Source organism: Pokkaliibacter sp. CJK22405, from assembly GCF_046614695.1.
In the GTDB taxonomy this organism is placed as follows: Bacteria; Pseudomonadota; Gammaproteobacteria; order Pseudomonadales; family Balneatricaceae; genus Pokkaliibacter.
The window spans coordinates 1-57,671 of record NZ_JBKKHQ010000019.1; the positions used below are offsets into that span (position 1 = coordinate 1).

Annotated in this window: 38 protein-coding genes and 1 pseudogene (1 of these 39 running past the window's edge); 26 read left to right on the forward strand and 13 right to left on the reverse strand. The window is 55.3% G+C overall.

Annotation, left to right across the window (positions count from 1 at the left end; translation table 11 throughout):
• A partial coding sequence (locus tag ACKC9G_RS14120; RefSeq protein ID WP_411406478.1) for a DUF4347 domain-containing protein occupies nucleotides 1-5,519 on the reverse strand: 5,519 nt, incomplete at its 3' end.
• Between the two features lie 550 nt (nucleotides 5,520-6,069).
• On the opposite strand from ACKC9G_RS14120, the gene ACKC9G_RS14125 reads away from it, so the two are divergent.
• Together ACKC9G_RS14125 and ACKC9G_RS14130 are read left to right on the forward strand one after the other, a co-directional pair.
• Nucleotides 6,070-6,633 carry a phage tail protein gene (locus tag ACKC9G_RS14125; protein WP_411406479.1) on the forward strand — a complete coding sequence of 188 codons (564 nt, stop codon included), beginning with the start codon at nucleotides 6,070-6,072 and terminating at the stop codon, nucleotides 6,631-6,633.
• A 48-nt stretch (nucleotides 6,634-6,681) separates the two neighbouring features.
• On the forward strand, nucleotides 6,682-7,371 hold the full coding sequence (locus ACKC9G_RS14130; protein WP_411406480.1) for a phage tail protein: 690 nt from the start codon (nucleotides 6,682-6,684) through the stop codon (nucleotides 7,369-7,371).
• Nucleotides 7,372-7,453: 82 nt separating this feature from the next.
• Here the strand turns inward: ACKC9G_RS14130 and ACKC9G_RS14135 are convergent, their stop codons facing one another.
• The 4 genes from ACKC9G_RS14135 to ACKC9G_RS14150 form a co-directional block, all read right to left on the reverse strand.
• A complete protein-coding gene (locus tag ACKC9G_RS14135; RefSeq protein WP_411406482.1) occupies nucleotides 7,454-18,394 on the reverse strand; it encodes a putative Ig domain-containing protein in 10,941 nt (3,646 codons plus the stop codon).
• Nucleotides 18,395-18,981: 587 nt separating this feature from the next.
• Nucleotides 18,982-21,099, reverse strand: coding sequence for an HlyD family efflux transporter periplasmic adaptor subunit (locus tag ACKC9G_RS14140; RefSeq protein WP_411406748.1), 2,118 nt, complete (start codon nucleotides 21,097-21,099; stop codon nucleotides 18,982-18,984).
• A gap of 2 nt (nucleotides 21,100-21,101) precedes the next feature.
• Nucleotides 21,102-22,406, reverse strand: coding sequence for an efflux RND transporter periplasmic adaptor subunit (locus ACKC9G_RS14145; protein WP_411406484.1), 1,305 nt, complete (start codon nucleotides 22,404-22,406; stop codon nucleotides 21,102-21,104).
• Nucleotides 22,403-23,248, reverse strand: coding sequence for an efflux RND transporter periplasmic adaptor subunit (locus tag ACKC9G_RS14150; RefSeq protein WP_411406486.1), 846 nt, complete (start codon nucleotides 23,246-23,248; stop codon nucleotides 22,403-22,405). Before ACKC9G_RS14150 ends, ACKC9G_RS14145 begins: the two co-directional genes overlap by 4 nt.
• 315 nt (nucleotides 23,249-23,563) lie before the next feature.
• On the opposite strand from ACKC9G_RS14150, the gene ACKC9G_RS14155 reads away from it, so the two are divergent.
• Entirely contained in the window at nucleotides 23,564-24,250 is a 687-nt protein-coding gene (locus tag ACKC9G_RS14155; RefSeq protein WP_411406488.1) for a glutathione S-transferase family protein, read from the forward strand.
• A gap of 83 nt (nucleotides 24,251-24,333) precedes the next feature.
• On the forward strand, nucleotides 24,334-25,014 hold the full coding sequence (locus ACKC9G_RS14160; RefSeq protein ID WP_411406490.1) for a glutathione binding-like protein: 681 nt from the start codon (nucleotides 24,334-24,336) through the stop codon (nucleotides 25,012-25,014).
• 142 nt (nucleotides 25,015-25,156) lie between these two features.
• Here ACKC9G_RS14160 and ACKC9G_RS14165 read toward each other — a convergent pair whose 3' ends face one another.
• Entirely contained in the window at nucleotides 25,157-26,080 is a 924-nt protein-coding gene (locus tag ACKC9G_RS14165) for a LysR family transcriptional regulator (RefSeq protein WP_411406492.1), read from the reverse strand.
• A gap of 151 nt (nucleotides 26,081-26,231) precedes the next feature.
• Here ACKC9G_RS14165 and ACKC9G_RS14170 point away from each other — a divergent pair, with 151 nt between their 5' ends.
• Both ACKC9G_RS14170 and ACKC9G_RS14175 read left to right on the forward strand, forming a co-directional pair.
• The gene (locus ACKC9G_RS14170) at nucleotides 26,232-26,639 is read left to right on the forward strand and encodes a CidA/LrgA family protein (RefSeq protein WP_411406494.1); all 408 of its coding nucleotides are present in this window, start codon (nucleotides 26,232-26,234) and stop codon (nucleotides 26,637-26,639) included.
• A complete protein-coding gene (locus tag ACKC9G_RS14175) occupies nucleotides 26,632-27,321 on the forward strand; it encodes an LrgB family protein (protein ID WP_411406496.1) in 690 nt (229 codons plus the stop codon). The genes ACKC9G_RS14170 and ACKC9G_RS14175 overlap by 8 nt, the downstream gene beginning before the upstream one ends.
• 120 nt (nucleotides 27,322-27,441) lie before the next feature.
• On the opposite strand, the gene ACKC9G_RS14180 is transcribed toward ACKC9G_RS14175, so the two are convergent.
• Entirely contained in the window at nucleotides 27,442-28,221 is a 780-nt protein-coding gene (locus ACKC9G_RS14180; RefSeq protein ID WP_411406498.1) for a DUF4197 domain-containing protein, read from the reverse strand.
• 307 nt (nucleotides 28,222-28,528) lie between these two features.
• Here ACKC9G_RS14180 and ACKC9G_RS14185 point away from each other — a divergent pair, with 307 nt between their 5' ends.
• Nucleotides 28,529-29,437, forward strand: coding sequence for a DMT family transporter (locus ACKC9G_RS14185; RefSeq protein ID WP_411406500.1), 909 nt, complete (start codon nucleotides 28,529-28,531; stop codon nucleotides 29,435-29,437).
• Between the two features lie 67 nt (nucleotides 29,438-29,504).
• On the opposite strand, the gene ACKC9G_RS14190 is transcribed toward ACKC9G_RS14185, so the two are convergent.
• The 3 genes from ACKC9G_RS14190 to ACKC9G_RS14200 form a co-directional block, all read right to left on the reverse strand.
• Complete coding sequence (locus tag ACKC9G_RS14190; RefSeq protein WP_411406502.1) at nucleotides 29,505-29,675, reverse strand: hypothetical protein; 171 nt, start codon at nucleotides 29,673-29,675, stop codon at nucleotides 29,505-29,507.
• A 207-nt stretch (nucleotides 29,676-29,882) separates the two neighbouring features.
• A complete protein-coding gene (gene yjjG, locus ACKC9G_RS14195; protein WP_411406504.1) occupies nucleotides 29,883-30,587 on the reverse strand; it encodes a pyrimidine 5'-nucleotidase in 705 nt (234 codons plus the stop codon).
• Between the two features lie 126 nt (nucleotides 30,588-30,713).
• Nucleotides 30,714-31,682, reverse strand: coding sequence for a LysR family transcriptional regulator (locus ACKC9G_RS14200; protein ID WP_411406506.1), 969 nt, complete (start codon nucleotides 31,680-31,682; stop codon nucleotides 30,714-30,716).
• A 226-nt stretch (nucleotides 31,683-31,908) separates the two neighbouring features.
• Between ACKC9G_RS14200 and ACKC9G_RS14205 the strand changes: the two genes are divergently transcribed.
• The 3 genes from ACKC9G_RS14205 (at nucleotide 31,909) to ACKC9G_RS14215 (ending at nucleotide 35,367) form a co-directional block, all read left to right on the forward strand.
• A complete protein-coding gene (locus ACKC9G_RS14205; RefSeq protein ID WP_411406508.1) occupies nucleotides 31,909-33,237 on the forward strand; it encodes an aspartate aminotransferase family protein in 1,329 nt (442 codons plus the stop codon).
• Nucleotides 33,238-33,273: 36 nt separating this feature from the next.
• Complete coding sequence (locus ACKC9G_RS14210) at nucleotides 33,274-34,767, forward strand: CoA-acylating methylmalonate-semialdehyde dehydrogenase (protein ID WP_411406510.1); 1,494 nt, start codon at nucleotides 33,274-33,276, stop codon at nucleotides 34,765-34,767.
• Nucleotides 34,768-34,911: 144 nt separating this feature from the next.
• A complete protein-coding gene (locus ACKC9G_RS14215; protein WP_411406512.1) occupies nucleotides 34,912-35,367 on the forward strand; it encodes a hypothetical protein in 456 nt (151 codons plus the stop codon).
• Here ACKC9G_RS14215 and ACKC9G_RS14220 read toward each other — a convergent pair.
• A complete protein-coding gene (locus ACKC9G_RS14220; RefSeq protein ID WP_411406514.1) occupies nucleotides 35,357-35,866 on the reverse strand; it encodes a hypothetical protein in 510 nt (169 codons plus the stop codon). The genes ACKC9G_RS14215 and ACKC9G_RS14220 overlap by 11 nt on opposite strands.
• Before the next feature lie 528 nt (nucleotides 35,867-36,394).
• Here ACKC9G_RS14220 and ACKC9G_RS14225 point away from each other — a divergent pair.
• The 5 genes from ACKC9G_RS14225 (at nucleotide 36,395) to dctP (ACKC9G_RS14245) (ending at nucleotide 42,065) form a co-directional block, all read left to right on the forward strand.
• Nucleotides 36,395-38,167 carry a hypothetical protein gene (locus ACKC9G_RS14225; RefSeq protein WP_411406516.1) on the forward strand — a complete coding sequence of 591 codons (1,773 nt, stop codon included), beginning with the start codon at nucleotides 36,395-36,397 and terminating at the stop codon, nucleotides 38,165-38,167.
• Between the two features lie 182 nt (nucleotides 38,168-38,349).
• Nucleotides 38,350-38,964, forward strand: a complete 615-nt coding sequence (locus ACKC9G_RS14230; protein WP_411406518.1) for a hypothetical protein — start codon at nucleotides 38,350-38,352, stop codon at nucleotides 38,962-38,964.
• Between the two features lie 111 nt (nucleotides 38,965-39,075).
• The gene (locus ACKC9G_RS14235; protein ID WP_411406520.1) at nucleotides 39,076-39,648 is read left to right on the forward strand and encodes a TetR/AcrR family transcriptional regulator; all 573 of its coding nucleotides are present in this window, start codon (nucleotides 39,076-39,078) and stop codon (nucleotides 39,646-39,648) included.
• Nucleotides 39,649-39,842: 194 nt separating this feature from the next.
• The gene (gene dctP / locus ACKC9G_RS14240; RefSeq protein WP_411406522.1) at nucleotides 39,843-40,922 is read left to right on the forward strand and encodes a TRAP transporter substrate-binding protein DctP; all 1,080 of its coding nucleotides are present in this window, start codon (nucleotides 39,843-39,845) and stop codon (nucleotides 40,920-40,922) included.
• 48 nt (nucleotides 40,923-40,970) lie between these two features.
• The gene (dctP, locus tag ACKC9G_RS14245; RefSeq protein WP_411406524.1) at nucleotides 40,971-42,065 is read left to right on the forward strand and encodes a TRAP transporter substrate-binding protein DctP; all 1,095 of its coding nucleotides are present in this window, start codon (nucleotides 40,971-40,973) and stop codon (nucleotides 42,063-42,065) included.
• Between the two features lie 157 nt (nucleotides 42,066-42,222).
• On the opposite strand, the gene ACKC9G_RS14250 is transcribed toward dctP (ACKC9G_RS14245), so the two are convergent.
• Complete coding sequence (locus tag ACKC9G_RS14250) at nucleotides 42,223-42,798, reverse strand: nuclear transport factor 2 family protein (protein WP_411406526.1); 576 nt, start codon at nucleotides 42,796-42,798, stop codon at nucleotides 42,223-42,225.
• Nucleotides 42,799-42,904: 106 nt separating this feature from the next.
• On the opposite strand from ACKC9G_RS14250, the gene ACKC9G_RS14255 reads away from it, so the two are divergent.
• Nucleotides 42,905-43,804 carry a LysR substrate-binding domain-containing protein gene (locus tag ACKC9G_RS14255; protein ID WP_411406528.1) on the forward strand — a complete coding sequence of 300 codons (900 nt, stop codon included), beginning with the start codon at nucleotides 42,905-42,907 and terminating at the stop codon, nucleotides 43,802-43,804.
• Here the strand turns inward: ACKC9G_RS14255 and ACKC9G_RS14260 are convergent.
• On the reverse strand, nucleotides 43,801-44,559 hold the full coding sequence (locus ACKC9G_RS14260; protein ID WP_411406530.1) for an NUDIX hydrolase: 759 nt from the start codon (nucleotides 44,557-44,559) through the stop codon (nucleotides 43,801-43,803). The genes ACKC9G_RS14255 and ACKC9G_RS14260 overlap by 4 nt on opposite strands.
• Before the next feature lie 125 nt (nucleotides 44,560-44,684).
• On the opposite strand from ACKC9G_RS14260, the pseudogene ACKC9G_RS14265 reads away from it, so the two are divergent.
• The 10 genes and pseudogenes from ACKC9G_RS14265 to ACKC9G_RS14310 form a co-directional block, all read left to right on the forward strand.
• A pseudogene (locus tag ACKC9G_RS14265) lies at nucleotides 44,685-45,755 on the forward strand (bifunctional nicotinamide-nucleotide adenylyltransferase/Nudix hydroxylase); the annotation flags it as partial.
• A gap of 264 nt (nucleotides 45,756-46,019) precedes the next feature.
• Nucleotides 46,020-47,393, forward strand: a complete 1,374-nt coding sequence (locus ACKC9G_RS14270) for a nicotinate phosphoribosyltransferase (protein WP_411406532.1) — start codon at nucleotides 46,020-46,022, stop codon at nucleotides 47,391-47,393.
• Between the two features lie 214 nt (nucleotides 47,394-47,607).
• Nucleotides 47,608-48,630, forward strand: a complete 1,023-nt coding sequence (locus tag ACKC9G_RS14275) for a hypothetical protein (RefSeq protein WP_411406534.1) — start codon at nucleotides 47,608-47,610, stop codon at nucleotides 48,628-48,630.
• Between the two features lie 4 nt (nucleotides 48,631-48,634).
• A complete protein-coding gene (locus ACKC9G_RS14280) occupies nucleotides 48,635-48,991 on the forward strand; it encodes a hypothetical protein (RefSeq protein ID WP_411406536.1) in 357 nt (118 codons plus the stop codon).
• A 294-nt stretch (nucleotides 48,992-49,285) separates the two neighbouring features.
• On the forward strand, nucleotides 49,286-50,029 hold the full coding sequence (locus ACKC9G_RS14285) for a metal ABC transporter ATP-binding protein (protein WP_411406538.1): 744 nt from the start codon (nucleotides 49,286-49,288) through the stop codon (nucleotides 50,027-50,029).
• Nucleotides 50,026-50,955, forward strand: coding sequence for a metal ABC transporter permease (locus ACKC9G_RS14290; RefSeq protein WP_411406540.1), 930 nt, complete (start codon nucleotides 50,026-50,028; stop codon nucleotides 50,953-50,955). The genes ACKC9G_RS14285 and ACKC9G_RS14290 overlap by 4 nt, the downstream gene beginning before the upstream one ends.
• 95 nt (nucleotides 50,956-51,050) lie before the next feature.
• Nucleotides 51,051-51,953, forward strand: a complete 903-nt coding sequence (locus tag ACKC9G_RS14295; RefSeq protein ID WP_411406542.1) for a metal ABC transporter solute-binding protein, Zn/Mn family — start codon at nucleotides 51,051-51,053, stop codon at nucleotides 51,951-51,953.
• 428 nt (nucleotides 51,954-52,381) lie between these two features.
• On the forward strand, nucleotides 52,382-53,377 hold the full coding sequence (locus ACKC9G_RS14300; RefSeq protein ID WP_411406544.1) for an ABC transporter substrate-binding protein: 996 nt from the start codon (nucleotides 52,382-52,384) through the stop codon (nucleotides 53,375-53,377).
• Nucleotides 53,378-53,591: 214 nt separating this feature from the next.
• A complete protein-coding gene (gene hutH / locus ACKC9G_RS14305) occupies nucleotides 53,592-55,148 on the forward strand; it encodes an HAL/PAL/TAL family ammonia-lyase (RefSeq protein ID WP_411406546.1) in 1,557 nt (518 codons plus the stop codon).
• Between the two features lie 348 nt (nucleotides 55,149-55,496).
• Nucleotides 55,497-57,671: the 5' portion of an EAL domain-containing protein gene (locus ACKC9G_RS14310; RefSeq protein ID WP_411406548.1), read on the forward strand. The gene runs 165 nt beyond the window's last position; the window shows 2,175 of its 2,340 coding nt (coding positions 1-2,175); its start codon is at nucleotides 55,497-55,499; its stop codon lies off the right edge, out of view.

Consider the following 57,671-nt stretch of genomic DNA (forward strand, 5'->3'; position numbering starts at 1 on the left):
AGCGCACCACCACCGGCCAGCGTGGCGGAGTAGGTGAGGGTATCGCCCACATCCACATCGCTAAAGGTGTTGGTTGGTACCGTGAAGCTAAAGGCAGTGTCTTCCGTCGCGGTCTGGTTGCTGATGCCCGTGCTGGTCGGGGCATCGTTGGTATTGCCAACCGTCAACGTAAAGGTGCTGCTGACGGAGGCGTTGGAGCCATCAGTCGCGGTAACCATCACACTGATAGCGCCGACGTTGGCGTTGGTGGGCGTACCGGAGAACGTCTGGGTCGCCGCATCAAAGCTCAGCCAGCTCGGCAGCGCACCACCACCGGCCAGCGTGGCGGAGTAGGTGAGGGTATCGCCCACATCCACATCGCTAAAGGTGTTGGTTGGAACGGTATAGCTAAAGGCGGCATCTTCAGTAGCGGTCTGGTTGCTGATACCGATGCTGGTCGGCGCATCGTTGACAGCCGTTACCGTCAGATTGGCGATGGATGTTTGAGAGGAGAACGCTGTGGAACCGCCGTCAATAGAGGTGTCGGCGTAACTTGGGGCTCCGTTGACGGAGGCACTTCCACTGGTTTGATCCCAGCCCTTGACCGTCAGACTGGCAGTCTCGCCGTTATCACCATCGGGCATATAGCGCACGTAGTCTGTGGAGGCCAGCAGCAGCGCTTGGGTACTGCTGACAGAGCCAACGTTTGTCCAGGTTGTGCCATCAGTGGAGTACTGCCATGTGCCATTGCCATTCAGCGCAGTGATAGCAACGCCGCCCACCGCACCGGTATCCACATCGTTGTAATTGATCGCGCTTGAGAAACTGCTGATCTGATAAGCACTTGAAGTGGTGTTTTCGTCGGTCGAGCCGATGCTCACGGTGGCGCCATTGAGCGTCGGTGAGTCATTGATATCGGTCACCGTCAGCGAGAACGTCGTGTTGTCAGCGGAGAAGGCACTGGTGCCACCGCTGGTAGAGGTATCCGCTGTGCCTTTTATTCCGCCCGATGTTGCTGTTCCTGTGGTTTGGTCCCACGCCTTGATCGTCAGGCTGGCCGTTTCACCGTTATAGGTGTCGCCGGAGTAGCGAACATAGGAAGAACTGCTGAGCAATAATGCAGCGCTGGATGAGACACTGCCCATATTTAGCCAGGTCGTCCCGTCCGTACTGTATTGCCAGTTGGAGTTACCTGAGAGAGCTGTGATAGCAATGCCGGAAAGTGCGCCAGTATCAACATCAGCCAGTCCTGCGGAGATAAGAAGGTCGCTCACCAGCTGAGTATTTGACGCATTCTCGGTGATAGAGCCAAGGCTGACGGTTGCTTGTGACAGGCTAGGAGCATCGTTCACCGAGGTCACTGTGATGGAGGCCTGAGATACCAAGCTGGAGAAGGCCGAAGAGCCGCCGCGGGTTGAAATATCGGCAGTCTGAGGCGTGCTGTTGGTGCTGGCTGAACCGCTTGTCTGATCCCAGGCAGCAAAGCTGAACGTGGCTGTTTCGCCGTTAGCGTTATCGCCGCTGTAGCGAATCTGTGCAGATGAACTCAGCAGCAGAGCAGAGCTTGTCGATACAGTGCCCACGCTGACCCATGTCACACCATCAGTACTGTATTCCCAAGAGCCATTACCTGATACCGCGCTGATTGCGATACCGCTGTTCGCGCTGGTATCGACGTCACCATATCCCGAGGCCGTAAGCAGGCTGCTAATAGTGACACCAGCAGAGCTGCTGTCTTCATTGGTTGTGGTTAGTGTCACCGTGCTGTTCGTTAGCGTAGGGGCATCATTAACCGCAGTGACTGTTTGCGACAGGATCGCGGAGTTGGTGGAGAAGGCCGTAGTGCCGCCAGTGCTGGTGCTATCAGCCTGACTCGGCGAGCCTGCGGTTGATGCCGTTCCAGAAGTCTGGTCCCAGCCTTTCACGATTAAGGTTGCGGTCTCACTATTACTACCGTCTGGCACATAGCGTACATAGCTGCTGGAGGAGAGCAGTAACGCTGCGCTGGCAGATACTGAGCCAATACCTGTCCAGGTGACGTTATCTGTCGAATACTGCCAGCTGCCATTGCCGGTGCTGCCGGTAATGGCGAGGCCAGAGATAGCACCGGTATCCACATCGCTGTAGCCCAAACTGGTCAGTAATGAACTCAGCTGAGTGCCGCTACTGGCGGTATTTTCATCGGTCGCAGTGAGTGTGGCTGTTGCGCCGTTCGTTAGGGTCGGTGCATCGTTCTGACTGGAAACGCCGATGGTTGTGGTCAATGTCGCGCTTGAAAATGCTGTGGAGCCACCGGAGCTTGTGATATCTGCTGTACTTCGAATCGACGAGCTGGCCGTGCCCTGACTTTGATCCCATCCTTTATAGGTGAACGTCGCGGTCTCGCCATTTTGGCCATCTGGAACATAACGAATCTGGCTGGTGGAGCTTAACAGCAGTGCACTGGTGGAACTCACGGAGCCTACGCTAATCCAGTTCACGCCATCGGTGGAGTATTGCCAGGTCCCAGAGCCAGTCGTCGCATTAATGGCGATGCCTTGAGCACTGCTATCAACGTCTGCATAGCCCGAAGCGATCAAAATATTGGAGATCGCTATCGCGCTGCTGGTGGTGTCTTCTGTCGTACCTGGAAAGTGGATGGTGGTCCCATCGGTCATGGTGGGGGCGTCATTCACCGGGGTAATGTTCACCGTGCTTTGGTTGGTACCCGTGCTGTTAATGGTGCCGTCATTAAACGTCCAGTTCAGTGTCACGGTGGTTGGCGGATTATCCGAACTATTGCTGTAGGCCAGTGATTGAATTGCCTGATTCATCAGAGCGGTAGTGGCATTACTGTTAAAAGTGATGACCAGTGTGCCGCCGCTATTAGTGGTTACCGTGCCAATGACTGTGCCGTTGTAGCTCAGGTCGCTGCCCTGAGTCAGCGTCGATAACAGGCCCGTAGCGATAAAAGTATCGTCACTGTTGGCGCCGCCGGATCTTACCAGCGTCAGGCTCGAGCCTGCGTAGTTACCATTGCCGCTATTCAGTGCATCCAGCTCGGTATCGCTGACTGAAACATCACCATCAAGAACGACGGCACTGCCATTTTCTGTGTAGGAAACACTGCCATTGAGATTAGTGAAGGCTGGTGCACTATTGGTCGTTGAGGTAATGCTGCTACTGATCGTGTTGGTGAGTGACCCGGAAGTCGCCAGCAGTGCCAGCGTTTCAGTTGCACCTGAGTTGGTATATTGCAGTGTCAGTCCACTAAAGCTGGCGACGCCATTCACGGGAGTTAAAGTGACCGTAGTGCCTGAGCCATCCGTGTCCCCAGTGCCTGTCATACTGTTCACTGTTCCATCAATCACCGCGTCATTAGGGTCTGTCACTTGTAGCCGAATATCAGTGCTGTAGCCAGTGTCGACCGTATTGTTCGCATCAACGGCCAGTATCACGGGAGCCGTTGTGAATGAGGTGTTGTCTCCGCTTTGTATTGTCGTGGGGGTGGGTTGTGTTGAGTAGATCAGCTTGGTCGCCACGACATCAGCAGTAATACTGCCAGAGCTGACACTGCTGAGCGCACCGCTGGACGCAGTCAGTGCCAGGGTTTCCTGATCTGCGCTCGCGGTGTAGGCCAGGTTGGTAAAGCTTGCGACCCCTGCGACTGCCGCCTTGCTGGTGGTTCCGCTCAGGGACCCGGCGCTGTCTTCGGTCAGGCTGATGGTGCCCGTGTAGTCACTGTCGATATTGCCGCGGGCATCCACCGCATAAACAGTAGGCTGAGTCGTAAAGGTGCTACCACTGACCACAGTGCTTGAGGGAGATTGGCTGTAGACAAGCTGAGTTGCCGTAATATCAATGGCCGCTCCGGAGCCGTTGCTGACATCGGTTCCGCTGGCGAAGCTTGAGCTGCTGCTACCCAGGGTCAGGTTGGATGTGCCGATACTCAGTCCAACTGTGTGACCTTCGGTAATATCCGCAGAGTTCGTATCATCACTAAAGTAGGCGCTAATGGTGTAGGTCTTGCTACCGCCATCAGCAATAGAAAGATTGACGCCACTGAAGTCGATGCTATTCGTGCCGCTGTTATAAGTGCCTGTCCCCAGGGTCGAGGTGCCATCACTCAGGGTGAAGGTCATGTTATTCAGCTCGGCCGCAGTGGCGGTGCCGCTGACAGCAACACTGACGCTGCTGACATTGGTGGCAAGGCCATCACTGGTGCCCAGGTCATTAATGGTAAAGTCGAGCAGCGCTGTGGCGGATCCTGAGTTTGTTGAGGTTGTGGCAATGGTTGTGGGTTCGGTTAATGCGCTGCTGCTTGTGAGGGTGGAGGTGGCATCAATGCTGCTGGTGGTCTGAACCACGGAGAAAATAACGTCATACTGGCCACCACTATTGTCATAGCTTGCGCCGTTGTCAAAGCTGTAATACATGCTGCCGCCGCTGTAGTTGCTGGAATCGGCATAGAGAAAATCGAGAGCACCTGCGGGAGTAAATGAAAAAGTATATTGCTGTCCAGCCACAATATTTATTGGGGTTTCGAGCACAATGCTTGAATACCCTGAATAGCCAGTGAGTGAGGTTGCATCTTGTCCGAAAGAGGCACCTGTCTGTGTAGTTCCTAGCTGAGTACCGGATACGCCATCCCCATCGTAGACTTTTAAGGTCCAGCTAGAGCCATCGTCAAAATCTGCATTGACGATCCGGATTTCTGTCAATTGGCCTGTGATGGTCGCGGTGAAGGATTGGGCGATACTGAAGCCTCCCACGCTGTCGTTGGTCGCGTCAGCCCCCATATTTCCAATAACTGTCTCATCCAGCAGCCCGGAGTAATCAGTAACGGCCAGTGATTCTGACTCAATGCTTCCTGTAGCGGCTTCCAACGTCCAGTTACCGCCCAGGCTTTCGGCACCTGTCGTATCGGTTGAGGCGGCAATATCTGCCGACGTCAGCTGGCTCAGTTGCTGGATATAGGCAGCTCCGGTGTCTTCAGCCACCTCACAGCCATAAAGCAGAATATCTCCGGAGTCAGTGAGTGCGGCGCCCAGTGTCGCAAGGTCGGCACTGCGGGAAGTGGCTGTGTCGCTATCCAGTGTCAGGCCGCCCAGCTGGATCGCACCTTCCGAACCGTGGCTAAGGATATGAATCGCATCGTAGCCCTGGTGGCTGGAGGCCCAGCTTGCCATCTGCGATAGCTCATCGCTGCTGCTGTCCAGCAGAACCACTTCCATCGAGTCAGGGATGCCTTCCAGCAGGGTTTCATAATCACTGACTGAGGTATCAACAAAGACGACTTCTTTGCGGCTCGTGGAAGCCACGTCACTCAGGGCGCTGATCGCAGTGGGCAGCTCGCTGGAGTCAGTGTTGTTATCGCTATTTGCACTATCGCTATTCGCTTTGCTCTGATCGCTGGCGGCGTTATCCGTATGTTCAGAAGTCGCTGATGAGTCCGAGCTGGAGGTGTTCGTATCTGTGGTGTTTTGCGAAGCAGCTGCTTCAGTGGTGGCGGCAATCGCACCATCAAACAACATGCGAGCCTCAAGCGCATAGCCCATCATTGTGGGCTCAGGCTGCTCTGAAACGTCCTTTTTACTCAGACTTTTGAGAGTGTTGCCCAATAAGGTCTTAGCCTTACTTCGCATTCCATTTGTTTTTTCAAAATTGGCCACGAGTCGTACTCCCCGAGCAACCCAGTCTCAACCATTAATAACGTGCTACTAAAGGGTGAAGATAAAAGGATAGACATTCAATAGGGTTACAAATAAATGGGTTTTAACAAATAGGCAAGATAAGGATGATGCCAAAAAAAAGAATTAAGGATGTGAGTCAAATGGGAGGCCGAAAAGCAACTTTTTCATCAGATCAGGGAGGACTTTGAAGATATCTATTCAATGTTTTTTTTAAGCCGGAAAAGCATTTGCCAGCCGTGTTTTTTTTGCCTATTTATGAACGCAGGTCTTGTATCCGGGTGTGTGAAACGTCGCCAAGGAGGTGAAGATGGAAAGTTCAAGACGAAGGCTCTTAAGCCTATTTTTCATAGTGGGCGCCAGTGCCGGAGCCGCTGGTGTTCAGGCAGGGTGCCTGGATGTGGATCTGGGGGAAGTTTGCATGACTGCCGCAAGTTTTTGCCCCAAAGGCACCTATGAAACGAAGGGGCAGCTCCTCGCCATTAGCTCTAATACAGCACTGTTTTCTTTGCTGGGCTGTACCTATGGTGGCAACTGCCAGACTACCTTTGCCTTGCCGAATCTAAGTGGCCGCTTTGTGATGGGAGAGGGCGCAGGTACTAGTTTATCGGTCAGAACACAGGGGATGGTATTTGGAGCGGAGACAGTCACTGCACTGCAATCCAATCTGCCTGTCCATAATCACTCCATTAGTTTTGCTCCTGGGCAAGTTGTCTTCAGTGCGGTGACTGACAGTTCCCAGTCTTCTTCTCCGGCCAATGGTTACGCGCTGGGCACTGTTGTTGGCCCGACCTCAACCTCTAGCGCCAAGTTATATGCCAGTTCTGCCGGGGCAAATACTGTGACCATGGGAGCCATGCCCGCCAGTCAGGCTGGCGTTTCTCTGTCGGTGGCAGGGCAAAATATGCCGATGTCCAAAATACCGCCGACCACTGTAGTTCGTTATTGCATCGCTAATCAGGGAATCTATCCTTCGCGAAATTAATCGACGGCTATTCAGTAAAAGAATTCACAGGATTGAGAGGTTATAACAATGAAATTATCCCATGCCGTCATGCTGAAATTAGGCATGCTTTCACTGTCTTCACTATTGCTTATGAGCTCACCGGAAAAAGCGGCAGCCGCTTGTGGTACAGAGTCTTATATGGCTGATATTTGTACAACGGCCGCTAGCTTCTGCCCCAGAAATACAATGGAAGCCAAAGGGCAGCTTTTATCTATTGCGCAATATACTGCGCTGTTTTCACTTATTGGTACGCAGTACGGTGGTAATGGCACAACGAATTTTCAACTACCGGATTTACAAGGCAGGCTTCCCATGGGGGAAGGTGCCGGGCCTGGTCTGACCCCTCGTGTTCAGGGCCAGGTGTTTGGTAATGAGCAAATCACACAGACGCTGGCGCAGATGCCTGCACACACTCACATGGCTGTCGTACAAAATGTGCAGACGGCACTGATTGCATCGACCGAGCCTGCAACTTCATCAACGCCGTCGGAGGGAAGTTACTTGGCAGCAGTGCCGGCAGCAGGATTGCAGACTGTTAAAGCCTATGTTCAAAATCCGTCGGAGTCATCGAAAGTCGCCCTTGCCGGAGGTGCGACTGTTAGCGCGCAGGCTGCTATCGGGACTGCAGGCGCAAGCCAGCCAATGAACATCATGCCGCCGACCACCGTACTGCGTTACTGTGTGGTGACAGCAGGTATTTTCCCTTCACGCCCATAAGCCCCTTAACTACCATAAGGCATCGCTCACAGGCGTAATCTCCCGGCGGCATCTTTCGACAAGGCTCAGGATGCTGTCGGGATCATACTCCCATTGAAGCCAGCGCCTGAGCTAGGGCCGCCAGCCTTTGTTCTTTGTCGCTCTCCAACATGCTGAGTTGGGCTCCAAAGGGTGTCGCAAAACCATACTCGCCAATATCGGATTCATTCCAGCTGGAAGTGATATCCACTGCGCCTGTGTAGTTCAGTTCAGACCCCACAAAGGCACCGGACGTCGTCAAGCGATCAGAGAGCAGGGCGCTGTCACCCGCCTGAGTTCGACCACTTTCAAAAATCAAAGGGATGGCTGGGATTGCGCCAGTCTGGGTGGTTAGCGGCTGGTTAAAGGCCGTGGCTACGGCAGAGTTTTGATTGACGGGCGTTAAGGTCTGGAAAGGCGCGGTCAGGTTGACATCCAAAACGGTACTTTCAGTCACGGTTGTTGTAACTGCTGGCATGACAACCGTTGTCACTGGAGCCGTCGTTGCGCCCAGTGTGATCAGGTACTCAGGAATCGGCTGCGTCACTGACGGCTTTTCATTCACGGTAAGCGTAAATAGGCTGCTGCCGGAAGCGTTCGACTGATCCGTTGCAATAACTCGAATCTGCAGGCTGCCAACGTTGCTGTTGGCAGGCGTTCCGGTAAAGGTTTGCGTTGTCGGATTAAAGCTCAACCAGCTGGGTAATGCGGATCCATTCGCCAGGGTGGCGCTGTAAGTCAGACTGTCACCGGTGTCGACATCACTGAAAGTGCCAGCTGGCACCGTAAAGTTAAAAGCAGAACCCTCTGTAGCCGTTTGGCTGCTAATGGCTGTTACCGTGGGTGCATCATTAACGTTAGCAACGCTCAGACTGAAGGTGGTACTGACAGCGGCACTGGCTGAGTCCGTTGCAGTGACCTTAATACTGATGGCTCTGACATCGCCGTTGGTCGGCGTACCGCTAAACGTCTGAGTGGACGCATCAAAACTCAGCCAGCTCGGTAGGGCGGAGTTATCGGCCAAAGTGGCGGTATAGGTCAGGCTATCGCCCGCATCCACATCACTAAAAGTGTTGGCCGGAATAGTGAAGCCGAACGCGGAGTCTTCCGTCGCGTTCTGGTTGCTAATGCTGGTAACGGTCGGCGCATCGTTGTTATTGGCAACCGTCAGGGTAAAGCTGCTGCTGATCGACGCGTCTGAGCCATCGGTGGCGGTGACCTTAATACTGATCGCACCCACATCATCATTGCTCGGTGTGCCGCTAAACGTCTGAGTGGACGCATCAAAACTCAGCCAAGTTGGTAGAGCAGAGTTATCGGCCAGTGTCGCGGTATAGGTCAGGCTGTCGCCCGCATCAATATCACTAAAGGTGTTGGCCGGAATGGCAAAGCTAAAGGCCGTATCTTCCGTCGCATTCTGGGCAGAGATACCTGTTGTGGTCGGCGCATCGTTAACGTTGGCAACGCTGAGACTGAAGGAGGTACTGACAGCGGCACTGGCTGAGTCCGTTGCCGTCACTTTAATACTGATCGCACCGACATCATCATTGGTCGGCGTACCGCTAAAGGTCTGAGTGGTCGCATCAAAACTCAGCCAGCTTGGCAGGGCGGAGTTATCGGCCAGCGTGGCGGTGTACGTCAGGCTGTCGCCGACATCCACATCACTAAAAGTGTTGGCCGGAATGGCAAAGCTGAACGCAGAATCTTCGGTCGCGTTCTGGTTGCTAATGCTGGTAACGGTCGGCGCATCGTTGGTATTGGCAACCGTCAGGGTAAAGCTGCTGCTGATCGACGCGTCTGAGCCATCGGTGGCGGTGACCTTAATACTGATCGCACCCACATCATCATTGGTCGGCGTACCACTAAACGTCTGAGTGGACGCATCAAAACTCAGCCAGCTCGGCAGGGCAGAGTTATCGGTCAAAGTGGCGGTATAGGTCAGGCTATCGCCCGCATCCACATCGCTAAAGGTATTCGCAGGAATGGTGAAGCTGAATGCTGAATCTTCCGTCGCATTCTGGGCAGAGATACCTGTCGTGGTCGGCGCATCATTAACGTTCGCAACGCTGAGACTGAAGGAGGTACTGACAGCGGCGTTCGCAGAGTCTATTGCGGTGACCTTAATGCTGATCGCACCCACATCATCGTTGGTTGGCGTGCCGCTAAAGGTCTGAGTGGATGCATCAAAACTTAGCCAGCTTGGCAGCGCGGAATTATCGGCCAGGGTGGCGGTATAGGTCAGGCTGTCGCCAACATCCACATCGCTAAAAGTGTTGGCAGGAATAGTGAAGCTGAACGCAGAATCTTCTGTCGCATTTTGGTTGCTAATGCTGGTGACTGTGGGCGCATCGTTGGTGTTGGCAACCGTCAGGGTAAAGCTGCTGCTGACCGACGCGCTGGAGCCATCAGTGGCGGTGACCTTAATACTGATCGCGCCCACATCATCGTTGGTTGGCGTACCGCTAAAGGTCTGAGTGGATGCATCAAAACTGAGCCAGCTGGGCAGGGCGGAATCATCGGCAAGTGTCGCGGTATAGGTCAGGCTGTCGCCCGCATCAATATCACTAAAGGTGTTGGCCGGAATGGCAAAGCTAAAGGCCGTATCTTCCGTCGCATTCTGGGCAGAGATACCTGTTGTGGTCGGCGCATCATTAACGTTGGTAACACTGAGACTGAAGGAGGTGCTGACCGCTGCGTTCGCAGAGTCTATTGCGGTGACCTTAATACTGATCACACCCACATCATCGTTGCTCGGCGTGCCGCTAAAGGTCTGAGTGGATGCATCAAAACTTAGCCAGCTTGGCAGCGCGGAATTATCGGCCAGGGTGGCGGTATAGGTCAGGCTGTCGCCGACATCCACATCACTAAAGGTGTTCGCAGGAATGGCAAAGCTAAAGGCAGAATCTTCGGTCGCGTTTTGGTTGCTAATGCTGGTGACCGTTGGCGCATCGTTGGTGCTGGCAACGCTCAGACTGAAGGAGGTGCTGACAGCGGCGTTCGCAGAGTCTGTTGCGGTGACCTTAATACTGATCGCACCCACATCATCATTGCTCGGTGTACCGCTAAACGTCTGAGTCGATGCATCAAAACTCAGCCAACTTGGCAGGGCAGAGTTATCGGCCAAGGTCGCGGTATAGGTCAGGCTGTCGCCCGCATCAATATCGCTAAAGGTATTCGCAGGAATGGTGAAGCTGAACGCAGAATCTTCAGTCGCATTCTGATTGCTAATGCTGGTGACTGTGGGCGCATCGTTGGTATTAGCAACCGTCAGGGTAAAGCTGCTGCTGACCGACGCGTTTGCGCCATCAGTAGCAGTGACCTTAATGCTTATTGATCCCACATCATCGTTGGTCGGTGTACCGCTAAAGGTCTGAGTGGACGCATCAAAACTCAGCCATGTTGGTAGAGCAGAGTTATCGGCCAGTGTCGCGGTATAGGTCAGGCTATCGCCGACATCCACATCACTAAAGGTGTTCGCAGGAATGGTGAAGCCGAACGCGGAGTCTTCAGTCGCATTCTGATTACTAACGCTGGTAACGGTCGGCGCATCGTTGGTATTGGAAACCGTCAGGGTAAAGCCGCTGCTGACCGACGCGTTAGAGCCATCGGTGGCGGTGACCTTAATACTGATCGCGCCCACATCATCGTTGGTCGGCGTACCGCTAAAGGTCTGGGTCGATGCGTCAAAACTGAGCCAACTTGGTAGAGCAGAGTTATCGGCCAGGGTGGCGGCGTACGTCAGGCTATCGCCCGCATCAATATCACTAAAGGTGTTGGCCGGAATGGCAAAGCTAAAGGCCGTATCTTCCGTCGCATTCTGGGCAGAGATACCTGTTGTGGTCGGCGCATCATTAACGTTGGTAACACTGAGACTGAAGGAGGTGCTGACCGCTGCGTTCGCAGAGTCTGTTGCCGTCACTTTAATACTGATCGCACCCACATCATCGTTGGTTGGCGTGCCGCTAAAGGTTTGAGTCGATGCATCAAAACTCAGCCAGCTTGGCAGGGCGGAATCATCGACTAATGTCGCGGTATACGTCAGGCTATCGCCCGCATCCACATCGCTAAAAGTGTTGGCCGGAATAACGAAGCTAAACGCAGAATCTTCGGTCGCGTTCTGGTTGCTAATGCTGGTGACCGTTGGCGCATCATTGGTATTGGCAACCGTCAGGGTAAAGCTGCTGCTGACCGACGCGTTAGAGCCATCAGCGGCGGTGACCTTAATACTGATCGCACCGACATCATCGTTGGTTGGCGTACCGCTAAAGGTCTGAGTGGTCGCATCAAAACTGAGCCAACTTGGCAGGGCAGAGTTATCGGTCAAAGTGGCGGTATAGGTCAGGCTATCGCCCGCATCCACATCGCTAAAGGTATTCGCAGGAATGGTGAAGCTGAACGCAGAATCTTCAGTCGCATTCTGATTACTAACGCTGGTAACGGTCGGCGCATCGTTGGTGTTGGCAACGCTCAGACTGAAGGAGGTGCTGACAGCTGCGTTCGCAGAGTCTGTTGCGGTGACCTTAATGCTGATCGTACCCACATCATCGTTGGTCGGTGTGCCGCTAAAGGTCTGGGTGGATGCGTCAAAACTGAGCCAAGTTGGTAGAGCAGAGTTATCGGCCAGTGTCGCGGTATAGGTCAGGCTATCGCCGACATCCACATCGCTAAAGGTGTTCGCAGGAATGGCGAAGCTGAACGCGGAGTCTTCCGTCGCATTCTGGTTGCTAATGCTGGTAACGATCGGCGTATCGTTGGTATTGGCAACCGTCAGGGTAAAGCTGCTACTGACCGACGCGCTGGAGCCATCGGTGGCGGTGACCTTAATACTGATCGCACCCACATCATCGTTGGTCGGTGTACCGCTAAAGGTCTGGCTCGATGCATCAAAACTCAGCCAGCTCGGTAGGGCGGAGTTATCGGCCAAAGTGGCGGTATAGGTTAGGCTATCGCCCGCATCCACATCGCTAAAGGTGTTCGCAGGAATGGCAAAGCTAAAGGCCGTATCTTCGGTCGCGTTCTGATTACTAATGCTGGTGACTGTGGGCGCATCGTTAACGTTGGTAACGCTCAGACTGAAGGTGGTACTGACGGCAGCATTGGCAGTATCCGTCGCGGTGACCTTAATACTGATCGCGCCCACATCATCGTTGGTCGGCGTACCGCTCAAGGTTTGAGTGGTCGCATCAAAGCTGAGCCAGCTTGGCAGCGCGGAGTTATCGGCCAGGGTGGCGGTATACGTCAGGTTGTCACCCGCATCCACATCACTAAAAGTGTTGGCCGGAATGGCAAAGCTGAACGCAGAATCTTCGGTCGCATTCTGGTTGCTGATGCTGGTGACCGTTGGCGCATCGTTGGTGTTGGCAACCGTCAGGGTAAAGCTGCTGCTGACCGACGCGCTGGAGCCATCAGTGGCGGTGACCTTAATGCTGATCGCGCCCACATCATCGTTGGTCGGCGTACCACTAAAAGTTTGAGTGGTCGCATTAAAATTCAGCCAACTTGGCAGGGCAGAGTTATCGGCCAAGGTCGCGGTATAGGTCAGGCTGTCGCCCGCATCAATATCGCTAAAGGTGTTGGCAGGAATAATGAAGCTGAACGCAGAGTCTTCTGTCGCATTTTGCGCCGAGATGCCCGTCGTGGTCGGCGCATCATTAACGTTGGCAACGCTCAGGGTAAAGCTGCTGCTGACCGACGCGTTGGAGCCATCAGTAGCAGTGACCTTAATACTGATCGCGCCCACATCATCGTTGCTCGGCGTACCGCTAAAGGTCTGAGTGGCTGCATCAAAACTGAGCCAGCTTGGCAGGGCAGAATCATCGGCCAGCGTGGCGGTGTAGGTCAGGCTATCGCCCGCATCCACATCACTAAAGGTGTTGGCCGCAATGGCAAAACTAAAGGCAGAGTCTTCCGTCGCGTTCTGGGCAGAGATACCTGTCGTGGTCGGCGCATCGTTGGTATTGGCAACCGTCAGGGTAAAGCTGCTGCTGACCGACGCGCTAGAGCTATCGGTGGCGGTGACCTTAATACTGATCGCACCCACATCATCGTTGGTCGGTGTACCGCTAAACGTCTGGGTCGATGCGTCAAAACTGAGCCAAGTTGGTAGAGCAGAGTTATCGGCCAGTGTCGCGGTATAGGTCAGGCTATCGCCGACATCCACATCGCTAAAGGTGTTCGCAGGAATGGCGAAGCTGAACGCGGAGTCTTCCGTCGCATTCTGGGCAGAGATACCTGTCGTGGTCGGCGCATCGTTGGTGTTGGCAACCGTCAGGGTAAAGCTGCTGCTGACCGACGCGTTAGAGCCATCGGTGGCGGTGACTTTAATGCTGATGGCTCCGACATCATCGTTGGTCGGCGTACCGCTAAACATCTGAGTGGTCGCATCAAAACTCAGCCAGCTCGGCAGCGCGGAGTTATCGGCCAGGGTTGCGGTATAGGTCAGACTATCGCCCGCATCCACATCGCTAAAGGTGTTGGCCGGAACGGCAAAACTGAACGCGGAGTCTTCCGTCGCGTTCTGGTTGCTAATGCTGGAGACCGTTGGCGCATCGTTTACGGAGGTCACGTTAAGGGTGGCGACTGAGTTCAGGTTTGAATACGCCGAGGTATCTCCCGTTACGCTGGCATCACCATAACTGGGCGTGCCAGTGACGGAGATGGAGCCGGAGGTGCGGTCCCACGCCTTAAAGGTAATGGTGGCAGTCTCGCCGTTGTCATTATCCGGCTCATAGCGCACGTAATTGAAGGCAGACAGCAACAGCGCATGGGTTGTGCTCACGCTGCCAAAGTCGGTCCAGGTGCTGCCATCAGATGAGTACTGCCAGGTGCCATTACCGGTTTGAGCGATGATGGCAGCTCCGCCGACGGCGCCCGTATCAACATCGGTATAGTTGATGGTGCTGGCAAAGCTGATGATCTGATAGCTGCCGGAGGTGGTGTTTTCATCAGTACTGCCAAGATCGACACTGGCGCCATTGATATAGGGCGCATCATTCAGATTGCTGACGCTCAGAGATACCGTCGCACTATTATTGGAAAAAGCGCTGGAGCCGCCGCTCGTAGTGGTGTCCGCGTAGGACTTGCTCGTGCCCACTGTCGCGGAGCCACTGCTTTGATCCCAGGCTTTAATGGTTAGAGTCGCTGTCTCGCCATTGTAGCTGTCAGGTTCAAAATGCAGCAGTGTCGAACTGTCCAGAAGCAGGGCGGAGCTGGCCGACACCGTGCCTACCCTAATCCAGTTAATGCCATCCGTACTGTATTCCCAGTAACCATTGGCACTACTGGCGGTAATCGCGATACCGCTGGAGGCCGAATCGGGATCAGCAAAGGACGCTGATGCCAGCAGGGAGGCCACGCTGACATCGGTACTGTTGGTGTTTTCATCGGTCGCCGTGAGAGTGATGGTCACTCCGCTCGCCAGCGTCGGTGCATCATTTACTGCTACCACGCTGATCGTTGAGGCGATACTTAAAGCAGTGGCATCGATACCACCGCTGAGGGTGCCGCCATCGTCCTGAATTTGCGTCAGGGTGGCGATGCGGTTGGTCGTCGCTGGTGTGTTGCTGGTGTTCTGATAACTCAGCCCCTGCAGATAGCTTTGCCAGTTACTTTGGCTGTCTGACTTACTGAGGGTAACGGTTGCCGTTGCGCCAGACACGCTGACACTGTAGCTGAGGCCATTGGTTGCCGTAGTGCCGCTGGTGCCATCGGTCAGGGAGAAGGTGGTGCCATCCAGCACCAGCTGTTCTGAGCCACCATCGACAAGTCCGCTCAATGTGAGGGTTGCCGAGGCAAAATTCTGGTTGGATTCAGGCCCGCTGAGGGTAACGCCAGTGAACAGCGCCACTGCCGACTGATCTTCAGTAAATGTTGGATTCGCCCCGGTTGCAGTCAGGCTGGGGGCCTGGTTAACCGGGCTTCGCAGGACGACGTCATTACCTCCACTCAGGGCTCCATCGTCACCTGCGTAGAAGTAGGTCAATTGGGTGTAATAGGTATTCGTTGTGCTGCCTTCGGCCTGATTGACGAAGGTGCCGGAAATGGCATCGGTGCCATCATTACGAATGATCCGTAACTGGGAACCCAGGGCAATGGCATTATTCTGGTTCAGCGAGAGGTAGGACGCGCCGCTCAGGCTAACCGTGCCATTGACGATGATGTAGTCATACTGGCTATCGGTATTGCCATAAATGTTGACGTTAAATTCGTTGGTCAGGGCAAGGTTGCCATTAAAGGTCAAAGCACCGGCACCGTTCGCGGTTCCGGGGGCCAGTGTCCCGTTCATGGTGACATCACCGGTAATCACTCCGGTGGTGACACCAGCAGTGCTGCTCAGTGTGCCGCCTGGGTTGACCGTCAAACCGTTAGCGGTGACATCCAGCGTGCCGTCGACTTTTAAGGTGCCGCCGCCATTAATATCTGTCGCACCCAATGCGGTCAGGGTTCCTGCGATATACCAGGTCGTGCCGCCATTGAGGCTGATATCCTGCTGGGTAGTGAGGTGACCGGTGCTGCTGACGTTCAGCGTTGCTGCGGTGTTGGTGATATAGGTGGTGTTGCCGGACTGGTCGCCATCAATAAAGAGATCGGTGCCAGAGCGAAGATCAATACTGGCGGCATTATTCAGGTTGCTGGTGAGGTTCAGCGAGCCGCCGATAATGACAACATTGCCGAGGAAGGCGCTGTTATCGCCGCTCAGGTACAACTTGCCGCCCTCGGCCTTGGTCATAATGGCGGACGCATCGGAGATCAGGGCGCCAGAGAAGGTATTGATCTGATAAATCTTAAGGTTAACGCTGCCGTTAAATTCGATGGTGTGGCTGATGTCACCGTTGGCATTGACCTGGAAATTGGAGCCGTCATTCAGAATCAGGTTGCCCGCACCAATGTTGTAGTCGTGGGAAACCGCAAAAATACCGCTGTCGACCGTAGTGGTTCCTGCGTAAGTGTTGGTGCCGGTCAGTGAAACCTGGCCTGCACCTGTCACGCGGAAGCTGCCGTCACCGGTCAGGTTATTGGAAATCTCGAAGCGGTCATCGCTGGTATCACTGGTGACGCTCAACACCACGCCGCTGGCAATGCTGATGGGGTTACTACGAATTACCAGGCCGCTGGCGTAACTGAAATCCAGCGTGACGTTTTCACTGATGGTAAGTGGCGAGTTGAGATAGATATTGCCGTTCGCCAGCGAAGAGGCAAAGACGATGGTCTGCTCACCGCTTTGACTGTTGGCAATGGTGATGGCATCACGCAGGTTAGCGCCATCAATCAGGCCGTTATTGCTGTCCTCATAGGGCGCATCAACATAGATGGTGTCACTGTGGACGGTCACATCGGCAGTCGTACTGAGTGAACCGTCAGAAAGCGTGAAGCGTAAGGTGGCATCACCGTACGGAGTATCGTTCTGATAGGTAATGTCCTTGGTCACCGCCGTCACGAGGGCGGTGGTGGCATCGCTATCAAAGGTGATGGTCAGAACGCCGCCGCTGTTGGTAAAGGTCGCAAAGGCGGTGCCGTCTGTGGTCTCAAGGGTTGAGCCATTTACCACATAGCCGTTCTCCCCAAAGCTCAGAATATCCTTGCTCAGCGGATCCGTGGCTCTGCCGACGGTGAGAGTGGAGCCATTCCAGTTGGTACTGTTGTTCTCGGTATCACCGACGACAGCATCGCCGCCTGCATCCAGCGTGACGGTATTGCCCACGCCCGCCCAATCGACGGTATCGCCATTGAGGTTAGACAGTGTGGGTGAGGCGTTATAGGTGATGGTGCCCTGAAACAGAATATCTCTTGAGCCATCAGTACTGTTGGACGGCGTGATCAGTGTGCCCGCGCCATAGGTATTATTGGCGACATACACCGAGGCGTAAGAGTCTGAGACATCGCGAAGTACAAAACTGTATTGCTGCCCGGAAGTGACCGATACCGAGGTGTTAATGGTGGTGTAGCCACTGGCTGCCGCATCCCTTAGGGTGAAACCCGAGATGGTTTGCAGGATGCTGCCGGAGCCATTCGGCCCTGAGTAAATTGTGAGGGTATAGGTTCCTGTTTCCGCGCCGGCAATTTGCAGACTCGTCAGTGTGCCGGTCTGCGTCGCGGTAAAGCTTTGTCCGATGGTGGCACCAATATAATAATCATCGCTGAACTGTGAATAATTGGTGGCGTAGTTACCAAAACTGGTCTGCGCTAAAAGCCCGTTATAATTCTCCACAGCCAGAGTGTCGGTATCGATAGTGCCGCTGCTAATTTCCAGCTGCCAGTCTCCGCCGAGGGCCGCCGCACCGGTGGCATCATCAGAAGCGGCAATGTCTGCCTGAGAATACTGGGCGAGCAGGTTCAGCAGCACGCTGCCTTCGCCAGCACCAATATCACAACCGTAAAAGAGAATATCGCCGGAGCTTGTCAGGCTGGCGCCCAGTAACGCAAGGTCATCGGCGCGGGCGGTCGCAGTGTCGCTATCCAATACCAGGCTGCCAAGGTCAATCTGACCTTCACTGCCATGTCCCAGCACATGAATGGCGCTGTAGCCACTATGAGTGCTGGCCCAATCCACCATTTGAGTCAGGCCATCTTCCGTCGGGTCGAGATACACCAGCTCCACATCATCAGGGAGCGCGGCGACCAGATCCTCGTAATTGGTCAGGGAAGTATCAACAAAGACGACTTCCTTGCGGGTGGATTCACCGGCAAGGGCAAGATCGGTGGCATCCTGAGTCTCTGCAGTGTGATCAGTCTGGTCGGTGGTGTGCTGATCAGAGGAGGACTGATCCGTGCTCGTGCTCTGGGTTTGTTCAGAGGACGCCGCATTATCAGTCGTCGAGGTGTTTTCAGAGGTGTTCTGGCTGGCGTCGGCGTTTTGGGTAGCCGCTGCAGACTCCGCCACCGTGGCAATGGCTGCGCCGTCAAAGAGCATACGGGGTTCGAGAGCGAAGCCGAACGAGGGCTGCTCTTGCGAGTTATCTGAGGGTGCAGACTGACGAAAGCCTGAAAATAAGCGTCGCCATTGCATGCCGGTATACTCCAGAACGGCTGTCATTGTCGGCAGAACTGCGCACTTCATGCCTAGATAACAGTTATATAAATCCAACCAGGTGAATGGTTTTAATCATATGGAGGGCAGTTCCAGGCGTCTAGATAGGCTAACCTGACAATTTTGCCCACAATGATGCAATCACCTGCTGAGGATGAATCGTTCCGTGATTACTCGGCTGGCGTAAGAATCGCCATGGCCGACACCGTCCGTGAGTGTGGTATTTCAATTGCGATGACGCCGGGGGAGAGGTCGCGACAACCTCTGGCAGTGAACATCGCTGCGCGCGGATTTCCTTATCGGCGACAGCCTGCCAAAGCTTGAGCCCAAATATCAGAAATCCCGTGCAGCCACAGCGATTATGCTGCACTTGCAAAGTGAGTGGCATTTGAGCGGCATCAGTTCGGTTTGACAGGTTTGCGACTTTGGTAGGGGCTGACTCTGCAATTCATCCCATCTTATGCGCCCAAAGGGGAGGTTGGTGCCTGAGGGCAGGAAGAAGCTTAGCCCGAAGCGTTTTAGGCTCAGGCCAAGAGGCCAACTCCTGTCGCGTTATCAAGGCAGAATCAAAAGCCACTCTCACGGATAAACACGGCAGCCATATGCCGTAGCCAGCCGCCCAGCAGCGATTCCCGCTCGCCTTCCAGCACCACAACGCCTCGTTGCCGCTGTGTGGGAAGAGGCTGACCTGACGCAGTGCTCGCCGCAAAATCGACAGCGTACTGAGCCTTCAGGGGTTCAGCTTCACCTTCTTTGTTGCGGCGCACGGCAATGGGCCCCTCCTTGTCGGACGCCAGACTGGGCAAGGACAGCGTTGCCGAACCGGTCGGAGCGATATGGGTAAGGGTAACGTTGCGTGCAGGCTGGTGGGGGTCATCCGCATAGAAGGTACCGGTCATACCGCTTTCAATACGGGTGACGGCGCTATCCTCAGCATAGCCACGGGCCCGAAGCTCAGCCGTATCTACAATACGTGCCAGCACCAGTTCCGGGTTGATCCAGCGGCCTGCATGTAACTCACTGGCAAGATCGCGCACGGTTCCTGCCTGAGTGGCTCTTAGGGTGAGGCGGGCCTGCTGTTCCTGCAGACCGCGATAACGCGCAAGGGATTCTGCCAGTTGCTGCTCAATGACCTGCGAGCTGCTGGCGGTTTCCTGCCGGGCCCGGTTTCGCAGTAGCTCCAGCTGCAGAATATCCAGCTGCTGACGCTCAATACCCAGACGAGAGTCGATATCCGGTGAGGACAGGGTCATCAGTACCTCGCCCTCCCTGACCTGCTGACCATCCTTCACCGCTACACTGGCGATTTGTGCTGCCACCGGGGCATAGAGGCTGGTGACGCGTGTTGCCTCAAGAACGGCTGGCACGGAGACACTGCCTTTCCAGGGGAAGAACAGCACGGCCAGAATGACAGCGCTGAAAAGGGTGGTCCGAAACAGGGCTGCGGGTTTTGAGGCTCGGCGCATGGCAATCCAGTGTTTGACTTCGCGAAGCATGGGCAGCGCGATAAACCAGCTGATTTCGATCAGCATCAGAACGATGCCGACCACCTTGATAAAGAAATGGTAGACCACCAGCGCAATGCCCAGAAACAGGAAAAAACGCCACAGCCAGGAGGCATAGCCCCAGAGTAACAGCTTGCGTTGCATCGCCGGTGACCAGCGCTCAGGCGGTGGCTGCTGGTAGCCAAACAGCGCTTCGCGAAGGCGCCAGCGACAAAGGCGATAGGCCCGTTCCTGCAGGTTGTCGACTCGCCACAGATCCGACAGCAGGAAGTAGCCATCAAAGCGCATAAGCGGGTTCAGGTTGACGACGACTGTTGTGATCCAGGTCGCGCTGGAGAGCATAAAGGCGGCGGTTTTAAGCGGCCCTTCCGGCAACAGTGACCAGGCCAGCAGGGCAAAGCAGGCGAGGATAAGCTCTGCAAGAATGCCGCCTGCGCCAATGATAAAACGCAGCCTGTGGCTCTTGAGGCGCCAGGCGTCGGACACGTCGGTATAAAACAGCGGGAAGAGCACAATAAAAGCCACCCCCATGCTTTGCACCCGACAGCCAGCGTGCTTGGCCAGTAAGGCGTGGCCCATTTCATGGCAGAACTTGGCAAACACCAGCGCCACCCCGAAAGCGGCCATGCCACTCATGCTGAAAAGATGGGGGAAAGAATGGCGGTAGGTGGCCCAGTCGCGGCTAACCAGAAAGATGCCGAGCAATAACACCAGCGGTAGCAAGAGCTTGAACAGCCATGCGCCGTGACGTGCCAGCAGGGGATAGAACCGGTTGAGGAAGGCTTCCGGTCGCCAGAGAGGAATTCGAAAAAACAGGTATTGATGCAGCAGGCTCTTCCACCAGACGATGTGCCGCGCTTTGGCCTTTTGTGCATAACTGCCGCGCTGCTCAGGGTCAGCCGCGCTGATCAAATCATGCAGCCGCAGAAAATCCAGCAACTGCTCGACATCTTTCTCGGCCAGCTTTAGCCCCGGCTCATTATTCGCCGCAGTCAGCACTGCGCCAGGGTCACGTTTGCTCCAGTGACGAAGCAGTCGCAGCGCCTGCTGGGTGAGTTTGAAGTAGCGCCCGCTGATCGGATCTGCCAGCGTCCATTGAGGTGAGCCATCAAAGCCCGGCGCCGCTTCCGTAAGCTGCAAATCACGCCGAAGCACCGGCAGCAGCTTGCTAGCTTGCATGGTCACAGACCCAGCACCTGTCGAATGGCCGCCAGTGGTCGGCGGAACAGATACACCGCCAGACTGACTTCATCCCCGTAGAGCTTGGCGGTACCACGAAGGCCGATGCGCGGCGGTGTGCCGCTAAAGTCTGCATCCACGCGATAGGCCAGATTGCCCGCCGGGGTGGTTTCCGCTTCATAAGAGGTGCGTGTCAGCGTCGCGGCGTGGGGTGTGAGTGGGTCACTATCAAGAAAGAGCCGGACTTCATTGCCTGCGCTTAAATGAATGGCATCGCCCACATCGATACTGGCCTTGAGGCTGGCCTGAGCCGGGTTGGCGATTTCCATGATGCGCTCGCCGGTGCGTACAGGCTTACCTGTCCAGCGGTCGGCATCGGCAAACACGGCGATACCGGACTGATCTGCCCGGACTTCACTGCGCGCCAGCATCGCCTGAGCATAATCACGCTCGGCCTGCTTTTGTGACACCTGCGCCGAGAGCAAGTCCAGTCGTGCTTTGGAGTCCGTATCCTGAAAGGCGCGCTGAGAGGCGGCGCGGTATTCCGCCTGGGCCACATTCAATGCCCGCTCTGCCACATCGGCCTGTGCCTTCAGGGTCGTGGCATCGAACTGCACGAGTAACTGGCCTTTCTCAACCATTTCATTGGGTTTAACGACAATGCGCTGAACCACGCCATCGATAGGGGCAGCGACGATGGAGCCGTTCTCCGGGATGACCTCGGCGGGTGCCAGCACTGACTGGCGTACCGGAATCAGCAGGCATAACAACAGTAATGCCAGCGGGATCAGCCATTTCCAGCCCAGGTGTTTCCAGTGCCAGCGCTTCACCGGCTCCAGTGCCAGCCAGGCATGGGAGGCTGCGTCGCCAAACTGACCGGCGAGAGTGACTTCCGCCCCCGACCAGGGGGCTTCCCGCGCCAGCCAAATACCGCCAAAGACATCGCCTGCGCGGGTTTTAAGAGGAATCCAGAGGGCTTCCGGCGCGGACAGCTCCTGCCAGTCCTTGCGGCTTTGATCATCCAGTGTCTGGGCTTTGATGATTTCCGTTTCGGCGTCTTTAACCGGAAAGTGTTTGGCGGCGCGCTCGATAAAGGCGACAAAGGGCGCTTGTGGCGAGACCGCAGAAATCCCCGTGACAGCCCGAACTCGTCCTTTAATGACCAGCGCTGCATGGCGAAAGCCAAACAGCGGCTGGGCATCATTCACCAGCTGGTAACTCAGGGTTTCTGCGGAATCCGCCCGGCGCAGGCGCTGTTCAAGATCAAGAAAAAGGGCGAAAACACGCTCAATGCTCGGCTGGCTCACTTCAGGCCCTCAAAGTGGGCAGTACCGCTCATCCCTGAGAGCAAATCGCTGGCTGGCGCAGTCAGCTTGCCGATAAGGCTGATGGTCTGGCTGCCCTCATCGATGCGCGCACCAAGGCGGCTGATACTGGCCTGCAGGGGTTTACCGGTTTCATCCGGGGTGAACTGAAAATTCTGCCCGGCCTTTAGCTGGGGGAGCCAGCGTGAAGGTACCAGAATGTGAATCTCCAGCGTCTGGTTATTGACGATATCCATGAGTGGTGTGCCAGCAGCGACACTCTCATAAGGATTGACCTCGGTTTGCACGACCTGGCCGGAGAAGGGCGCGGTGAGTGTGCAGCGGTCCACTTGCAGCTTATAGACCTTGCTCTGGGCCTGCGCTTCGGCAAGATGGGCGGCCGACAGGGAAACAGCGTATTTGCCTACTGAGCGCATCTCGGCGAGCTGGCGGTTCTGGCTTAATTCAGCCTGGGCTGCGCGGGAAGCCGCCTGGGATGCGGAAAGCTGAGCTTCGTAGGTGGAGCAGTCAAACTTCACCAGTGCCTCGCCTTTCTTGAAACTCTGACCTTCGCGAAAGGGCAGTGCATTGATTCTGCCAGCGATTTCGCTGGAGATGGTCGCCTGCTCGACGGCCTGAAGCACACCGCGCGCCTGACTGGTCGCCAGGCCCTGAGTCTGGCTATCAGCGGAGTCGGTGGCCATTTTCGCCAGCACATCCTGCTCTTTGGCGACCTGGGTTGAGTCAGTGGTTGTTTCTGCAGCCTGAGCCACAGAAAAAGTCGATGCTACTGCCGTGATCAGCGCAAGTCTGATAGCGACTGCCGGGGAAAATCGTAATCCCACCTGTTCTCTCCTTAAATACCTGCCATGCTTACCGGAATGTTTACCTGCGGTGATGCTGTGACTGGCAAGTGATGCCTGCACAGTGAAAACGTGACTAAGCCGCAGGTGTGCATCTAAAAACACAATGACCAACTTACGCAGTTCGGATGAGAAGATCTGTTCGAAAAACACGGCTTTTTAAAAGAAAACCGTTATGAAACAGTCTCATCCCGATAGGTATGACTTTATCGGGAACTTGGGCCGCCACTTTTGGGTCTCACACAGAAGTGGGCTGCCCGAGGTCTTAACTAATCAACAGAGCAGAGGAGAGTCAAGGTGATCCGTCTTTATGAATTGTGCGGGGATGACCCGGAACTGCTGTTTTCTCCCTATTGCTGGCGTATTCGCGCCGTGCTGACCCATCTGAATCTGCCCTTTGAAAGTGTGCCCGTGCGCTTTACTGAAAAGGAAACGCTGGGCTTTTCCGGGCAGGGTCTGGTACCGGTATTGGTGAAAGATGAAGAGGTGGTGATCGACTCCCTGCAGATCATGGCCTACCTCGACAGCGCGGTGAGTGAGTCTGATCTGCTTGGCACTGATGTTGCCCGGGCAAGGGCGCTTTCCATGGACGCAATGATTTCTGCGCTGTTGCGTCCTCATTTATCCAAACTGCTGATCCCGACCATTTTCAGCGTGATTGCCGAGAAAGACCGGGGCTACTTCCGCGAGACCCGCGAGAAGAGACTGGGCTGTACGCTGGAATCCATGCCCACGGCTGAGGCCATCCTTCCTGATCTTGCCCCTGGTTTTTCTGCCTTGAACGCAGCGCTGGCTGAGTCGACCTACCTGGACGGTGTTGCGCCCGGTGCCACCGACTTCTCTGTGTACGGTCTGTTGATGTGGGCTTACACCCTTGGTTTCTCGCCCTGGCAACCCTATGCCGAGGTAACACGCTGGTTTGATGATCTGCTTGCTGCCTACGAGTCCAGGCAGGGGCCAGTCAAACGGGCGGTTGCTCAGTAAAGGCTAAACCGCCGTTAGCAACACCAAAGCGATATTTCATACGACTGCAGTTCTCACAGGCTGTGAGCAAGCGAGGAAAAAGGATGATTGATCTTTATTACTGGACGACCCCGAACGGTCACAAGGTCACGATTTTTCTGGAAGAGACCGGTATCGACTACACCTTATGCCCGATCAATATCGGTAAGGGTGAACAGTTTGAACCAGAGTTTCTGAAAGTCGCGCCCAACAATCGCATTCCCGCCATTGTTGACCGGGCACCACTCTGGGGTGGTGAGCCGCTGAGCCTGTTTGAGTCCGGCGCCATTTTGGAATATCTGGCAGATAAAACCGGTGACTTCCTGCCTGCCAAAGGTAAGGAGCGTTACGACGTTCTGCAGTGGCTGTACTGGCAAATGGGTGGCGTCGGCCCGATGGCAGGGCAGAATCATCACTTTAATCGCTATGCGCCAGAGACGATTCCTTACGCTCAGAACCGCTATATCAAGGAAACGGCACGTCTGTATGGTGTGCTCGACAAGCAACTGGCGGATAAAGACTTTGTCGCTGGAGACTATTCCATCGCCGATATGGCAATTTTCCCTTGGGCCAAACTCTGGGAAGGGCAGAAGCAGAACATTGAAGACTTCCCCAACATGGCCAAATGGCTTGAACGTATTGAAGCCCGTCCCGCGGTGCAACGCGCCTACAAGCTGGTGGAAGGAATCAACACCGACTCCAAAGCCCTGTTGACCGAAGAAGCGCGCAAGCATCTTTTCAAATAACCTTTCTTCACGCTAATCAGCGCTGCTGATGCAAAGTGTTTGAAGCCAAGAGTTTGACGCAACGAGTTTGATGCGAATAAATCGGTCTAAGCAGTTGATGTGACAAGGAGCCTGATGGCTCCTTTTTTTATACCGTGCCTTTTTATACCGTCCCCATGGGCAAGCCGGGCAGCGAGCCCTGCTCGTCCAGTGAGGATTCAATGAGGTCGAGCATGGCGCGTGCAGCGAAGGTCAGAGTGCCGCCTTTGCGCCAGAGCAAGGACAGCTTCCAGGTAAAACTGTTGTCTTCCAGTGCAATCATGCGCACCCCCGGCGTGCCGTGACGCTCGGCAATCAGGCCGGGTAACAGCATGGCGCCGGTACCCGCAGCGACCAGCGCCAGTCCAAAGTCCGGCTGGCTGATCTGCGTGACGACCTTGGGCGTAAAGCCGGCGGTATAACAGGCCTCAAGTACGACCTTATTCAACAGAAACCCCGGCTCGAAGATCACCAGAGGCACCTCGGCCAGATCCTTGAGTTTGATACTTTCCTGCTGCGCCAGCGGGTGGGCAACGGGCAGGGCGACGCGCATCGGGTCATTACGAATCTGCAGCCAGTCGATGCCGTCATGCACCGGGACTAAACTGGTCGCCAGTTCGATATCGCCTTTGCGCAAGGATTCCTCGAGTTCAGCCCCACCACGCTCCATCAGCCAGACGCGCACCTGCGGGTAGCGGCTGCGAAAGCGGGCAATCAAGGGCGCGAATAGCTCGGCACTGCCCAGTGGCGACAGGCCGATTCTCAGTTCACCGCCGCTTAAGCCACGCAATTCATCGATCGCACGTGCCATGCGTTTGCGCTCATCCAGCATCGTGCGGGCATGGCGCAGGACGATCTCCCCCGAGGGTGTCAGGCGAATTTGCGAGCCACGTTTACCGCGCTCAAGCAGCACCGCTTCAAGCTCTTCCTCCAGAGAACGAATCGCCTTGCTCAGTGCCGGCTGGGTGATGTGTAGCTGTTCAGCGGCACGGCCAAAGCCACCACTTTCGACGATGCGGACAAAGTACCGCAGCACACGCAGATCCATTTGTTTTCCAAAAAGTTATGTAATGCATGTTAATTATTCATTATTTTTATCTATTTGAAACCCCTAGACTACACGCATTAACGATTCAGCCAGAGGCCATAAGCCGAGACTGGCACAGAATTTCACTCAGCACTCAGAGAGGAAATGCACCATGAAGAAAGCCAAAGGGCTCGTTCATACGCTACTCCAGATTGCCGGGCTCTGTGCTTTGCTGTGGGCCTGTAATTCGTTGGCCGCCCATGAGGGCTGGTCGATTCCCGGCAGCGTACTGGGCCTGGGCATCATGGTGGTGCTGTTCGCCAGCAAACTGGTGCCGGTGTCAGTGGTGCAGGCGGGTTCTGCCTGGTTACTGAGTGAGTTGTTGCTGTTTTTTATTCCGCCGGTGGTATCGATCATCAAGTATTCCCAACTGCTGGAGCAGGATGGACTGATGCTGATGGGCGCGCTGATCGGTGGAACCGCGCTGGTACTGATAGGAACGGCGCTGGTGGTGGATCGCGTATTCAAGCTGGAAAGCCGTATGCGTGGGCACCAGTTTGCCGAGGTGTCCCATGTCTGATAGCGCACTGGCGTTGTTCAGTCTGGTCGCGACCCTGGGGTTTTATTACCTCACTAAAGTGGCCTACGCCCGCAAGAAGGTGTTCTTTTTGGCACCTATTCTGGCCGCGCCCCTTGGCATTATTGCGCTGGTGCTGGCACTGCGGATTCCGCTGGATGACTACTTTCGCTTCACCCACCTTTTGGTGCTGATGCTGGGGCCTGCGACCATCGCTTTTGCTGTACCGATTTATCAGCAGCGCGGCGTGATTATGCGTTACCCCATGACCCTGACCTTTGGTGTGATTACCGGTCTGGTGCTGGGGATGGGCAGCTCCTGGCTACTGGCGCAGTTGTTTCCGCTGCCCGATGAAATCGCTCACAGCATGCTGGTGCGCTCGGTATCAACACCCTTTGCACTGCAGGCTGCGACGGCTTTTGGTGGCGTGCCTGAAATTACGGCGATGCTGGTGATGGCGACCGGCATTATCGGCATGGTGATTTGTGAGCCGGTATTCCGCGCCACAAGGATTCGAACCTCGCTGGCGCGCGGTGTGGCATTGGGGGCATCGGCCCACGGTGCAGGCACGGCGAAAGCGCGGGAGTTGGGCAATGAAGAGGGCGTGATCGCCAGCCTGACGATGATTTTTACCGGGATTGCAATGGTGCTTGGTGCACCGGTCTTTGCCAGCGTACTCGGCTAAGGCCGCCATCCCGGCGTTTTATTCCTCAACGTGCTTAAACTTCGACTGGTGGCATCGGTCGACTTTCCGAGGGCTTCCTGCTTGGCAGGGGCCCTCTTTTTTTATCTTACGCTGGCTGACTTACTGGCCGAACACCGAGCGCAGCAAGTCCGTGGTACGGGCCGCCGGATCGGTACGGATGGCTTTTTCTTCCTGCGCGAGCTGAGCAAAGAGGCCATCAAGTGCCGCTTGCGTCACGTAGGTATCAAGGTCCACATTGGTGCCGGTTAACGCTGCAAGGCCGGATGGAATTTTCTTGGTGAGCTGCTGGTAGTAACTGGTGACGCCGGTCTGAGCCATCGCCTGGGCGATATCGGGCTGAAACTTGGCCGCCAGTTGGGTACGGGTATTGGTTTCAAAGTAGCGGGTTGCTGCATCACTGCCGCCAGAATAAATCTGCTGGGCATCTTTTAGCGTCAGGTTATTCAGTGCCTGCACGAAGAGGGGGGTTGCCTCGACCACGGCCTTCTCGGCGGCGTGGTTCATGCTGGTTTCAAAGGCATCAACCTGAGTGCCCATCCCGGCGGCGCGCAGCATCTTGGCCGAAGAGGCCAGGGCGCCAGGCAGGGGAATATGCGCAATGCTGCTGTTAAGGTAGCCGTTTTGCTTACTCAGGCTTTCCACCGCACGAGTCGTCCCGACAGACAGCGCCTGTTTAAGGCCGGCGCTCAGGGTGCTGGATGAGAGTGATGTTGACGTGCTGGCGCTGGCAGAGGTGCTGCCACTTTGCTGCTTTTGCAGCTGGGCTTTGCCTGCGTTGAGAAGATCATTCAGGGTCGATGCCTGCACGATGGGCACCAATGCAAAACCGGTGATACCGGCGCCGAGCAGCAGTGCTGAGACTTTGGAACGTCGAGACATAACTCCCTCCCTGTGAGATTGACTGGCCGCCTGAATACGCGGCGTAAAGGGTAAAGCTCAGGTTGCATTGTACGCCCTGAGGTTTATCAGCGCTGTCGCAGGCAGGCGTCATTTCTGGGCAAAGTGTTGCAGCGCCGGAGCTTTAGACGGCCTAAGGCTAAAGCCCTAGGGCGCCAAAGTGAGGTTATCGCTAGGCTGTAGTTATCAGAGGCTTATTGCTATCGCTGAATCGTTGCAGTCACAGAATTGTTGTTGCCACTGAATTATTGTTATCACCGGGCGCTGACCATCGGGAAAAATAAAAACTATGCACGACGCCAGCACTTCCACCACGACCAATCTCCCCCGACTCTGTCTGACAACGCTGTTGGCTCTGATCGCCTTTGCCGCTAACTCCGTGCTTTGTCGTCTGGCGCTGGCCACGGAGAGTATTGATGCAGCGAGCTTTACCTCCATCCGGCTTTTTAGTGGTGCGGTGATGTTATCGCTGTTATGCCTGCTGACGGCGAAACGCTCGGTGGCCAATGCAACGAGCCCGAAGCGGTCGTGGCAGCAGTTTGGCTCCCAGATCGGTGCGCTCAGCCTCTTTATCTACGCAATGGCCTTCTCTCTGGCCTATGTGAGTTTGCCGACCGGAGCGGGCGCGCTCATTCTCTTTACCTCGGTGCAGATGACCATGCTGGCGATCGCCTGGTATCAGGGGCATCGCTTTACCCTATTGGAAATGGCCGGGCTCTTACTGGCCTTTGCGGGTTTTATTTTGCTGATGCTGCCGGGCATGGTCGCGCCCAGCGTCGGCGGGTTGGTGCTGATGTGTCTGGCGGGCATGGCCTGGGGTGTTTACACCTTGCAGGGTCGTAAGAGCCGGGCGCCACTGCAGGATACCGCAGGCAATATGCTGAAAACGTTGCCGCTGGCGGCTGTTGTCGCCATCGCCGGAGTGCTAAATGGCCATGCAGAACGTTCAGGTGTGGTACTGGCCATCGCATCGGGAGCGCTGGCCTCGGGTGTTGGCTATGCCCTTTGGTACAGCGCACTGCGCTCGCTTTCTGCGCCGCTGGCGGCCGTATTGCAGCTTAGTGTGCCATTGCTGGCAGCGGCAGGTGGCATTTTATGGATGGGCGAAGTATTAACGCCAGTGCTGATGGTGTCCGGGGTGATGACGCTGGGCGGCATCGGACTGGTGATTTTTGCACGCAGCCGGAGTGCTCACTGAAATCAGTCAGCGCACTAAGGCTCGAAAAAACAGGTGTGAAATGGCCAGGCGCTTTTCACTACTACCGCTATGCGCTCACCCAGTAGTACAGGGACGCCAGCATAAATACGGCGGTGTAAGCGACAATACCGATATTACTTTCCAGCTCATGGTCCCCTTTATATTTGCCGAGGGAAACCAGCCGTCCGGTATAGCCAAAGAAGTGAGTAATCCAGTCCGAAGAAAGTAGCCGTTCCATTGATTGCCTCCTGAAAAATCCGGAAATGTCGTGGCACCCAGATCACGCCCGGTCAGGAAAGGCCGAGTGGTAAGTGCTACGCGGATGAATCGAGGCAGAGAACGTAAAACGAAAAGGCTGATAAAGCAGATTTCAGCAGGGGATATTCCCAACCTCTGCAACGAGTATTGGGCGACAAATAGCCAATTGCAATGCTGAATACGCAAATTAAATCGAGATTTTTTCTTCTAATAGCCGTTTTAGTTCGAAATGATTGCTGACGGTGTAATTAGGCAGAATGCCATCCGGTGCCGGAGTCTTTGCCGCATTCAGCCAGCAGGTGTGCCAGCCCGCCCGCTGACCGCCCAGAATATCGGAGGCCGGGTTATCGCCCACCATCAGGAACTGCTCAGGGGTAAGTGACTGATTCGGTTTGATTTTCTGCACTTCCAGCTCCGTATGACGGAAGATTTTCGGGTCGGGTTTTGCAACGCCCACGGCCTCTGAAACGACCAGCACTTCAAAGAAATGGCTCATGGCATTACGCGCAAGGCGTGCTGTCTGAAGATCCACCAGCCCATTGGTAATAATGCCAAGGCCAACCTTGCCCTGCAGTCTTTCCAGTAATTCTCGTACCCCTTCAAGGGGATGGCAGACCTCTGCCATGGAGGCCAGAAATTGCTGGTTCAATTGCCGGGGGCTGATACCCAGCTCTTCAGCCAAGGGAATAAACCGGCGAATTTTGACATCTTCTGCGGTAATTTCGCCTTGCTGGTATTGCTGCCAGAGTGGCGTATTAATCGCCTGATATTGCGCATAATCCTCACGATTAAAGTCTTTTCCGTGAGTGGCTAATGTCATTTGCAAACCGGCAAAGGCATCGAAATGAAACAGCGTATCGTCCGCATCAAAGATGACCCACTGATAAGACATAACATTCGCTCCTGTTCACAAATGAGGTTGCTTTTTACGCGATTAATTGCGCCTAAAGCCTAGCAACCGGGTTTGCCCCAGGCCAGCAGTCATCGGGCAACAGCCTGTCCACCCTTATGGCAATGCTCACACCCCCAGCGCTTCCAGATATTTCTCCAGAATCAGGTTCGGGCGGGCGGCTTTGCGGGTGACGGCGAAGAATTGCGTGCCGAAGTGCAGTTCATCGGGCAGCAAGGCGCGCATCTGGCCGTCGCGTACCCAGCGTTCGGCAAAGTGAGTGGGCAGATAGCCGATATAGCTGCCGGTCAGAATCAGAAAGGCGATGCCTTCGCGATCCGTCGCGGTCGCCTGCGCATTCAGCCTGCGGTGCAGGGGCTTTACGTCGGCAAGGGGCGCAAAGGCCGGGACGACGGCATCCTGCTTTTCGATCTGGGGAATCGTCAGCTCCGTGTCATTCAGGCTGAAAAGTGTATGGCCACGGCTGCAATAAAGCTGGGAGGTTTCTTCATAGAGGGGAAAGTAATTCAGCCCCTGCAGAGGCCGAAGTTCCGGAATCACACCGATATGCAGGCGGCTGTCGAGCACGCCAAGTTCAATGTCATTGGGCGGAATCATGCGGATATTGATGCGCACACCGGGGCCGGCCTTTTTGAGTTCCGCCAGTGCGTGGGTAATACGCATGTGGGGCAGGGTGACGAGGTTATCGGTGATGCCGATATTCAGCTCGCCCTTCAGATGATTATGAATGGCGTTAACCTGCGCCTTGAAACCTTCCAGCGAGGCCAGCACCTGCAAAATAGCGTGGTAAATCTGCTCGCCTTCCTCGGTTAAGGCAAAGCCCGAACGACCGCGCTGACACAGGCGCAGGCTCAGGCGTTTTTCCAGATCACTGATCGCCAGAGAAATCGCCGGACGGCTGATATTGAGCTGCACCTCAGCCGCTGAAAAACCGCCGTTATCGACCACCGCTTTAAAAATGCGCAGCAGACGAAGGTCAACATCGCTGATTTGTCCGGGCAGATTGACGGTTTTCGGCGCGGTTTTTAGCGCTGTTTTCGCGGCGGACGTTTGCGGGTTTTTGTTCTGACTGCTCATCGCCTGTCCTGCGGATTTTAACCTTGTCAAAACGGTGCCACGCACACGTCAGCACTAGGCTTGAGGGTGTTGGCGGAACAAGGTTATTTAGGTAAGTAAAACGATAAGTATGCTTTAAAAGGTTTGTATTTAACTACTTTTTTTGCCGAGGCAGACTGAACCCATTGCGAGCAGAGATTTATGCTCGTCCCCGAGACTTCAAATTAGCGATCAGCAGGTAGCCGCGATGACCGACCACGTCATGCCCACTAAGGAAGAACTGGAAGCCCACTGGATGCCTTTCACGGGCAACCGGCAGTTTAAAAAGGACCCGCGCATCATCACCGCGGCCAAAGGCGCGTACTTTACCGACAGCGATGGTCGCCAGATTTTTGATGCGCTCTCCGGCCTCTGGACCTGCGGTGCCGGCCATTGCCGCCCTGAAATTGCTGAAGCCGTTAACGCCCAGCTGCAAACGCTGGATTACTCGCCAGCCTTCCAGTTTGGCCACCCCAAATCCTTCCAGCTGGCAAAACGTATTCTCGACTTTATGCCAGCGGCGATGACCCGTGTTTTCTACACCGGTTCCGGCTCTGAAGCGGTCGACACCGCCCTTAAGATTGCCCGTGCGTACTGGCGCAAAAAGGGTATGGGCAGCAAAACCAAACTGATTGGCCGTGCCCGTGGTTATCACGGCGTCAACTTTGGTGGCATCAGCGTTGGCGGCATCGTCGGCAACCGCGCACTCTATGGTCAGGCGGTGGATGCTGATCACCTGCCGCATACGGCCATCAAGGAAAACCTGTTCAGCAAAGGCCAGCCAGAACATGGTGCGCATCTGGCCGATGAGCTGGAAGCGATGATTGCCCTGCACGATGCCTCTAACATCGCCGCCGTGATTGTTGAGCCAATGGCAGGTTCCACCGGCATTCTGCCGCCACCGGTCGGCTACCTGAACCGCCTGCGTGAGCTGTGCACCAAGCACAATATCCTGATGATTTTCGACGAAGTGATCACCGCTTTTGGTCGCGTTGGCGCCAATACCGGCAGTGAAGCCTTCGGCGTTGTGCCCGATATGATCTGTTTTGCCAAGCAGGTCACCAACGGTGCCGTGCCCATGGGCGGCGTGACCGTGATCGAGCCGATCTATGAAACCTTTATGGAGCAGGGCGGCCACGACTACATGGTCGAGCTGCCACACGGCTACACCTATTCTGCCCATCCGGTGGCCTGTGCGGCAGGTTTGGCGGCGCTTGATATTCTTGAGAAAGACAACCTGATCAGCCGCGCCAAAGAGATGGCGCCTTACCTTGAAGCGGGCATTCACAGCCTGAAAGGCTTGCCTGCGGTGGCGGATATTCGTAACTACGGTCTGGCGGCGGCGCTGACGCTGGAAGCTGCGCCCGGTGAACCCGCGCTTCGCCCCTATCTGGTGGCGATGGACATGTGGAAGAAAGGCTTCTATGTCCGTTACGGCGGCGACACGATTCAGCTGGGCCTGCCCTTTATTGTCGAGCGTGAAGAGATTGACCGCCTGATCAACGCCCTGGGCGATTCACTCAAGACCCTGGCCTGAGCCGCGACTTCACCGATTTTTATAAGAGAGACCTTTATGACCCAGATTCACGGACATTTTATCAACGGCGAAATGGTGACCGACGAGGCGCGTACCCAGGCCGTCTTCAACCCGGCCTTCGGTGAGGAAAGCTCGCGCGTGGCGCTGGCCAGCAAGGCAACCGTTGAAAGCGCGATTGCCGCCGCAGAAGCGGCATTCCCCGCGTGGCGCAACACACCGCCACTTAAGCGTGCGCAGGTGATGTTCCGCTTTAAAATGCTGCTTGAAGAACACGCCGATGACATCTGCGCGCTGATTACCGCTGAACACGGCAAGGTGTTGGATGATGCCCGCGGCGAATTGCAGCGCGGTATCGAAGTGGTCGAATACGCCTGCGGCATTCCTGAACTGCTCAAGGGCGAGCACAGCAAAAACGCCGGCCCGGCGATTGATTCCTGGAGCGAGTTCCAGCCCCTTGGCGTTGTGGCGGGCATTACCCCGTTCAACTTTCCGGCGATGGTACCCATGTGGATGTTCCCGATGGCGATTGCCTGCGGTAACACCTTTGTACTGAAGCCTTCCGAGCGTGACCCCAGCGCACCGCTGAAAATTGCTGAGCTGCTGCACGAAGCCGGTCTGCCTAAAGGCGTGTTCAACGTCGTCAACGGCGACAAGCTGGCGGTCGATACCCTGCTGGAAGACAAGCGCGTGCAGGCGGTGAGCTTTGTCGGCTCAACCCCGATTGCCGAATATATCTACGCCACCGGCACGGCTAACGGCAAACGTATTCAGGCGCTGGGCGGTGCGAAAAACCATGCGGTGATCATGCCCGATGCCGATATCGACAACGCCGTCAGCGCACTGATGGGCGCGGCCTATGGCTCCTGCGGCGAGCGCTGCATGGCGATTTCCGTCGCGGTCTGCGTGGGCGATGAAGTCGCGGATGAAGTGGTCAGCAAACTGGAAAATGCACTGTCGACCCTGAAAGTCGGCCCCGGCACCGACCTTAGCAATGCCATGGGCCCGGTGATTACGCAGGTATCGCTGGACCGCATTCGCAACTATGTGGCCGAAGGCGTGTCGCAGGGCGCAAAACTGGTGGTCGATGGCCGTGATCTGGTCGTGCCCGGCCATGAGAACGGCTACTTTATCGGCGGCTGCCTGTTCGACCACGTGACCCCTGAGATGAGCATCTACACCGATGAAATCTTCGGCCCGGTACTCTGCGTCGTGCGCGCCAAGTCACTGGAAGAGGCAATGCAGCTGATCGACGATCACGAATACGGTAACGGCACCTGCCTCTTTACCCGTGATGGCGAAGCGGCGCGCTACTTTACCGACAACATCAAGGTCGGCATGGTCGGCGTTAACGTTCCGCTACCGGTGCCAGTGGCCTACCACAGCTTCGGCGGCTGGAAACGCTCCCTGTTCGGCGACCTTTACGCCTACGGCCCCGACGCCGTGCGCTTCTATACCCGCCGTAAAACCATCACCCAGCGCTGGCCCGCCGGTGGTGTGCGCGAGAAGGCACAGTTTGCTTTCCCTAGCTAAGTAAATCCGGTACAAAACCAGCAGGGGCTGGCACTCTGCTGGTAATTGAAAAAGCCCCGCTGTGCGAACGTGCAGCGGGGCTTTTAAATAGCAATTGCTCATTGGTGAATTATCTATGGGCTTGCTTTTTTTAGGGTGATAGAAATGGATGAAATAAAACTAGCTGAGTCATGGTTATCTTCAATTGGTTTTACTGTCGTGAGGTGGTCTGAAGTCGAAAGGCTAATTGATCAATGTCTACACTTAATAGCAAAAGGAAATAACACACAGAAAAAGCCAACACGACTTAACGGTAAACTTGAATATATAGAGCGGCATTTAAATGAGAGACTGCCATCATTCATGGGTCATGAACTTATCATGAAAACAAAGGCAGCATCACAACTTAGAGATGTCTTTGTACATGGCATTGTTGAAGGTTTTGATAACGAGGTTATTAGGATGAGTAAAATTCAGGGTAAGGAGAAAGACTATGTAAGGGAAGTTTTTGAAGTCAATATTGTAAGGCTTAACAACTCACAAGAAAATATAGATTATTTGATTGGTGGATGGTCTGATGTAGTAGGTTTTTTGATTAATGAATCAGATTTTAATTCATAGGCATTTGCTGTTCACGTTCTATTTTAATGTAAAGCCTTAATGAACTTCTCCTGAATACACCGCTTGTTCTTCTCACCGGATGCTGAAAAGGCTTCCTGTCCCATGCCGGTTTGGCTAGCAGCTCCAGTACCCATACTTCCTCATTATTAAAGAAGCTAAAGCTTAGCTGGCTGGCGCTCAGGATCTGTAAATCACCAATGATGCCGGGGGTATAGGCCGCGCCAAGCGTAATGCTTTCGCAGACCTGAAGTTTTTGATCCAGCCGATAAATCACCAGCCTTTCCTCAAAGGGCACATCATCGGTAATGAGCAGAATAAAGCCGTTATCCATTGCAAACTGGCCTTCCAGTTGCGCACCTTCAAAAGCGAGTTGCTGTCGGCTGGGAGTGTGTTCGAGCACTATTTCCGGGCAGGCATCCTCTGGCGAATGGGTGGCTATCACCCTGAAATCGGTGGTGGGGGACAGAGGCATCGGTAAGATCGCAACAATCAGATTCAATTAATTTAAGCGCTGTATGTCAGCTGATGACAGGCACGCAGCTACCTGACATAACTCCCATAATCCGCATTTTGGCTCATCGCTATTAAGGGCGGTATTTTCAAAAACAACCCGTTTTCATTGGCTTACCTGTTGGGTCATAAGTATGAAAACGTATCTGGTTTATGCAAAAAAATACCGCTAGGGTAAAGGCTAACTACTTTAGTTGTAGTCATCTAGATGAAACTGGCATGCATTATGCGACTGGTTTTACCGATGAAGAGGATAAGCGCTGGACGAATCGGAGCACGTTGCCATGGATGAACCTATGCCGATGAATGCGCCAGCCTTGTTTGCCATTTACTCGCGTTGTACCCGCGACTGACCTGACTGATAGACCGGTACAGTGACTGCGCCTGAGTGCGTATTTCCCGCTTCACCTGAGAAACAGGTGAGTTTTGGGAAGCGGCCGTTGCTGGCCGTGTCAGTCCATGGCCTCGATTCTTCCCGTGACGTTTCCTTTGATTAACAGGACAGAGCAGATAGAGCATGCCAACCACAGCAGCATCAGCGAGATCGAAATCTCGCCCACGACATCTTCGTAATGCTATTCCTCGCGCCGCGCACTACGTGAAGGAATGGCGATATTTCGCCGGACTCTTTGGCGGTGAGCACATTGCCGCGACCGAGTTTGTTATTGGTGTGACTTTTGTGACCATGGGAGTCGGCACTACCGAACTGCTCCTTGGACTGTTGATCGGTAACCTGCTGGCCGTTGCCAGTTGGGCGCTGGTGACAACTCCCATCGCCGTCGAAACCCGACGCTCGCTGTTCAGCTATCTTGAGCAAATCACCGGCCCTTATTTCAGTAAGCTTTATAACAGCGCGATCCTGCTGTTCTACGGCGCGCTGGCCGCCGCGATGATTACCGTCTCGGCTTATGCGGTGCGCCACGCGCTGGATTTGCCAGTTCAGCTTCAGCCTTATCCCACCTCAATTGCCTTTATTGTAGTGACGCTTATGCTCGCCGCCGTGGTGGTGATTGTCGCTGCCCGCGGCTTTGAAGCCATGGCCAACTTTGCGACCATTTGCTCGCCCTGGATGCTGACTTGCTTTGTCTGCGGTGCGGCAATTGCGCTGCCTTCTCTGGCGCAGCATGTCACAGGCTCGACCGGTATCGACAGCTTTGCAGGCTTTATCGAGGTCGCCAAAGAGACTATCTGGACGGGCACGACGCCAGAAGGCAAAGACGGCATCTCCATGTGGGAAGTTGCGGCCTTCGCCTGGGCGAACGGTGCCATGGTGCATTTGGGCCTGATTGATATGGCCACCTTCCGCTTTGCGCATCGCAAATGGTATGGCGTGTTCTCCGGCATCGGCATGTTTTTGGGCCACTATGTGGGCTGGATTTCCGCAGGCCTGATGGGCGCGGGCGCTGCCGTGGTGCTTGGCACCGCGCTGATGAATCTCGACTCCGCCGATGTTGCCTACGCCACGCTGGGTTATGTGGGCCTGCTGGCGGTGATTTGTGCCGGCTGGACCACGGCGAATGCCTGCCTGTACCGCGCCGGTCTTGCCGCCAGTACCCTGATGCCCAAGATGTCACGCAGCAAAGTGACGGCGATTATCGGTGTCGTGATTGCCGCTGCCGCCTGTTTTCCCTTCGTCGCGCAGTCCGTTATGCCGCTGACGGTTTATGGTGCCGTGCTGCTGTGTCCGGTGGGGGCGATCACCATTGCTGAGCATTACCTGCTGCCACGTTTGGGGCTGACCCGTTACTGGTCGCGTTACCTGCGCCAGAACATCAACATGGCGGCGCTGATCGTTTGGGGTGTCTCTCTGGCGTTTGCCGTACTGATGATCCTTACCCAGGCCATGAGCTTTTATTACATCTTCCTGCCGGAATACCTGATCGCTCTGGTGCTTTACCCCATCGTGGCAAGCTACATGGGCGCGCGTGACTCCTGGCCCGTGGATGAAACCCGTCAGGCGGAACGTGAGCAGGTGCTGATCGAGTTTGAGGAAAAACGTTTGGCCGAGAGCGGCGAGGAGCAGGTCGAATCTGACCCGACCAAACTGCACACGGCACGTTTGGCGAAGGTGCTGCTTGTTGGTGCCGGGGCAGTGCTGATCTTTATGATCGTCTACGCCGTTCGCCTGGCCTGGACGGCGCCGGATATCACCGACCTTGGCACGATGAAAGAGGATTACTTCTACACGGCCATTGCGCTGACCTTCAGCTACTTCGTGCTGGCCTGGGTGGCCATGCGTGTGAGCGATGGCCCGAACGAGGCGGAAGAGTCACCCGCCCAGGTGCCTTAATCTGAGTGATTTATCGTCAAAGCCCGGCTTGGCTGCCGGGCTTTTTTGTGCGCTGCCGGGCATGGCATGCGTGCTGTCTGCCTTGGCTTGCTTGCGTGTAAGTCCGGGCTTCTTTAGTCTGCGCTTCCCTGTACTGGCGACTGTTTCCTGAATATCGCCAGGCTGTCCATGGAAGGATAAGTATGCCGACTGACTCTCCCGCAGCCTCCACCGCTGCAGCCAAACCTCCGCTAAAAGCGCCATCGTCCCGCTGGCGAAATATCGCCTTTGGCTTTTTTGTCTTTATGGTGGTGACGCTGTTGTTCGCTATGTGCGACGGGGCTTACCTACCACGCTTTTTGATGGCATCCTGGAATTACCGGGCCTTTGCCATCTGGATTATGCTGCTTCCGTTAAGTGCTTTCGCCACCGCTTGCCTGCTGCGTGGCCAGCCTCTGCGGGTAATGCTGTTTTTCCTGTCGCTGACCAGCTTCGTTTTCCCCAGCAGTTTTATGGCGTGGTTCGCCTGGACTGAGGGGGATGCGGTGGCTCAGGACAGTAAAGCCTCAGTGAGAGTACTGCTCAGTGAAGTCCGCGTGGATAAGCACACCTACCGGCTGTATCAGAGCAATTGTGGCGCTACGTGCTCTCTTGATTTGGTGCTGATGGACGAAGTGCTCTGGCCGAATCTCGGCATGAAATGGGTGCGTGCAGAATGGTATCTCGCCCGACAGGCTCAGGGTTCCCTGATGCTGGATGGCAACACCCTGCAGGTACAGGACGATGGCAAGGTGCTGTATAGCAAGGTGATTGACTGAGCCTGTCGCCGTCGTTTTGTTCTCTGCCAACAATGAGCATAAGGGGAACTTTTGTTATCATGGCGCCTCGTTGTTAAGCCCGAGCAGATATTGCTCCCATCGAGAACCGCCATGCGTCCCCGTGATTTGAATAAGGTTGTTGCCCTGCGTCAGGCAACGTTAGAAGTCGTCAATGAAGATGGCTTCGCGACCAGTTCAATCCAGAAGATCGCCAAGCGAGCCGGTGTGTCGCCCGCGACGCTCTACATCTATATGAAGAACAAGGAAGAGCTGCTGGTCTCGACCTTTATGGAAATCAAAGCGGCTATGGCGCAGCAGCTCATGGCTGAATTCGACGCCAGCCTGCCCATCAAAACCAGCCTCGAAGGATTCTGGTCGCGGCTTTATACCTTCGTACACAGCGAAGGGGAGAAGTACCGCTTTATTGACCAGTTCACCTATTCGCCCTACATCAAACTGATCGACACTGCGCTACTGGAAGCGCCATATCAGCCGCTTCATCAGGCGCTGGACCGTGCTATTGCCGCAGGGGAAATTGTTGATTGTCCGAAGGCGATGCTGCTGTCCTTTGTGCTGGCACCTCCTGTTTTTCTTGCCCGCTCGCGTCTGAATAAAGGTTTCCGGCCTTCGGCGCAGGAAGTTGATGCCGCATTCCAACTGGCCTGGAAGGCCATTTCCAGGTAACTCCAGCGTGCGCTCTTCGCACCTTGCATTGAGCTGACTCTGAGGTCGCTTTGCCTTGCCTGTCATCCGGTGTCATGAAGTTTTAAGTAAATGAATGTTCATTTACTTAAAAGCCTGTGGCATGTTTTCCTGCATTCCCCCACGCCGCCCAGCCATCAGCGGGCAGTACTGAACATGTGCGCAGGAGAAACCGGATGCCACGCTTTAACCTTTCACTGAAACGAACACATCAGGCACTACTGGCGGTGACGGCTGCTTTGTTGGTTAGCCAGTCTCAGGCGGCCACGGTGCTGACCTACGTGGATGCCAAACCCGTGGATGAAATGCGCACGCGGTTTCTCGAGGAGGTGTTCTTTCCGGCGGTTGAGCGTGAGTCCGAAGGGCGCCTGAAGATTGAGCGTCACTGGAATGGCGGGCGCGATGTGGCCTTCAATGCATTGGCCTCCCTGGCTGCCGGCAAAAGTGATCTTGGTGTTGTCGCGCCGGAATATGAAGCGAAGTCGCTGCCCCTCAACCAGATTTTTCAGAGCTTTCCGGTCGGACCAGCAGGTGCCAAAGAAGTGGCTTTCTACCGGCAGGTTTATCAGAGCGTGCCTGCGTTTAACGCTGAGCTTGGCAAGCAGCACCTGCATGAGATCTTTCTGGCACCGGGATATCCGGCGGCGTTTTTTGCCGCCCAGCCTCAGGACAACATCCGTGACATCGCCGGGAGAAGCTGGCGCACCTCGAGTTTTTGGCACGCCAGCTTTTTGACAAGTGCCGGTGCCACGCCGACAAAGGTGCGCTGGGGGCCGGATATCGCCGCTGCGCTTGAGAAGGGCTCGCTCTCGGGGATTTTCGTCAATATCGACAGTGCCAAAAAGCTCAGTCTGCAAAAAGCCGCGCCCTATGTGCTGGCCTCGCCCCGACTCTGGATGGATCACCTGTACATCATCGCGATGAATGAAACGTCCTGGGAGGCATTAAGCGCCGAGGATCAGGCAGCATTCACACGGGCGGCGGCGTCTTCCTACCCGCAATACGGTCAGCGTCTTGATGAGGCGTACACCCGCATGATCGCGTCTTTTAAAGCCGATGGGGCAACCGTTCATACCCTGAGCGATGCCGAGCTTTCCCAGTGGATGCAGGCCTCAAACTATCAGCAGCACCAGCAGGAATGGGCAACGTCTGCTGCACTGAAAGGTAGCGACGCCAACACTGTGCTTGAGCAGGTCTCAGGCATTTTTAGCGATTATCAGAATCAGGCTGAGGGCGATAAGTCGTCTCTTAAGTGATACCGATTCCCCACAGTAAAAACGAAACCCTGAGCGAAGGAGAAACCGATGAGATTCCACCACACGGCGGGCAAAGATACGCCACGCTTTCACCTTTCCCTGAAACGCGGCCGTCAGGCGCTGGTTGCTGCTGTCGGCGCACTGCTGCTCGGCCAGGCGCAAGCCACCACCGTGCTGACCTTTAGTGATCACCAGCCGCTGGATGGCATGCGCACCCGCTTTCTGGATGAGGTGTTTTTTCCGGCCGTTGAGCGGGAGTCAGAAGGGCGCCTGAAGATTGAGCGTCATTGGGATGGCGAGCTGGCGATTGCCTATGATGCCTTGCCGACATTGCGCTCAGGCAAGACCGACTTGAGCGTGATCGTCCCGGAATATAAAGCCAATGACTTGCCGCTACACCAGATTTTTAAAGGTTTCCCCGTGGGGCCATCCGGCGCAAGGCAGGTCGATTTTTTCCGGGAAGTGTATCGAGAAGTGCCTGCCTTTAATCAAGAACTGGCGAGCAACAATATACGCGAGGTATTTCTTGCCACAGGCTATCCCTCTGGCTTCTTCGGCACCAGGCCTCTGCAATCCATCGGCGATATTGAAGGGCAGAAGTGGCGTTCAGCGAGCTTCTGGCATTTGGATTTTCTCAAAAGCGCCGGTGCTCAACCGGTCAAAATGCATTGGGGGCCGGAAATCTTTGATGCCCTCGGCAATGGCGCGCTGGATGGTATTTTCGTAAACATCGACAGCGCCTATAACCTCAAGCTCAATCAGGCCGCGCCCTATGCACTGGTATCACCCAGGCTGTGGTTGGGTCATCTTTATATTGTCGGCATTAACGAGAAGGTCTGGGAGACACTCCCGCAGGAAGATCAGGCCGCTTTTCAGCGCGCAGCTGAGACCTCTTACCAGCAGCTCGGACAGGTGATGGATACCTCCTACACCAACATGGTCAAACAGCTGGAAGCCGGGGGCACCAAGGTGCGCACTCTGACGGATGAGGAAGTGGCGCACTGGCTCAAGGCGACGGATTACCAACAGCATCAACAGAGCTGGGCTAAGTCCGAAGCACTGAAAGATGTTGAGGCCCAGCCGGTGATTGATCAGGTCGCCAGGATTCTCGAAAAATACTCAGAAAGCGGTACAGCTCAGTGATAACTATTTCCCTTGAGCATCTGGTTTGCCGGTAGCAGTCGATTACTGGTGAGCTCTATCGCAAAAAGAAAAGGGCGCCTCGGCGTCCTTTTTTTATCGTAGGAGAAGGGCAATACGCGCGTTATGCGTACTGCCAGACTTATTCGTGCAGCCAGGCTTATGCGTTCAGCCAAATGAGGGCATCGCGGCGCATCGCCACTTCCAGCTCGCTGCCACGGGTGGCGAAAACGCGACCAAGGGGGAAGCCACTTTTCTCCAGCAGATACGCCAGCGAGGCGTACTCGAAGGGATACTTCTGCAACACTTCTGCGTCGATGTCCTGCGGGCCAGCGGGGAAGTTAAAAGTGCCCAGGTCATAAATGCTCTGACGCTTGACCAGCTTCCACTGACCATCGCGTTTTTCTGCCAGATCATAAAAACGGTTATGCACGCTGCAACCCAGATTCAGACGCTTATTCTGGGCGATGATAACGGCATTGGTCTCGACAATGGCCCGCTCACCGTTGAAGGTGACAACGGGTGTACCGATAAGATGTTTGGTGGCAAGGTCTGAGGCGCCCATGCGCTTGGAACCTTCAATAAAACCGCTGAACGAGCCTTCATACCAGGTCACCTCGATAACACCATCGGGGTGAAACAGCCCGGCTAACTCCTGCCATTGCCCAAGGTCCCGATGAATCCAGCCGGTCATCAGGTCACTAATCTGCAGGCGATCTTCAAGATAAGTATTCATGACATGCTCTTTCATGTGAGAGGGCATATCAGTATCGTGTTGCGCTATTCTTAACGCCAATAGATTGATCTGACTGATTGATCAGTAAAAATGAAAGGTGGAAGTTATGGAGCTACGCCATCTGCGTTACTTTCTCGCGGTTGCGCAAGAGGGGCACTTTGGCCGCGCGGCCGAGCGCCTGCATATCGTGCAATCGGCCCTCAGCATGCAGATACGCGCCTTTGAGGAAAAACTCGGCGGGCCGCTGTTTATTCGCACCAGCCGCCGGGTCGAACTGACTGAAGCGGGCAAACTTCTGCGCCATGAAGCCGAGCGCATACTGGCTCAGGCCGCCCATACCCAGCGAACGGTGGAGCGGTTATTACGCGGAGAAACCGGCACAGTGCGGATCGGCTTTGCGGGCAATGCCGTGTTCAGTGGCCGCTTAATGGCCGATGTGCGCGCCTTTCATGCCGCCTTCCCTGATGCAGAAGTGGAGTTGCGAGAGCTTGCCCCCAGCGCACAAGTGGAGGAGATTCAGGCAGGTCGCCTCGATATTGGCTATGCCCCCGACCACGCAGGGGCGATGAGTGAAGATGCCCTGCACTATGAGCGCATTGGCACATGGCCTTTTCTGCTGGTGGTGCCGGACAGCCATCCCCTTGCGCAGGCGCCTTCATTACGCATGTCGATGCTGAAATCCGAAGCGCTGATTATCTATGCCGCCCATGAAGCAGATGATCAGCTACTGGCAGGCGTGCGCCGCGCCTTAGGGCACGAGCCCAAAGTCCATCACATGCACAGCACCTTAAGCGTGCTGGCACTGGTCGCCTCAGGCATGGGCGTCGCGCTGGTCCCGGAACCGCTGGCGCAAGTGCGCCTGCCGGGCCTTGCTTACCGCCCCCTTGAGGATTTACCCCAACAAGCCGAACTGCTGCTCATCAGCCGTAAAGAGGAAAGTGGCGGCGCGGCACGGGCGTTTCTGGAGACTGCCCGAGCAGGATGGGAGCGTGAAAATATCCGTTAACCCTCTCGGGTTTGTCCAAGGATACGGCTAAACACAAAATCGCCGGCGGCAGTTTTGGGTTTGAAGAGCGCCGCTGGTCGGCCTTTGCCGCTGCGCTGAGGGTCAGCATCGACGGCTTCCAGCAAACCGGCTTCTTCCATGCGGCGGCGGAAGGATTTCTTCTCAAGCGGCGCATCCAGCAGGGTTTCAAAGGCGCGCTGTAATTCGGAAAGGGTAAAGGGCGCATTCAGCACATGCAGGGGCAGGGCGGTGTAGGCGGTTTTGGATTGCAGCCGCTCCCGCGCCGCCATCAGCAGTGCGCTATGGTCGAACGCCAGCGGCAGTTGCTGCGCCTCCGCCCAGGGAATCCAGCGCGCATCCCTGATACCTTGCACATGACTTTGCGTCGGGGCGTGGGCAATCAGCGCCATATAAAGCACGGTGATGGACCAGCCGCGCGGGTCACGCTCGGGCGAGCCGGTGGTCAGCACCTGCTCGACATAAGGCGTCGCCACCCCGGTTTTTTCCTGCAACTTGCGAATGGCCGTGGCTTCCAGTGAGAGGTCCTGCTGAATATCGACAAAACCACCGGGCAATGCCCACTGACCACGCGCAGGAAAGCTGTCGCGTTCCACCAGCAGTACCTGAAGCTCGCCGTGCAACAGGGTGAAAATAGCCAGATCCACGGAAGTCAGCGGCAGGTCATAGTCATGAATATTGTACTGGGCGAGGTAGTCGGCTTCGCTTTGCTGGGTATCCGGTGTGCGGTCAGTCACTGTTGAAATCTCAATATAGTGGCTTTAAGCCAATTAATTGATTAATATGGCGTTCAGCCTCATTAAAGGCTTCGCGATGACACCGCTGAGGAAAGACCACGGCGGGCAACGACAGCAAGGAGCTTGCTACCATGACATACGATCACGATTTTGCGGTTTTTATTGGCCGCTTCCAACCTTTTCATGCCGGTCACTTAAAGATCATCGAAGCCGGGCTTAAGCAGGCGGAACAGATGATCGTGCTGATTGGCTCGGCCTGGCAGCCGCGCAATCCGCGTAATCCGTGGCAGCACCACGAGCGTGAACAAATGATTCGCGCCTGTCTTCCGGCGGCGCTGCAACCGCGGGTACTGTTCGCCCCGCTAATGGATATTCCCTATAACGATGAGGCCTGGGTGCAGAACGTGCAGGCCACTGTCGCGGGGCTGGTCACCTCTCATCACACAGTGCCACACCGCACGCCGCGGGTGGCGCTGATCGGTCATGAGAAAGACAACTCCGGCTTTTACTTAAGCCTGTTTCCGCAGTGGTCGAGCATTCAGGTGCCGAATGAGCGCGGTATTAGTGCCACACCGCTTCGAGAAGGGCTCTTCGCCGCCGCTGATGCGCTTGATGATTACCTTGCCAGCCTTACCAGCACAGAGGTGCTTCCCCGCCCGGTTGCTGACTGGCTGAGCCAGTGGACAAAGTCCGAACCGGCCTTTGTCGATATCCGCGAAGAGATCGCTTTTGTTGAGCACTATCGCCAGCGCTGGGCGGCGGCGCCTTATGCGCCGACCTTTGTCACGGTGGATAGCGTGATTGTGCAGTCGGGCCATGTGTTGCTTGTTGAGCGGCGAGCACGTCCCGGCAAAGGTTTGCTGGCGTTACCGGGCGGTTTTGTGAACCAGAATGAAAGCATGCTGGATGCCTGCCTGCGTGAACTTCGCGAAGAAACGCGTCTTAAAGTGCCCATGCCGGTGCTGAAAGGCTCCATTCGGCGCTCCAAGGTCTATGACGACCCTCATCGCTCTGCCCGTGGGCGGACTATCACTCAGGCGTTTTATATCGAACTGGAGCGCCAGCCCACGCTGCCAAAAGTGAAAGGCTCTGATGATGCGGCGCGAGCGTTCTGGATGCCGCTTGGCGAGCTGGACCCGCAGCGCATGTTTGAAGACCATTACTTTATTATCAAGGATCTGCTCGGGGCGTTTTAACGCCCTTTTTTTATGCCGAAGTAAGCACCGCAACAGGCGCGTTGCGGCCTTACGCCTGTGGATTAGACGCACGTTAAAAAAATCTGAAAAAAGTGCTTGTTATTTAAGTGGCTCTAAGCCACTATGTTTCCGCGGTTGAGGCAGGGAACCTGCAGCAACCCAAGAATCCGCGTCGATAGTTACTTGGCCAAGGCGGGCAACATCGACATACCGGGACGCTGGAAAGACCGGCACTGTCCCACTGATGACCGGAGGAGTTCCGTCATGCGTAATCTGATCCTGAATACTGACTCTTACAAAACCTCTCACTTCCTGCAGTACCCCGTCGGCACCAAATACGTGTCCTCTTATATTGAATCCCGCGGTGGCGCTTTCGATGAGACTGTATTCTTCGGTCTGCAAGCCTTCCTCAAGGAATACCTGAGCAAACCCATCACCCGTGAAGATATCGACGAGGCCGAAGTGGTGTGTCTGGCCCACGGTGTGCCATTCAATCGCGAGGGCTGGGACTACATTCTGGAAGCCTACAAAGGTTTTCTGCCCATCGAGATTGAAGCGGTGCCGGAAGGTACACGTTTCGCGACCCGCAATGTGCTGGTGCAGGTGGTGAACACCGATCCTAAATGCGCCTGGCTGACTTCCTATATCGAGACTGCACTGCTGCGTGCCGTGTGGTACCCAACAACGGTTGCGACAGTATCTAATGCGTGCCGCCGGATTATCGCCCGCTATCTGGAAGAGACTGCCGATGACCTTTCCGGCCTGCCTTTCAAACTCCACGACTTCGGCGCCCGCGGTGCCAGCTCTGAAGAAACCGCAGCCATCGGCGGTCTTGCCCACTTAGTGAGCTTTCAGGGAACTGACACCTTGTCTGCCATCATGGCTGCACGCCGTTACTACAATGCAGACATGGCCGGGTTCTCCATTCCTGCCGCAGAGCACAGCACCATTACCAGCTGGGGACGAGATGGCGAAACTGAAGCCTATGCCAACATGCTCAAACAGTTTGGCGGGGAAGGGCGTCTGGTGGCGGTGGTCAGTGATTCCTACGATCTTTGGAATGCCATCGATAACCTTTGGGGCGGCAGCCTGAAAGAGCAGGTACAAACCATGGGTGGAACGCTGGTGGTGCGCCCTGACTCTGGCGATCCTGTTGAAATCGTCCCCCAAGCAATTGAGCGGTTGATGGCAAGCTTCGGTTACCGCACCAACTTGCAAGGCTACAAAGTACTGCCCGATTGCGTCCGCCTGATTCAGGGTGACGGCGTCTCTGTAAAATCCATCGAGGCGATTCTTGAAGCCATGAAGCGCCGCGGTTTAAGTGCTGATAACGTGGCCTTCGGCATGGGCGGGGCACTGCTGCAAAAAGTTAACCGCGACACTCAGCGCTTTGCCATGAAAGCCTCCGCTATCTGCACCGAGTACTGGCAGGATGTGTTCAAAGACCCTAAAACCGACCCCGGCAAACGCTCAAAAGCAGGACGTCTGGCACTGATCCGTGATGAGGAAGGCAACTTCAAAACCGTCCGCCGCGATAGCGTGAGCGAACGAGATAACTGCCTGGTCACCGTGTTTAGAAATGGCACCCTGATGGGCGAGTACAACCTGACCGAGATCCGCGCCCGCGCTGCAGAGTAAGGGGTTAAAAACAGACAAAGCCCTGGCGGAAACGCTGGGGCTTTTGCTTTTTCCGGCAGTCAGGGCTTCTTATCAGAAGCCGCTTAAGAAAAAGCACGCGCGTCCATATGTTTCAATAATTGTTATTTAATGTAACTTGGTGTGTGGTTTTGAGAGTTCTGGGTTTAGAGTACGGCGCTGATTATATGAACCACTGTATCTAAAGGACTAGGCTATGGCACAGCTCTGCGTTGCTGGTAACACCCGCATTCTTCGCCCCACCGATTTTGAATCCGTTCTCGATTACCATACTTTTATGGGCGACAACCCCGGTATCGGGAGCAATAACTGTGTGCCCGAAGGCTTGGCATTTCTGGTAAGAACACAACAGCAAGATCCTAATCCTCAGCAGCAAGCACTACTGCGGGAATTCAACCAGATCCCTCAGGATGAACGCCGTAAAATTTCAGTTCTGACCTCACAGCTGGGCGGTGCAGGAGCGCTGGCGCTGGCAAACGCTTACGAAGAGCATCTGAAATCTGCCATGCAATGTGTTCGTAAGAATGGTGTTGATGTTAGTAGCGCTGTCGCTGGAGGATGGGGTTCTCGAAATACTGAACTTAACAAGCAGATTGGTGCTTATGAGGATGCTCTTAAGGCTGTGAGAAATGCCAAGCAGAAAGGGGTTGACAGACAGGTGATGCGCAAACTGGAAATGACTGCGCATCGGGAATGGCAAAAACTTAATGATAATTTCGGTGTAGAACTCAAAGCACAGTTAGCCAAGGCTAAGGGCAAAGGGACCATCTGGAATAATTCAGAGCGTGCCGTCAACTTAGCTAAAAGCCATCGGAATGATGGGATTTTGAATATTTCTGACTCGCGTGATCTCATCAAGCTTCGTCGTTTGGCGCAAGCGAGTGATTATCTGGGTAAAGGTCTGATAATTGCCGATGCATCGTTCAAAGTTGCTGAGGTTTATAGTGATTATGAAAGTGGCAAAGACTGGCAACGCACTGCTACTGTAAACACGACAAGTTTTGCTTTTGGTTTTCTTGGTGGAACAGCGGCGGCTGAAGTTTCAGCTGGTCTGGCTATTGGCTTGGTAGCAATCCCTGTAGTTGGTTGGGTTTTAGCTATTGGAGTGGGAATTGGCGCTGCCTATTTAGGCTCTAAAATCGGTTCAAAAGCTGGAAGCTGGGCCTCTGGCTCTATCTATGATAGAAAACTTCACCATTTTGATTTACTAGGCCTGTAGTTGAATGGAACTTATTTTTCTCTTCTTAATAACTATTACCATGGTTTCCACACTGTTTTCGTGGTTAGCCTTCTCTCGTCTCTGTATGTCAAGAATCGAAAAAGCAATCAAAGAAGAGAATATTGAATGGCTTAACTGGGATGGTATCGGCGCTAGAGCGCTTAGTTATGCGAATGTGTTGGTTTTTCCATCTATGAAGCCTGAAAAACGTCCTTGGATTCCCGTAGAGGATTTTCGTCGTCATAGTACGAAGAGGGATCGTGCTCTTGCTTTATGGCTTGTTATCTCGATATACAGCTTCATGACATTCGCAACGGTTTGGTATGTGCTCAACAAGTTCTGGCCGGAGCTGGTGTACTAAATCTTCATTGTGACCAAAACCCTGACAACGTCAGGGTTTTTTTATGTCCGTAGTTCTGTAGGCCATCACCTGATCACGCTCTGACAGTTGGCGCCTCCACACTTCCTCCGTGATTTATCCCATTTCTCATTGAATAAAACGTTATATCATAACAATTATTCGATGTTGTTATGGTTGTCACGGTATGGGTTCAGGGTCTTCATTTTTTGGTTTGTCGGCGTTGTGGCGGCTGGGTTTGGCGTTGCTGGCGCTCGCTGTGTTGTGGGGGCTGGTTGCCTGGGCGGTGGCGTTGCCATGACCGCGATTACCCTTTCTGAAGTCAGTGCCGGTTACCAGCGTCACATCGCGATCGAGCAGGTGGAGGGTGTCTTTGCCACCGGTTCGATGACTGCGATTGTTGGCCCCAATGGCGCGGGAAAATCCACCCTGCTCAAAACCCTGATGGGGGAGCTAAAACCTCTTGCCGGCAAGGTGCAATTTACCCATCACTCACCTGCGGGGTTTGGTTATCTGCCGCAGTTGAGCGGCATTGACCGCAGCTTTCCTTTATCAGTAATGGACACGGTGCTGATGGGCGCCTGGCAGCACACCGGTATTTTTCGTGGTGTCTCGCGTCAGGTACGAAAGCTGGCGGATGCGGCGCTGGCTAAAGTGGGCCTCGAGGGTTTTGGCCAGCGCAGCATTTCCATGCTGTCGGCAGGGCAGTTTCAGCGCGTTTTGTTTGCGCGCCTGCTGGTGCAGGATGCGCCGGTCATTCTGCTGGATGAGCCTTTCAACGCCATTGATGCGCGTACCTCCTCGATGCTGTTGGGCCTGTTACGTGAATGGCATCACGAGGGCAGGACGCTGATTGCAGTGCTGCATGATTATCAGCAGGTGCAGGATCACTTCCCGGAGACGTTGTTGTTGGCTCGACGCGTGATCGGCTGGGGCGCCACCGCCGATGTGCTGACACAGGCGAATGTGGAGTCATCGCGTGAGCAGGCGGAGCGTTGGGAAGAAGAGGCGCTGGCGCCGGCGCAGGTGGCCTTCGCATGAGCAGTGTCGTGATGACGGGAGCGGCGCACCCAGGATTGCTGGAGCTGATCTACCAATGGTGTTTTGCTCCTTTTGCCGAGTTCGGATTTATGCGTCGGGCATTGGTTGCCACGCTGGCCCTTGGTCTGGGGGCCGGGCCAGTCGGGGTGCTGTTGATGCTGCGGCGCATGAGCCTGATGGGCGATGCCTTGAGCCATGCGGTGCTGCCGGGCGCCGCTTTTGGTTACATGCTCGCGGGCGGTTTGTCGCTTCCCATGATGGGCGCCGGTGCCTTGCTTGCCGGTGTGGTGGTCGCGCTGGGGTCGGGGCTAATCAGCCGGATGACCCTGCTGCGGGAAGATGCCGCCTTTGCCAGTATCTATCTGGTGTCCCTTGCTCTGGGTGTGCTGATGATCTCCGGCAAGGGCTCCAATCTTGACCTGCTCCACATTCTTTTTGGCAGCATTCTCGCCATTGATAGTCAGGCGTTGGAGCTTATCGCGGCGATCACCAGCGGTTCCCTGATCATCTTTGCGCTGATTTACCGCCCGCTGGTGATGGAGTGTTTTGACCCGGCCTATCTTCGTGCAGTGGGCGGCCGCGGATTCCTGTTTCACTTGCTGTTTTTGTTACTGCTGGTGCTGACGCTGGTGGCGGGCTTTCAAACCCTCGGCACCCTCATGTCGGTCGGCATGATGATTCTGCCTGCGGTCATCGCGCGGCTGTGGGCACGCACGCTGCCGATGATGATTGGCATTGCGGTGGTGATGGCCTGTCTCTCAGGTTATCTGGGGTTATTGGTGTCCTATCACCTTAATTATGCCTCTGGCCCCTGCATCATCCTGATGGCGGCGACGTTGTATTTCCTTTCTTTGATTGTCGGGCCGGCAGGGCCTGCCCGGCGACTTTTCCCCCAACGGCTTTACTTGCCGTCACGCTTGCCTTGAGGAGGGCGATTGGCTTTCTGCATCGGAATGCTGATTGCGATAGTCCGTTACTGCTTTTCCCGGCGACTTTTTCCCTGCTACTTCGGAGTGATGTTATGACCCGCTTATTCTCCCCCCGCGCCTTACCGGTTGCTGTCGCCGTCGCGGCTGCGCTTGGCAGCACCTCGGCATTGGCTGATACCCATATTAAAGCCGTGGCCAGTTTCTCGATTCTGGGCGATGTGGTTCGCGCTGTGGGCGGCGATGCTGTTGAGGTGACGGACCTGATTCCGGCCAATGGTGATCCGCACGAGTTTGAACCCAGCCCGGCAGATTCGCGTCTGTTGAAAGAGGCAGATGTTACCTTCCTCAGTGGTGAAGGGCTGGAGAACTGGTTTGAACGTCTGGCGAAAGCGTCCGGCAGCACCAAGGCGCCGGTGGTGGTATCAGAAGGCATCAGCACCCACACCATGGATGAAGATGGCGAAACCGTGATTGATCCGCACGTCTGGAATGCGGTGCCCAATGTTGAGCACTGGGTGGGTGCCATCGAGACCGCGCTGATCAAGGCAGATCCTGAAGATGCCGCCACCTTTAAAGCCAATGCCGATGCTTATCGCACCAAGTTGCAGAAACTTGATGGCTGGATTCGTGATGAACTGGCCAACATTCCCAAGGATCAGCGCAAAGTGCTGACCAGCCACGATGCCTTTGGTTATTACGCCAAAGCCTACGGTGTGACCTTCCTCTCTCCCCTGGGGCTGTCAACCGATGCCGATGCCTCAGCAGCTGAGGTCGCCAGCCTGATCAAACAGATCCAGGCGGAAGGGGTGAAAACCTACTTCTTCGAAAACTCCAACGATCCGCGTCTGGTCAAGCAGATTGCCAGCGCCACGGGCGCTCAGTCGGGTGGCGAGCTCTATCCGGAATCCCTCTCCGGGGAGGATGGCCCGGCCTCCACTTATCTCAAACTGATGCACTACAACACCGAAATGCTGGTGAAGGCGATGAAGAAGTAACGCGCTGTTAACCACCTTTTCAGGCCACCTGATAACACCCCTTGGCGCTGCCCGGCTTCAACCCGGCAGCGCTTTTTTTGGAAGCTGTTGATGGGAAAGGTGCGATGGTGCTGCACGGGAAAGCTGCGTGGTGTCGCTCAGAGCTAGGTAAAAGCCGCTATTTCGACGCTTTTACATTCTTTTGCACAAAAGATGGCGCAATTCACAGAACGTTATTGCACCTGCGAGAAATTCTTCCTAGTATCAAAATTCACTTGTATATACAGGTATGCATAACAAAGCGGCGCAGACCCATCGTCATGCACTGCTATCGTTCTGCGAGATGTCACTCTTGATGCGGCTTACAAAGCGTAAGCCACTGTCGGGACATGATGTCTGCATTGCGCTGATTCTGAGTCTTACCCACCCTTTATCCCGTGAGGAAAACTATGAAAGCAGCACCTTCGATTCCTTCCTTCAAGACCCTGGCGCTTGGCCTGACAACCCTTGGCATGGCCATCGGCTTTCAGACGGCGCAAGCAGATACCTGGTGTGAGCAGGGCAATACCGTCAAGTTTGCCGGTATCAACTGGGAAAGCGGTGAGCTTCTCACTGATCTGATGCGCACAGTGCTGGAAAAGGGTTACAGCTGTAAGACCGATGCCATTCCCGGAAACTCCATCACCATGGAGCAGGCGCTGGGTCAGAACGATATTCAGGTGTTTGCCGAAGAGTGGATTGGCCGCAGTGAAGCCTGGAACAAGGCTGCTAAAGCCGGCACCGTGATTGGCGTGGGCGCGCCCATCAAGAATGCCACCGAAGGCTGGTATGTGCCGCGTTATCTGGTCGAAGGTGATAAAGAGCGCGGCATCGAAGCCAAGGCGCCGGATCTCAAGGCCATCGCCGATCTCGACAAGTACGCAATGCTGTTTAAAGACCCCGAAGAGCAGTCCAAAGGCCGCTTCTACAATTGTCCGGCGGGTTGGACCTGTGAGCTGGAAAACTCTGAAAAGCTCGAAGAGTACGGTCTGGATAAAACCTACGTGAACTTCCGCCCCGGTACCGGCGCGGCGCTGGATGCGGCGATTTCCTCCAGCTACAAGCGCGGTAAACCCTTCGTGACTTACTACTGGTCACCCACGGCGATGCTTGGCAAATATGATCTGGTTCAGCTCAAGGAAAAGCCTGAGGACGAAAAAGAGATCAAGATTCAGGTCGGTATCTCCAAGGTCTTTCAGGATGAAGCGCCACAACTGGTGGACGTCCTCTCCAAGGTCAATGTTCCCATTGATCTTCTGAACAAGAGTCTGGCAAAAATGAGCGATGAAAAGCTGGAAAGCGATGAAGTTGCCCGGCTGTTCCTGAAAGAGCACCCGGAAGTCTGGCATCAGTGGGTCAGCGAAGAGGCTGCCAGGAAAATTGATGCCAGCGTCGCGGGCCAGTAAGCGTATTTCAGCGGCGTATCCGACCGCGTAGAGACACGTAAAGGGCCGCATCTGTCGGCCCTTTTTTGGTTTCGGTCGACTGTCTTGGCGCCTGCTTTGTTGTCCTAGCGCTTGTGTTGTTGTCTTTATACAAGAGCTGCTGGCTTTGTCGCCGCACGCTCACCGCCTTATTTCTTTCACTCACTACTTCTTTTGACGATCGATGGAGAGCCTTATGACTGATCACCCCCACGCGACTGGCAACGCTCAGGCTTCTTCGTCGATAAGTCCGGTCACCGTCATGATTGGTGATGCGCCTGTGACCTGTCAGGACGTTGTCGCCGTCGCGCGCCACGGTGCTGCTGTGGCACTGACGGACGCCGCACTCCTTCGTATTGATACGGCGCGGTCTATCGTCGAGCGCATTATTGCCGACGGTCAGCGCGCTTATGGCATCAATACCGGCCTTGGGGCGCTTTGCAATGTGGTGCTGAATGAGCACGATCTGGCGCGCCTTTCCCGCAATACGATTCAAAGCCATGCCTGCGGTGTGGGCACGCTGCTGCCGGTGGAGCAGGTGCGCGCCATCATGTGCTCGGCGGTCATCAACTACAGCCACGGCAAGTCAGGAATTAGCCGTGCAGCGGTGGAAACGCTGGTGAGCTTTCTTAACCTTGGGATTACGCCGGAGGTGCCAAGCCAGGGTTCGGTCGGCTATCTCACCCATATGGCGCATATTGGTCTGCCTCTGGTGGGGCAGGGCTTTGTGGAGTATCAGGGGCAGCGCATGGCCTCAGCGCGCATCTGGGAAGAGGGCATCCTGCCGTTACCTGAACTAGGCGCCAAGGATGGGCTGTCGCTGGTAAACGGTACGCTCTGTATGACCGGGCTTAGTTGTCTGGCGATTGATGATGCCCGTGGCCTGCTGGACTGGGCGGATGTTACCGGTGCCATGAGTTTTGAAGCCCTTGGCGGCCAGGTGCGGGCCTTTGCACCGGAGGTGCTGGAAGCCAAGTTTCATCCCGGCGCCAGCGAGGTGGGTAAACGGCTGCGAGCCTTGCTTGGGCAGAGTGAAAACATCCTGCGTAAAACCGGCACACGCACTCAGGATGCACTGAGCCTGCGGGCGATACCGCAGGTGCATGGTGCCGCGCGCGATCAGCTGGCCCATGTGACGGCACAGGTTGAGCGCGAACTTCGCGGCGTGTCGGATAACCCCATCATTCTTGGCACGCTGGAGCAGTACGAGGTCATCTCCCAGGCCAACCCTCATGGAGAAAGCGTGTCGATGGCGGCGGATTTACTGGCGGTGGCGATGGCGGAAGTTGGCTCCATTGCTGAGCGTCGTCTTGATCGGCTGGTTAACCCGCTGGTCAGTAACCTGCCGGCTTTTCTGATTGCCGAAAGCGGTGTGAATTCCGGCTTTATGATTACTCAATACGTCGCGGCCTCACTCTGTGCGGATAACCGCCGGTTGGCGATGCCCGCCGTGACGGATAATTATGTGACCTCAGCGCTGCAGGAAGATCACCTGAGCATGGGCACCAGCGCGGCACTTAAAGCCCTGCAAGTGGCTGATAACCTGCGCCGGATTCTGGCGATCGAATGGCTGGCGGCGGCGCAGGCCTTTGAGTTTTTGCCGGACAGCAAAGGCGAGGGCACCGCGCGGGCTCATGGTTTCCTGCGGGAGTGGATTCCGGCCTACCATGAAGACCGCTGGCTCTCACCGGATATCGAACAGGCCGCCACCCTGATGCGGACTCACGGGGCCGGTCGTGTCACAGGCTTTTAAGGGCGCTTTTTAAGCCGTGGGATGATGGTCTGGCAATCAGACCATCCCTTTTACCTTTGCCGTTTTGAGTCCACCCGATCTGCTTCTTTTCTCTGCGCTGATCTTGCGCAAATTTCAGCTGAAAACCTCGGCCTCACTTTGACAAGCCTTGCTTGCCTGACTATTTCTTTAATACCCCTTTTGTTACGGCATATGGCTTGGTCGATAACGACGAATGTGGGTGCGCCAACAAGGAATTCTCCGCTCGTCTGCGCTCTGATGCTCTGTCTTGTACGTTAATTAGCGAAAGCCTGAGTGAGAGTTGCTTGCTCCTGTTTTCGCGCGGCCTTAACCACAGGAGTTCTGCGAATGAGTGATGAGTTGGCCTTTCTTCCCGAGATAGAGCCTGTCGCCATCACCCCGAAACCCAGTCCGGTCTGGCGTGTTCTGGCGGTGGATGACGATGCTGAGTTTCAGAAGTCCCTGTCGTTTGCCCTGGAATCCATGGAGATTCTCGGCAAACCCATTGAGTTGGTTCAGGCCTATAGCATGGCGCAGGCCTCAACGATGCTGGCCCACTCCGAAGAGTTTGCGGTGGTACTGGTCGATGTGGTGATGGAAACCGACGATGCGGGCCTTCGTCTGATTAGCGCGGTGCGCGATATTCTCGGCGTGACGGATACGCGTTTTATTCTGCTCACCGGCCAGCCGGGCATGGCGCCTGTAGAGTCGGTCATGCAGGACTATGACCTCTCTGACTATCTGCTTAAATCCGATCTTGGCAGCCGCGGAATTCGTACCTTACTGACCGGCGCCGTTCGTAACTACGAACAGCTGCATCTGGTCTCGGCCGCCAAACGTGGCCTGCAGCTGATTGTTGAGTCCAGTAACCGGCTTCTTGGCATTCGTAATCTCACCGATATTGCCTCGGCAGCGCTGGCTGAACTTGCGACACTGATTGGTGTGTCCGATGAAGGTCTGGTCTGCGTCAAGCGCACACCCTTAGCCACGGAAGAGCTGCTTTCACCGACACGCTCGGCAGATTTGAAAACCGCTGCCGAGCGTCAAATCCGAGAGAAGGGCATGAATTGGAGCGCGCAGCATGTCCATGATCTGGATAACTCGGATCTGGTGGATATTTCCCTGCGGGAAGTCACCACCATTGCCGCCAGCGGTCGCTATGCGGACTGCGTGAACTTTAGCCTTGCCAATCTGCCTGACCCTGAGGTGCGCTCCGCGTTGGAGAAGGCCATGGTGTTGCAGTCCTTCCTGACTACCGAGCGTGGGCAAGTGGTGTTTTTTCCACGCTCCGCAGCGCTGGCGGATTTCGCCATTTATGTCTCGACTCCACGGCCACTCGACAGTACCGAGCTGCATTTGCTGGAGGTGTTTGCCGCCAACATCTCCAAAGGCTTTGGCAATGTTGCTCTTATCAGCAAGCTGGATCGGCTGGCCTATCAGGATGACCTGCTGGGTATTCCCAATCAGAGCGCCTTGCTGCGTAAGATGCAGGCCCTGCACCGCCTGCGCCAGGCTGGCCAATACCATCTGGTGCTTTTGGATCTGGATGATTTCTCTTCGCTTAATACCCTCTTTGGCATGAAGTTCGGCGATAAGCTGCTGGAGAGTGTGGCCGAGCGTTTACAAAAGGCTTTTCCGCCGCCTTGTATGGTGGCGCGTCTGCATTCGGATGTGTTTGCCATTCTGGGGGATGAAAAGCAGGTCAGTGCCTCTCAGGCCCATGCGGTCTTTGATTATCCTTTCACGGTGAACCGCAATGTCTATCATCTCTCGGCCTGCTTCAGTGAGCTGTCCATGGACCAGCCAAGCCGGGAAATCGCGGACCTGCTGCGTTATGCCGTCGCCAGTCTCAAGCTCGCCAAGAAGGAAGGGCTGGGCAGCGTTAAAACCTTTGATCCTGAAATCGAGCGGCGCGCGACCCAGCGGTATGAGCTGCTGCAGCGGTTGCACGATGCCATCGAGCTTCGCAAACTGGAGCTGCATTTCCAGCCGCAAATCAACCTGCAAACCGGCAAAGTGGTGGGCGCGGAAGCCTTGCTGCGCTGGCCAACGGAAGACGGCATGGTGCCGCCGGACACCTTCATCCCGCTGGCGGAGCAGTCTTCCCATATTCATGCCATTGGCAATCTGGTGTCGGAGATGGCCTGCGAAGCGATCAAACGGCTGGATTATGAAGGCTACAACGATTTACTGATCAGCCTTAACTATTCACCCCGTCAGCTGGAGCAGCCCAACATTCTCGAAACCCTGCGTCAGCAGTGCAAGATGGCCGGCATTGCCATCGATCGCCTGTGTCTGGAAGTCACCGAGACTGCCATGATGCAATCCTTCCAACAGGTCGGACAGCTGCTGGAGCGGCACCGGATGCGAGGCGGCACGGTCGCCATTGATGACTTTGGCACGGGGTTTTCCTCCCTTGAATACCTGCTGGAGCTGCCAGCGGACCATCTGAAAATTGATAAAACCTTCGTGGCGCGCCTGGAAAGCGATTCCCATTGCCGCTCGCTGGTGATGATGATTTTG

Coding starts and splice junctions, on each gene's coding strand:
- hutH (WP_411406546.1), top strand. CDS start 53,592: ATGACTGATCACCCCCACGCGACTGGCAACGCTCAGGCTTCTTCGTCG.
- ACKC9G_RS14230 (WP_411406518.1), top strand. CDS start 38,350: ATGCCGACTGACTCTCCCGCAGCCTCCACCGCTGCAGCCAAACCTCCG.
- ACKC9G_RS14290 (WP_411406540.1), top strand. CDS start 50,026: ATGAGCAGTGTCGTGATGACGGGAGCGGCGCACCCAGGATTGCTGGAG.
- ACKC9G_RS14215 (WP_411406512.1), top strand. CDS start 34,912: ATGGATGAAATAAAACTAGCTGAGTCATGGTTATCTTCAATTGGTTTT.
- dctP (WP_411406522.1), top strand. CDS start 39,843: ATGCCACGCTTTAACCTTTCACTGAAACGAACACATCAGGCACTACTG.
- ACKC9G_RS14250 (WP_411406526.1), bottom strand. CDS start 42,798: ATGAATACTTATCTTGAAGATCGCCTGCAGATTAGTGACCTGATGACC.
- ACKC9G_RS14225 (WP_411406516.1), top strand. CDS start 36,395: ATGCCAACCACAGCAGCATCAGCGAGATCGAAATCTCGCCCACGACAT.
- ACKC9G_RS14285 (WP_411406538.1), top strand. CDS start 49,286: ATGACCGCGATTACCCTTTCTGAAGTCAGTGCCGGTTACCAGCGTCAC.
- ACKC9G_RS14170 (WP_411406494.1), top strand. CDS start 26,232: ATGAAGAAAGCCAAAGGGCTCGTTCATACGCTACTCCAGATTGCCGGG.
- ACKC9G_RS14140 (WP_411406748.1), bottom strand. CDS start 21,099: ATGCAAGCTAGCAAGCTGCTGCCGGTGCTTCGGCGTGATTTGCAGCTT.
- yjjG (WP_411406504.1), bottom strand. CDS start 30,587: ATGTCTTATCAGTGGGTCATCTTTGATGCGGACGATACGCTGTTTCAT.
- ACKC9G_RS14235 (WP_411406520.1), top strand. CDS start 39,076: ATGCGTCCCCGTGATTTGAATAAGGTTGTTGCCCTGCGTCAGGCAACG.
- ACKC9G_RS14270 (WP_411406532.1), top strand. CDS start 46,020: ATGCGTAATCTGATCCTGAATACTGACTCTTACAAAACCTCTCACTTC.
- ACKC9G_RS14165 (WP_411406492.1), bottom strand. CDS start 26,080: ATGGATCTGCGTGTGCTGCGGTACTTTGTCCGCATCGTCGAAAGTGGT.
- ACKC9G_RS14205 (WP_411406508.1), top strand. CDS start 31,909: ATGACCGACCACGTCATGCCCACTAAGGAAGAACTGGAAGCCCACTGG.
- ACKC9G_RS14275 (WP_411406534.1), top strand. CDS start 47,608: ATGGCACAGCTCTGCGTTGCTGGTAACACCCGCATTCTTCGCCCCACC.
- ACKC9G_RS14125 (WP_411406479.1), top strand. CDS start 6,070: ATGACTGCCGCAAGTTTTTGCCCCAAAGGCACCTATGAAACGAAGGGG.
- dctP (WP_411406524.1), top strand. CDS start 40,971: ATGAGATTCCACCACACGGCGGGCAAAGATACGCCACGCTTTCACCTT.
- ACKC9G_RS14180 (WP_411406498.1), bottom strand. CDS start 28,221: ATGTCTCGACGTTCCAAAGTCTCAGCACTGCTGCTCGGCGCCGGTATC.
- ACKC9G_RS14200 (WP_411406506.1), bottom strand. CDS start 31,682: ATGAGCAGTCAGAACAAAAACCCGCAAACGTCCGCCGCGAAAACAGCG.
- ACKC9G_RS14300 (WP_411406544.1), top strand. CDS start 52,382: ATGAAAGCAGCACCTTCGATTCCTTCCTTCAAGACCCTGGCGCTTGGC.
- ACKC9G_RS14190 (WP_411406502.1), bottom strand. CDS start 29,675: ATGGAACGGCTACTTTCTTCGGACTGGATTACTCACTTCTTTGGCTAT.
- ACKC9G_RS14255 (WP_411406528.1), top strand. CDS start 42,905: ATGGAGCTACGCCATCTGCGTTACTTTCTCGCGGTTGCGCAAGAGGGG.
- ACKC9G_RS14175 (WP_411406496.1), top strand. CDS start 26,632: ATGTCTGATAGCGCACTGGCGTTGTTCAGTCTGGTCGCGACCCTGGGG.
- ACKC9G_RS14135 (WP_411406482.1), bottom strand. CDS start 18,394: ATGCAATGGCGACGCTTATTTTCAGGCTTTCGTCAGTCTGCACCCTCA.
- ACKC9G_RS14130 (WP_411406480.1), top strand. CDS start 6,682: ATGAAATTATCCCATGCCGTCATGCTGAAATTAGGCATGCTTTCACTG.
- ACKC9G_RS14185 (WP_411406500.1), top strand. CDS start 28,529: ATGCACGACGCCAGCACTTCCACCACGACCAATCTCCCCCGACTCTGT.
- ACKC9G_RS14160 (WP_411406490.1), top strand. CDS start 24,334: ATGATTGATCTTTATTACTGGACGACCCCGAACGGTCACAAGGTCACG.
- ACKC9G_RS14295 (WP_411406542.1), top strand. CDS start 51,051: ATGACCCGCTTATTCTCCCCCCGCGCCTTACCGGTTGCTGTCGCCGTC.
- ACKC9G_RS14210 (WP_411406510.1), top strand. CDS start 33,274: ATGACCCAGATTCACGGACATTTTATCAACGGCGAAATGGTGACCGAC.
- ACKC9G_RS14280 (WP_411406536.1), top strand. CDS start 48,635: ATGGAACTTATTTTTCTCTTCTTAATAACTATTACCATGGTTTCCACA.